Raw genomic sequence first — 48,163 nt, forward strand, 5'->3', positions numbered from 1 at the left:
TCGTACTCGGCCATCAGAAACCGCCATTTCTGGATGTAATTCCGCTCGATCGTCCGGTCGAAACTGTTGTCGCGCATCGAAGCCTCCCTGATGGGTGGATTCGATCACCGAATTATTGAACTTGCACAGCAATGACGGGGAGGGGTTGTCTGAATGGCTTTATGCCACGCTCACGCTTCGGCGTCAGCCTTACCGACGGCCCACAGCGCGAACGCATAGACGATCGCGATTTCGTCGAGGCGGCTGAAGCGGCCGGAGGCGCCGCCGTGGCCGGCGCCCATGTTGATGCGCAGCAGCACCGGGCCGCCGCCGGTCATGGTGGCGCGCAGCCGCGCGACCCATTTGGCGGGCTCCCAATAGGTGACGCGCGGATCGGTGAGGCCACCCATCGCCAGGATCGCCGGATAGTCCTTTGCGGCGACGTTGTCGTAGGGCGAATACGACAGGATGGTCTTGAAGTCGGCTTCGCTCGCAATCGGATTGCCCCACTCCGGCCACTCGGGAGGGGTCAGCGGCAGGGTGTCGTCCAGCATGGTGTTGAGCACGTCGACGAACGGCACCTCGGCGACGATGCCGGCGAACAGTTCTCCGGCGCGATTGGCGACGGCGCCCATCAGCATGCCGCCGGCGCTGCCGCCGTGGGCGACGATGCGCTTGGGCGAGGTGTAGTTCGCAGCACACAGCGCGCGGGCACTGGCGGCGAAGTCGTCGAACGAGTTGGTCTTCTTCTCGCGCTTGCCGTCGAGATACCAGCCCCAGCCCTTGTCGGCGCCGCCGCGGATATGGGCGATCGCATACACGAAGCCGCGATCGACCAGCGACAGCGCGTTGGCCGAAAAGCCGGCGCCCATCGCATGGCCGTAGGAGCCGTAGCCATACAGCAGCAGCGGCGCCTTGCCGTCGAGCTCGAGGCCGGCCCGATGCAGGATCGACACCGGCACCTCGGCGCCGTCGTCCGCCTTCGCCATGATCCGGGTGGTGACGTAATCGGCCGGGTTGTGGCCGGACGGAATCTCCTGGCGCTTGCGCAAGACGCGCTGCCGCGTCGCCATGTCGTAGTCATAGACTTCCGACGGCGTCGTCATCGACGAATACGAGAACCGTAAGTTGGTGGTGTCGAACTCGTAGCCGCCGATAGTGCCGAGCGAATACGCGGTCTCGGCGAACGCGATGGCGTGTTCGTCGCCACTCTTGAGATCGCGGATGGTGATCGACGGCAGCGCATTGGCGCGCTCCAGCCGGATCAGGTGGCCGGTGGTGAGATCGAAATCGATCACATAGATGCCGGCGCGATGCGGGATCAGGTCACGCCAGTTGTTGCGGGTCGGCTCAGCCAGCGGCGCGGTGACGATCTTGAAGTCGATCGCGCCGTCGGCATTGGTCAGGATGAACAGTTCGTCGCCGCGGTCGCCGAGCGAATACTGCACGCCGAGTTCGCGCTTGGCGACCAGACGCGGCGGCGCGGTCGGATCGGAGACGTCGATCAGTCGCTGCTCGGAAGTCTCGTGATCGCCGCCGGCGATGACGCAGAACCGGCCGCTGGTGCTCTCGTGGATGTGAGTGAACCAGCCGGAATCCGGCTCTTCGTAAATCAGGAGGTCGTCGGCCTGCTTCGTGCCGAGCTTGTGCAGCCACACCTGCATCGGGCGGTGGTTGTCGTCGAGCTTGACGTAGAAGAACGCGCTCGAATCCGCGGTCCACACCAGGCCGCCGTCGGTCTCCTCGACCACGTCGGGCAGGTCCTGCTTGGTCGCCCAGTCGCGGACGCGGATGGTGTAGTATTCGGAGCCCTTGGTGTCGGCGCTCCAGCCTTCGAGCTTATGATCGAGCGAATGCCGGCGGTCGCCGAACTGGAAGTAGTCGTGGCCCTTGGCGAGCTCGTCGCCGTCGAGGATGATGTCGATCTCGCCGCTGCCGTCGCGCGCGACGCGGCCGTACAGCGGATGCTGGCCGCCCTCGCGATATTTGCGCAAGTAAGCGTAAGGCCCATCCGGCGACGGGACGCTGGAATCGTCCTCCTTGATCCTGCCGCGCATCTCGGCGACCAGCTTCTTCTGCAAACTCGTGGTGTGGCCGAGCACGCTGTCGGTGTAGCCGTTCTCGGCCTCGAGATAGCTGCGGATGTCCGGCTCGAGCAGCGAGGGATCGCGCAGCACCTCCTGCCAGTTCGGATCCTTCAGCCAGGCATAGTCGTCGGTCAGCGTGATGCCGTGGGTGGTGAAGCTATGCGGACGGCGCGGCGCGACCGGCGGTTGCTGGTTGGCGGCACGGGGCAGGGCAGAGGTCATCGGCAGGTCTCGTTCAGGGTGGGTCGGGCAGGCTTAGCACGTTTCCGCCTTGCGGCGCCGGGCGGATTGCGCTGGATAGGCGCCGGGCGCCGGTTCCGGCGGCCCGATGTGGACAAGTGACGGGATTGGATGATGGCGGATTTTCACGGCGTGTTCCCTTATCTGGTGTCTCCGCTCGATGCGGAAGGCCGCGTTCGCGCCGATGTGATGGGCCGGCTGTGCGACGATCTGATCCAGGCCGGCGTGCACGGGCTGACGCCGCTCGGCTCGACCGGCGAATTCGCCTATCTCGGCACCGCACAACGCGAAGCGGTGGTGCGGGCGACGATCGAGGCCGCGCAGCACCGCGTGCCGGTGGTCGCCGGCGTCGCCTCGACCTCGGTGGCGGATGCGGTGGCGCAGGCGAGGCTTTACGAGAAGCTGGGCGCCGACGGCATCCTGGCGATTCTCGAAGCGTATTTCCCGCTCAAGGACGCGCAGATCGAAAGCTATTTCCGCGCCATCGCCGATGCGGTCGAGATCCCGGTGGTGATCTACACCAACCCGCAATTCCAGCGCTCGGATCTGACGCTCGACGTGATCGCCCGGCTCGCCGAGCATCCGCGGATTCGCTACATCAAGGACGCTTCGACCAATACTGGGCGGCTGCTGTCGATCATGGGTCGCTGCGGCGACGCACTGCAGGTGTTCTCGGCCTCGGCGCACATTCCCGCGGCGGTGATGCTGATCGGCGGCGTCGGCTGGATGGCCGGCCCCGCCTGCATCGCGCCGCGCCAGAGCGTTGCGCTCTACGAGCTGTGCAAGGCGCAGCGCTGGGACGAGGCCTTGAAGCTGCAGCGCAAGCTGTGGCGCGTCAACGAAGCCTTCGCCAAATTCAACCTCGCCGCCTGCATCAAGGCCGGCCTGTCGCTGCAAGGCTACGACGTCGGCGATCCCGTCCCCCCGCAAGCCGCGCTGACCACCGAGGAGCGGAAAGCGGTGGAGAAGGTGCTGGCCGAGATCGCGTAAGTACGCCACGCGTCGCAGCGCGCTCCCCTCCCCCTTGCGGGGAGGGGTAGGGGGTGGGGGTCCCCAGGCACGGCTTGTCTTTGGGTCGTTCAACTCTGCCGTTGTCACGTTGACGGTCGCACCGCTTCGCTCGTGGCACCCCCACCCCCGCCCCCTCCCCGCAAGGGGGAGGGGAGAAGAGGCACCCCTCTTGGCGTACCGCTCGGTTCTCCGCTAAAACTGCGGTCAAGCAAGCAACAAAAGGAAACGGCATGAACATTCTCCCCGGCTCGATGCGGTTCGGCGCGGGTCAGCCCGTCAAGCGTCTGGAAGATCAGCGCCTGCTCACCGGGCACGGCGGCTATCTCGACGACAAGGCCGCCGACGGGGCGTTGTGGCTGGTGGTGATGCGGTCGCCGCATGCGCATGCCGATATCGTTTCGATCGACACCGAGGCGGCGAAGGCGATGCCGGGCGTCGAAGCAGTGCTGACCGGCGCCGATCTCGTCGCCGACGATGTCGGCACCATCCCGACGCTGCCGATCTTCAAGCGGCCGGACGGCTCGCCGATGGCGCTGCCGCTGCGCCGGCTGCTGGCGCACGAGAAAGTCCGCTTCGTCGGCGAGCCGGTCGCCGCCGTGGTCGCGACCTCGCAGCTCGCCGCGCAGGCGGCGATCGAGGCGATCGCGGTCGAGTACCACGAACTGCCGGCGGTGACCGATCCGACCGCGGCGATCCAGCCCGGCGCGCCGGCGGTGTGGGCCGAGACACCCGACAACATCGTGGCCGCGATGAGCTATGGCGATGCCGCCAAGGTCGATGCTGCGTTTGCCAGCGCCGCCCACACCGTGTCGCTCGATCTCGTCAGCCAGCGGCTGATCCCGTCGGCGATGGAGCCGCGCTCGACCATTGCGGAGATCGAGAAGAAGACCGGCCGGCTGATCCTGCACACCCAGTCGCAGACACCGGGCCAGACCCGCGACGCGCTCGCCGAGGCCATTCTGAAGCGGCCGAAGGACAGCATCCAGGTGCTGGTCGGCGACATCGGCGGCGGCTTCGGTCAGAAGACCGGGGTCTATCCGGAAGACGCGCTGGTCGCCTATGCGGCAGTGAAGCTGAACCGCAAGATCCGCTGGCGCGGCGACCGGACCGACGAATTCGTCGGCGGCACCCATGGCCGTGACCTGACCTCGACCGCCTCGCTCGCGCTCGACGCCAAGGGCAAGGTGTTGGCCTATCGCGTCACCTCGATCGGCGGCACCGGGGCCTATCTGGCCGGTGCCGGCGTGATCATCCCGCTGGTGCTCGGCCCGTTCGTGCAGACCGGCGTGTATCACCTGCCGGTGGTGCATTTCGACATCAAGGCGGTGATGACCCACACCGCGCCGGTCGGCGCCTATCGCGGCGCCGGGCGCCCGGAGGCGGTGTACATCGTCGAGCGGTTGATGGACGCTGCGGCGCGCAAGCTGAATATGGATCCGCGCGCGATCCGCAAGATCAACTACATCAAGCCGTCGCAACTGCCCTACACCAACGCGGTCGGGCAGGTGTACGACAGCGGTGCGTTTGCCCACATGATGGACCGCGCTGCCGAACTGTCCGACTGGGACGGCTTCAAGGCGCGCAAGAAGGCGGCGCAGAAGAAGGGCCTGCTCTACGGCCGCGGCGTCACCAGCTACATCGAATGGACCGGCGGCCGCGCCCACACCGAGAACGTCAAGCTGCACGCCACCGCCGAAGGCCGCGTCGTGCTGCATTCCGGCACCCAGGCGATGGGGCAGGGGCTGGAGACCACCTACACTCAGATGATCGCTGCGGCGCTCGAGATTCCGCTCGACAAGATCGATGTCGTGCAGGGCAACACCGATTTGGCGGTCGGCTTCGGCAGCGTCGGCTCGCGCTCGCTGTTTGTCGGCGGCACCGCGGTGGCGGTGGGAAGCGCCGACATGATCACGAAGGCGCGCGAGAAGGCGGCCAACATCCTCGAAGCCTCGATCGAGGACATCGAGTATTCGGGCGGCATGCTGACCATCGCCGGCACCGACCGCAAGATCAGCCTGTTCGAGATCGCCGCCAAGGAGAAGGGCGCGCGCCTCAGCGTCGACTCCACCGGCGAAGTCGATGGCCCGAGCTGGCCGAACGGCGCGCATATCTGCGAAGTCGAGGTCGACCCCGAGACCGGCGTCAGCCGGGTGGTGCGCTACATCACGGTGGACGACGTCGGCAATGCGGTGAATCCGATGCTGGTCGCCGGCCAGATCCACGGCGGCGTCGCCCAGGGCGTCGGCCAGGCGCTGTACGAGAACGCCGCCTACAACGACGACGGCCAGCTCCTGACCGCGAGCTATCTCGACTACTGCATCCCGCGCGCCGACAATCTGCCGCCGATCAACGTTACGCTCGACCCGTCGGCGCCGTGCAAGACCAATCCGCTCGGTGCCAAGGGCTGCGGCGAGTCCGGCGCGATCGGCGGTCCGCCCTGCGTGGTGCACGGCGTGCTCGACGCGCTGGCTCCGCTCGGCGTCACCACGCTGAACACGCCGCTGACCCCGGAAAAGGTCTGGCGTGCGATCCAGGATGCCAAGTCGGCCCAGGCGGCTTAGAACCTCAACGCCCGCAATACCGACAAAGACACACCGGCGCATGCTATGCTGCGCCGGTTCGCGTGCGGGAGAGATCGATGCGGAAGTTTCTGACGGTGCTGGCGGCGCTCGCCACCCTGAGCCTGAGCAATTGCGGCTACAACACCATCCAGAGCGAAGACCAGGAGGTGAAGTCGACCTGGTCGGAGGTGGTGAACCAGTATCAGCGGCGTGCCGATCTGGTGCCGAACCTCGTCAATTCGGTGAAGGGTTTCGCGCAGCAGGAAAAGGACGTGCTGCTCGGCGTCACCAACGCCCGCGCCAAGGTCGGCAGCATCCAGGCGACGCCCGAGGTGCTGAGCGATCCCGCCGCATTCCAGAAATTCCAGCAGGCGCAAGGCGAATTGTCCAGCGCGCTGTCGCGGCTCCTGGTCGTCACCGAGAACTATCCGCAGCTCAAGTCGGATGAACTGTTCAAGAACCTGATGGCGCAGCTCGAAGGCACCGAGAACCGCATCACGGTGGCGCGCAACCGCTACATCAAGGCTGTAGCGGCCTACAACGTCACGGTGCGCTCGGTGCCGACCAATTTCACCGCAATGCTGTTCGGCTACAAGGAGAAGCCGAACTTCACGGTGGAGAACGAGAAGGAAATCTCGACGGCGCCGAAGGTGGACTTCACTCCGGCGCCGGCCCCGGCTCCGGCCAAGTAAGGCGATGATCGCGACGATGCGCGCCGTCCGCGCCGCGGGCCTCGCGCTGCTGCTGTGCGTGATCGCCGCGGCGCTGGCTCCGTTCGCGCGGGCCGAGGTCGCGGTGCCGGCGCTGACCGGTCGCGTCGTCGATCAGACCGGCACGCTGTCGGCCGATGCGGTGGCACGGCTCGATCAGAAGCTGAAGGCGTTCGAGGCGCGGAAGGGCAGCCAGATCGCGGTGCTGATTGTGCCGACGACGCAGCCCGAGGCGATCGAGCAGTTCTCGATCCGGGTCGCCGAAATCTGGAAGATCGGCCGGAACAAGGTCGATGACGGCGCGATCCTGCTGATCGCCAAGAACGATCGCAAGCTGCGTATCGAGGTCGGCTACGGCCTCGAAGGCGCGCTGCCGGACGTCACCGCCAAACGCATCATCGACGAGATCATCACGCCGAAATTCAAGGCCGGCGATTTCGACGGCGGCGTCGAGGCCGGCGTCGACCGGATGATCGGCGTGATCGACGGAGAGCCGCTGCCGGCGCCGCAGCCGCAGCACGAGTGGTCGTCGCCGGAATCGATGGACGAACTGACCGGCTGGGCGATCCCGCTGTTGTTCGGCACGCTGGTACTCAATGGCTTCTTGAAGGCGGCGCTCGGCCGCGTCGCCGCCTCCGGGCTCACCGGCGTCATCGTCGGCGCGGTGGCGATGCTGTTCGGCCTGGTGTGGTACATCGCGCTGGTCGCGGGCTGCGCCGCGTTCCTGCTGGCGCTGTTCATCGATCTGTTCGGCGGACCGACGATCTCCTCCGGGCGCCGCGGCGGCTGGTCCGGCGGTGGGGGGGCGTGGTCGAGCGGGTCGGGCAGCAGCGGCGGCGGCTTCAGCGGCGGGGGCGGCAGCTTCGGCGGCGGCGGCGCCTCGGGCAATTGGTGAGCGGAGATACGCGATGGGCATCCGGCGGATCGGCAAGCACCTGTTCACCAGCCGCGGCAAGGTTCACCGCGCGTTCTCGCCCGATGCTTTCGACGCGATCGAACGCGCCATCAAGGCGAGCGAGACCCGCCACGCCGGGCAGATCCGCTTCGTCGTCGAGGGGGCGCTCGACGGCGCGCCGCTGTTCCGCGACCAGCCGGCGCGCGAACGCGCGCTCGACATCTTCTCGCAGCTTCGGATCTGGGACACCGAGCACAACAACGGTGTGCTGATCTATCTGCTGCTCGCCGACCACAACGTCGAAATCATCGCCGACCGCGGCATCGATGCGCGGGTCGGCGCCGAGGCGTGGGAAGCGATCTGCCGAGAGATGGAGGCGGAGTTTCGCCAAGGCCGGTTCGAGCAGGGCGTGCTGCGCGGCATCGACCGTATCACCGCGCATCTGGCCGAGCACTTTCCGCGTAACGGCCCCAACGACAACGAACTGCCCGACGCGCCGGTGGTGGTGTAGAGCGGCTCTGCTTTAGATAGAGCCGCGCCGCGGCATGCCCTCCACGGGCAGCCTTGAGGTTGAGGAGGCGCGAAGCGACGTCCCGCCGCGTCGTCTCGGCCGCGGCCTTTTCGAACTTCTCGTTCATCATTCTGGAATGCGCTGGGCCGCGGCCCCTTGCGCTTGCGACTAATTCGTAATATTAAAAGTTACATGAAACGAGACAGCCGTCTGTCGTCGGTGTTGCACGCGCTGCTGCATATGGCGGAGCGCGGCGAGCCGATGACTTCCGAAACGCTCGCGGTCTGCATGTGTACCAATCCGGTGGTGGTGCGGCGGACGATGGGCCTGCTGCGCGATGCCGGGCTGGTCGCGTCCGCCCGCGGGCCGTCTGGTGGGTGGCAGATCGTCGCCGATCTGAACTCGGTCACCTTGCGCGATCTCTACGATGCGCTCGGCGAGCCGACGGTGTTCGCGATCGGCAACCGCCACGAAGCGCCGCAATGTCTGGTCGAGCAGGCGGTGAACGCCGCGCTCGACGACGCGTTCGCCGACGCTGAAGCGCTGCTGCTGGACCGGCTCGGCAAGATCACGCTGGCCAGATTGTCGGCCGACTTCAACCGCCGCTACGCTGCGCATCGGACGCGCGCCTGAGGGAGTTCACATGTACCACGACGTCATTGTCATCGGCGGCTCCTATGCCGGAATGGCCGCCGCGCTCCAGCTCGTTCGTGCGCGCCGCAGCGTGCGGGTGATCGATGCGGGCCGGCGCCGCAACCGCTTCGCCGCGCATTCGCACGGCTTCCTGTCGCAGGACGGCGCCGATCCGGCGGCGATTGCTGCCACCGCGCGCCGGCAGCTCGAAGCCTACCCGACGCTGAGCTGGGTCGACGATACCGCGCACGCAGCGAGCGGCCGCAAAGACGCGTTCGTGGTCGACACCGGCGACGGCGCACGACACCACGCCCGGCGGCTGTTGTTCGCCACCGGCGTCTCCGACACGCTGCCGGCGATCGCAGGGCTGCAGGAGCGCTGGGGCTTCAGCGTGTTTCTCTGTCCGTATTGCCACGGCTACGAGCTCGACAAAGGCCGCATCGCAGTGATCGCCACCGGGCCGATGTCGCTGCATCAGGCGCAGTTGCTGCCGGAATGGGGCGAGGTGACGCTGTTCACCAACGCCGCGGTGGTGCTCGACGACGCCGGGCGGGACGATCTGGCCGCGCGTGGCGTCACCATCGACGAGACGCCGGTCGCGCGGGTCGACGGCCACGCCGATGTCGTGCTGAGCGACGGAAGGACGCTGCCGTTCGCCGGCATCTTCACCACCAGCCGCAACGCGCCGGCGACGCCGATCGCACAAGCGCTGGGGTGCGCGCTCACCGAAACCCCGTTCGGCACCCAGATTCAAACCGATGACGGCAAGCAGACCAGCGTGCCCGGTGCGTTCGCCTGCGGCGACGCGGCACGGGTGCCGCATTCGCTGTCGCTGGCGATCGCCGACGGGGCCTGGGCCGGCGCCGGCCTGCACCGGTCGCTGGTCTGGCCGGAGGCATGAGCGCCGTATAGCGCGCTCACGCCGGACCGGACGCTACGCCTTCGCCGATGGCCGGGCGTCGATCCGCTTGAACCACTCCGCGATGGTGGTGTTGGCCGGATCGAGCGGCTGGCCGACCTTCGCGCCGAAATCGAGCCAGCCGTACAGCAGCAGATCGGCGAGCGTCAGCCGCGAGCCGCAGACGTAGTCCTTGCCCTGCATCTGCTGGTTCATCCACCGGATCCGGTCGGCCGCCATCTTCTTCAGGCCCGGCGCCGCCTCCGGCACGCACACCATACGGTCCTGAAACATCTTCAGGCCTTCGGCGAAGCGGAAGCCGTTGGTCAGCGGCTCGCAGATGTAGAGGTCGATCCGCCGCGTCCACATCCGGCATTCGGCGCGCTCTTCCGGCGTGGTGCCGATCAGCGGCGGCTCTGGATGCTTCTCCTCGAGATATTCGCAGATCGCGGTGACCTCCGCCAAGAAGCTGCCATTGTCGAGTTCGAGAGTAGGAGTCTGGCCGTGGGGATTGCGCACGAGATGTTCGGGCTTTCGATTCTCGCCGGCGCGGATGTCGAGCGTTTGGGTCGGAATCGTCAGACCCTTTTCGGCGATGAACATTCGCACCAGGCGCGGATTGGGTCCGATCGAATCGTACAGCTTCATGGTCGTCTCCCTGATCGGCGCTTGGCTGCGCCTTGTGATGATCGATCTGTCCTAGCCCGGGACACCGTGCGGTGCAAAGCCGCGCGGTGAGAATTCCTGTGCGCGCTCTTCACGATTCGTGAAATTTCCGTAACCGTCGGGGGAAGTAACGATTTCGCAAGTAATCAAAGTTAGCGATTAGTAGCAGTTTGATCCGGAGGATGAGAGACGTGGACGAGCATCGCAACGAGCCCATCGGCGAACAGCAGACCGGCCCGGCCGCCGCGGCCGAAGGAGCGCAGTCCGCTGCGTCCCGGGACGACAGCTCGGCCGCGGACCACGCGACGCCGGCCAACTCGCACGCCGCCACAGACGCCGCCAAGCCGGACGCCGGTCAGTCGGAGGCCGATGCGGCAGCCGGCGGCAGCCGTCCGCGTCCCGGAACGGTGACGATCATGGCGCCGTCGCGCCGTGAGGATCTGTATCGGCATTGGGACGACGAAATCGAAGTCGAGGCGCCGGACGAGGCCAGCCAATCCGCCGCTCACCGCTTCGGTTTGCGCAAGCTCGCGGCCGTCGCCGCCGCGGTGATTCTCGCGGCGATCGCCGGCGCGGTCGGTGGCGCGCTCGCCACCGCCGGGCTGTCGCAGCGGAGCGACGCCGACACCACCGCGGCGTCGGCGCAGGTCAAGACTCTTGACACGCAGGTCGCCCAGTTGCAGACCGAACTGTCGGCGCTCAAGGCGGATCTCGATCGCGCCGCCAAGCAGAGTTCGGCGCAGCTCGGCAAGACGGCGGACCGGATCGAAAAGCTGGAAAAGGCGCAGGCCGAACCGGCGGCGAAGCTCGCCAAGCTGACCGAGACGGTCGAGAAGCTGCGCACCGCGCAGGCGCAACCGGCCGCAACGCCGGCACCGGCCAACGTCGCAGCCGTCGCCGCCAAGGACGTCACCGGCTCGATCGCGCCCAAGCCCGAGCCGGCGAAGTCGCAGCCGGGCCGGTTGCCGACGATCGATGGTTGGGTGCTGCGCGACGTCTATGACGGTGGCGCGGTGGTCGAAGGCCGCTCCGGCACCTACGAAGTCTATGCCGGTGACCCGCTCCCGGGTGTCGGCCGGGTCGATGCGATTCGCCGGCAGGACGGTCGCTGGGTGGTGGTCACCAGCCGCGGGCTGATCGTCTCGCGCTGAGCGCGCAGCGTCATTCCTAAAACTTTAGCGGCGCCGGCTGTAAGACAGCCGGCGCCGTTTTGATTTGGCTTCCCCGCGGAGCCTCGCTGCCACCGCGGGTTGTTTCAGCTCACGCCCCGGCTCTGGCCCTGCTCGCGGCGATCTGCTGGAGCGCCCAGCGGGCGTTCTTGCGGACATCCGGATCGAGGTCGTCGGCGATCAGCACCAGATAAGGCTCGCCGTCGGGGGAGGCGATCTCGCCCAGCGCGGCGGCTGCTTCTTTCCGGAGATTGGCCTGTTCGTGGGTGACGCATTGGCCGATCGGCCGCACCGCCTGCAGCGCCTTGAGCCGTCCGAGGCTGCGGATCGCCTTGAGCCGTACCTGCCAGAACTCGTCGGCGAGGCGTCCGATCAGCGGCTCGATGGCAATCGCTCCGCGGGCGTTGAGACCGAGTGTTTCCGCCGCCATTTCGCGTACCATCCAGTCGGCATCCTCGAGCGCGCGGACGATGGTTTCGGCGGCGATCTTCATGTGCGAGAACGCCAGCGCGCTCACCGCGGCGCGGCGGACATGCGGATCGGGATCGCCGATCAGCGCCGTCAGCGCCGGGATCGATTCCTCGAGTTTGAGGAAGCCGATCACGCCGATCGCCTGCACCCGCACCGCGGCGTCGCCGTCCTGCAACGCTTCGAGCGCCGGCTTCAGCGTATCCTTGCGCCGCAGCTCCTTCAGCGCCCGCAGCGCGCCGCTGCGGACGAAGGCGTGGCCGTGTTTGACCAGCGGCAGGATCGCGTCGGCCGCCGCCGGGTCCTTGAACTCGGCGAGGCTGTCGGCCGCCGCCGCGGCGACGATGCGCTCCGGATCGACCAGCAGGCGAACCAGCGCCTCGGCGGCCTCCGGTCCGTCGAACTCGCCGAGCGCCATCGCGGTCTGCTGCCGAACGCCGGCGTCGGGATCCGCCACCATGTTGGCGAGGTGGCCGACGGCCGCCGGATCGCCGGAATGGCCGAGCGCGATGATCGCGACCCGTCGCTCCGCCGGGTCTGCCGCCTGCAGGCGGTCGTCGGCGTCGTCGAGATCGTCGTAGGATTCGAACGGGCTCGACATGATCACCTCAACAGATAGGGGATGTTGACGGTGACCGCCCCGGTGGGGCAATCGGCTTCGCACGGCATGCAGTACCAGCATTCGTCGTAGGCCATGTAGGCCTTGCCGGTCATGTCGCTGATCCGCAGGACGTCGAGCGGGCAGACGTCGACGCAGACGGTGCACCCCTTGTCGGCGATGCACTTGGCGTCGTCGACGACGACCGGCACCGTAGTCTGATAACTGGCGAGAGGCATGTGTCCGTTCTCCTGGTTGGGTGTGGGCGTCAGGCGGTGGCGCGGATGCGCTGCTTGTCGTAGAGGTCCTTCTCCTCGTCGGCGATCGGCACGACGTAGGGCTCGACCGCCCGCTTCTCGCTGGTCATCTTGTCATTCTGCTTGCTGAGCAGCGTGTGGCAGAACCAGTTCTCGTTGTCCTTGTCGGGGAAATCGGTGCGCCAGTGATACAGGCCCCACCGGCTCTCCTCGCGATAAAGCGAGGCGTGCGCGGCCATGTCGGCGCAGTCCATGATCGACGCCGTTTCCAGCGCGCGCAGCAGTTCGTGCGAGTTGCGCGCCATCATCCGCTGCTCCATGTCGTCGCGGACCTCGGCGAGCCGGCGCATGCCGAGCTCGTACTTCCGCGTCACCTTCGGCGGCTGCAGATAGTCGTTGACCAGGCGCCGGGCCTTGTACTCGATCTGGTTCGGCGGGATGCCGTCCTCGCGCCGCGTCGGCGCCAGCACCCGGTCGCGCTCGCGCGCGACCTCGGCGGCGTCGATGTCGGCGAAATCGTGGTTGTCGGCGAACTCCATCGCGTCGAGCCCGGCGAACGAGCCGTTGGTGAAGGCGCCGAGCATGTAGTTGTGCGGCACGCTGGCCATGTCGCCGGCGGCGTAGAGCCCCGGCACCGTGGTGCGCGCATTGTCGTCGACGAACACGCCGGAGGCGCTGTGGCCGCTGCACAGGCCGATCTCGGAGATGTGCATCTCGATCGATTCCTGGCGATAGTCGATGCCGCGGCCCTGCTGGAACAGGCCGCGGGTCGGTCGCTCGACCTTGTGAAGAGTCGATTCGATTTCCTCGATGGTCTTGTCGTGCAAGTGCTTGAGCTGCAGGAACACCGGGCCCTTGCCGGACAGCAGCTCGTTGTAGAACTCCAGCATCATCTGGCCCGACCAGTAGTCGCACTCGATGAAGCGGCGGTCCTCGTTATTGGCGGTGTAGGCGCCGAACGGGCCGGCCACATAGGCGCAGGCGGGACCGTTGTAGTCCTTGATCAGCGGATTGATCTGATAGCACTCGAGATTGGCGAGTGCGGCGCCGGCGTGATACGCCATCGCGTAGCCATCGCCGGAATTGGCGGCGTTCTCGTAGGTGCCGAACATGTAGCCCGAGGTCGGCAGCCCGAGCCGGCCGGCGGCGCCGGTGCACAGGATCACCGCCTTGGCCTTGAACACCAGGAACTCGGCGGTGCGGGTGTTGACACTGACCGCGCCGGCGATCCGGCCGTCGGCGCCCTTCAGCAGCCGCGTCGCCATGTAGCGATTGGAGATCAAGATGCGCGCCCGCCGCAACTGCCGGTACAGCGCCTTCTTGACGGTCTCGCCGTTCGGCATCGGCAGCACATAGGTGCCGATGTGGTGCACCTTCTTCACCGCATAATCGCCGTTCTCGTTCTTGAGAAAGCGGATGCCGAAGCTGTCGAGTTCCTCGATGATCGAGTAGCAATTCTGGGCGTATTTGTAGACGGCCTTCTGATCGACGATGCCGTCGTTGGCGATGGTGATTTCCTTGGTGTACTGCTCCGGTGTGGCGTAGCCCGGGATCACCGCGTTGTTGAGGCCGTCCATCCCCATCGAGATCGCGCCGGAGCGCTTGACGTTGGCCTTTTCCAGAAGGACGACGTTCGCCTTCGGGTTCTTCATCTTGGCCTTCAAAGCGGCCATCGGACCGGCGGTGCCGCCGCCGATCACCAACACGTCGCACGATACTTCCGACAGTCCGTCGACTATCTCATCCATCGCCATCTTCTGCTCCTGGTTCCTCGGCGGACCGCCGCTGTGGAGCAGAGTTGTTCAGACGCGCGCCGGACGATAGCAATTAGTTGTCGCCGGCGCGCGATTTCCGAGCGGGGTGTCAGCGCTCGACGAACGCCTTCTCGACCACGAAGTGGCCAGGCTCGCTGTGATTGCCTTCGCGGAAGCCGCGCTCGCTCAGCATCGCCGGCAGTTCGGCGAGCATCGCCGGGTTGCCGCACAGCATCACCCGGTCGGATTCGAGGTCGAGCCCGGACTGGCCGAGATCGTCGAACAACTGGCCCGACGCGATCAGATCGGTGACACGACCGCGGTTGCGGAACGGCTCGCGGGTCACGGTCGGGTAGTAGTGCAGTTTGTCGCGGATCAGGTCGCCGAGGAACTCGTGGCCGCGCAGGCCTTCGACCAGCTGCTCGCCATAGGCCAGTTCGGGAATCTGTCGGCAGCCGTGGACCAGCACGATGGATTCGTAGAGATCGTAGATCTCGGGATCCTTGATCAGGCTGGCGAAAGGGGCCAGTCCGGTGCCGGTCGACAGCAGCAACAGCCGCTTGCCGGGAATCAGATTGCCGGCGATCAGCGTTCCGGTCGCCTTGCGCCCGACCAGGATCTGGTCGCCTTGCTTGATTTTCTGCAACCGTGATGTGAGCGGCCCGTCGGGCACCTTGATGCTGAAGAACTCCAGCTCTTCCTCATGGTTGGCGCTGGCCATGCTGTAGGCGCGCAGCAGCGGCCGGCCGTCGACCTCGAGGCCGATCATGGCGAACTGCCCGCTCTGGAACCGGAAACCCGGATCGCGCGTCGCGGTGAAACTGAACAGCGAGTCGGTCCAATGCCGGACCGACAACACCGTTTCGGTTTGGAATGCACTCATCCTCTTCTCCTCAAGCGCAGGCGTTCCTGCGTCCGATGAGAGGATGTCGCTGATCTTGGCCCCGTTTCGCAATTTCGAAATCGCGGTCGCCGTCAATTAGTTGCAAAATTTCCCGAAGAACTCCTCCAAAAGGCGCGGCGTGCTGTTTTTCCGCGGGTCTGAGCAATTTGTTGCTAGGCCCGATGCGGCCTCGTGCCTAGCCTGGGGCCCTTGCGACAGGAGGGATCTCATGGTGACAGTGCACGCTTCCGGCGAAGTCGAGGCCGATCTCGCGTCCTTGACTCTGCAGAGCGCGGACGGCCGCACAGCCTCCCTGCCTGCCGAGCGGCTGCGGCTCGCCTGCAAATGCGCCCACTGCATACGGGCGCGGATCGACGGCCGTTTCCCGGCCGAGTTTCCCGGCGCGGCGATCGTTGCAGTCCGCGATCTCGGCTACGGACTCAACCTGCAGTTTTCCGACGGCCACGATCGCGGCATCTATCCGCACGCGTATCTGGCGTCGCTGATCGACGCCGACTGAGGCGGCACCGCTCATCGCGATTGCTGGCACGAACATTGCTCCGCGTGTGGTCGGTCTGATCAACGCGAGAGGCAAATCATCGTGCTGCAGGCAGCCAAATCGGCAGCGGACTCGACGTCCACCCTTGGCCCGGCGCGTGTCGGAACGGGCCGGTCGCTTCTTCTCACCGAAAGCCACCAACCCACCGCCGGACCGCCTTCGCTGATCGACCGGCTCAGCCTGCGCGAGCGCGAGTTGGTCCTCAGGCAGGGCCGCCGCAAAGTCCTCAATCGCGGCCAGACGCTGTTCAGCCAGGGCGCGCGGCACGACGGCATCTTCCTGATCGAGAGCGGCCGAATCCGGGTGTTCTACACCTCGCCGCAGGGTCGCGAGATCACGCTGGCCTACTGGCACATCGGCAATTTCGTCGGCGGCCCGGAAGTGTTCGACACCGGCGTGCATCAATGGTCCGGCGTCGCCGCCACCAATGCGGCCGTCGTGCATCTGCCGGGGAGGGAACTACGCTCGCTGGTTGCCGAGGTTCCGAATCTCGCTATCGGCCTGATCGAGGGATTGAGCTTCAAGGGCAAGTGTTACTCGGCGCTCGCGCAGATGCTGGGAACGCGCTCGATCACCCAGCGGCTGGCGCATTTGCTGCTGCAACTGGTCGACCTTTACGGAGTGGATGATGCCGACGGCAAGGTGATTGCAGTCGCATTCACCCACGCCGACATCGCCCACCTGGTCGGTGCGACACGGCAATGGGTCACGATCAGTCTGCGGCGGATGCAGGAAAAGCGCATCGTCCAGACCCGGCGCTCGCAGATCGTGGTGTGCCGGCCCGACATCCTCGAGGAGATGCGCGGCCACGCCACCGACTAATCCCTCTGCCTATGCAAATGGCTCTTAGAAGCAAAATTGCCCAAGGAGTACGCAACCAGCGTTTTGGCGGCAACTAATCCACCCGATGGCCCAGTCCGGATTTGCTCTAAAGGACCGGGCTACCAATCATGGCGACATCAGCCATCCAAACGAACGGGGATGAGAATGGTCAGCCGCTTTCAGAAACTTCTCGTATCGGTCACCTGCCTGACTTGGATCTCGGCCCTGCCGGCCGCAGCAGAAACGATCACCATCGGGATCGGCACCCAGGACACCACGACCAACACGGTGACCGCCGGCACGGTCATTCGGGAGCTTCACCTGCTGGAGAAATATCTCCCCACGACCGGCAAATACGCCAATGTGAAGTTCGAGATCGAGTGGCAGAACTTCACGTCCGGTCCGCCGGTGACCAACGGGATGATGGCGAACAAGCTGCAGTTCGGCATCATGGGCGACTATCCGCTGATCGTGAACGGCTTCACTTTTCAGAACAATCCCGAGAGCAAGAGCCGGCTGATCTCGATCGCCGCCTACAGCATGGCGGGATCCGGCAACGGCATCGTCGTCCACAAGGACTCGCCCTACTATGAGCTGTCCGACCTGAAGGGCAAGCTGGTCAGCGTTCCGTTCGGTTCGGCGGCGCACGGCATGGTGCTGAAGGCGCTGCAGGATCGCAAATATCCGTCCGACTTCTTCCAGCTGGTGAGCCAGAGCCCGGAAGTCGGCTCGACCAATCTGCAGGAAAAGAAGATCGACGCCCACGCCGACTTCGTCCCATTCGCCGAGCTGCTGCCGTTCCGCGGCTACGCCCGCAAAATCTTCGACGGCGTCGAAACCAACCTGCCGACCTTCCATGGCACGGTGGTCCGTACCGATTTCGCCGAAAAATATCCCGAAGTGGTCGTCGCCTACATCAAGGCGGAGATCGCCGCCAATAACTGGCTTCGCCAGGATCCGAAGGTCGCCGCCGAAAAGATCCAGGATTGGACCGGGATCAACAAGGAGGTGGTGTACATTTTCCTCGGACCGAGCGGCAACATGACCACCGACCCGACCATCAAGCCGGCGCTGATCGACGCCGCCGCGACCGACGTCAAGGTGCTGCAGAGCCTCGGGCGGATGAAGGAGTTCGATCCGAAAACGTGGGTCGACGACAGCTATGTCCGCAAGGCCTATGCGGAGCTGAAGCTGGACTACGACAAGGATCTCGCCTCGACCGCCAACTACGAGATTTCCGGTCAGGACAAGTTCTGCAACAAGCCGATCGGCGAGCCGCGCAAGGCCGGCGAGGTCTGGGTCGATGGCGAAGGCATCCTGCCGTTCTCGAGCACGCTGTGCACGCTCGGCGCCTATGCGGACTTCAAGGCCAAGAGCAAGAAGATCAACGTCGCCTACGTGTTCGACGCTTCCCGCGGCATCAAGCTGTTCGCCGACCAGGCGTTCTACGCCGCCGGCAAGGGCGAGATCGTGCCGTTCCTGCTGAAGAAGGACGCCGAGGCCTACGCCGCCAAGGTCAGCGGCAAGGTCGTCGGCTTCGACGACGCACTGAAGCTGGCGGTGGCGGGAGACAAGACGTGAGCAGTCCCGCCCTGATGACGTCGCGCGACCGGATGGCGGCGGCCGCCGCCCCGGTCGCCCCACGCGAAGCCGGCCCGCCGGCTTTCGCAACGCGCGCCTCGCGCTGGTACCGGCTCAACCAGAACAGGCTGCGCGCCGGATTGATCGGCATCGTGTCGCTGCTGCTGTTTCTTCTGGCGTGGCATCTGCTGACGACCTACCGGGTCGTGATGTTTGTGAAGTTCACCAACGTCCCGACGCCGCTCGCGGTGTACGAGAGCTTCACCCGCGCGATGCACGATCCGAAATTCCTGATGCACGTGCTGCTGAGCTGCCGCCGGATCTTCTTCGGTTTCGCGCTGGCGGCGATCGTCGGGGTGCCGCTCGGCCTGATCATGGGACGCTTTCGCCTGGTGCACGAGTTCGTGTTTCCGGTCGCCGAGGTGATGCGGCCGATTCCGGCGATCGCCTGGGTGCCGATGGCGATCATGCTGTGGCCGACCAACGAGCAGAGCATCGTGTTCATCACCTTCATCGGGGCGTTCTTTCCGATCCTGGTCAACACGCTGCACGGCATGACGCTGGTCGATCCGGTGCTGGTGCGGGCCGCCAAATGTCTCGGCGCCCGCGAGGCGTCGATCTTCCGCGAGGTGTATTTCCCGGCGGCGCTGCCGCACATCTTCACCGGACTGACCGTGGGGATGGGCGTCGCCTGGGTGTCGCTGATCGCCGCCGAGATGATCTCGGGACAGTTCGGCATCGGTTACTTCACCTGGGAAGCCTACTCGCTGGTGCAGTATCCCGACATCGCGCTCGGCATGATCGCAATCGGCGTGCTCGGGCTCGGCTCCAGCCTGCTGATCCGCTCGGCCGGCACACTGGTGATGCCATGGAGGCTACGATGAGCCAGTCTGCTTCCGAGGCCCGTCAGGGCCGGATCGAGGTCCGCGATTTCGCGCTCCGCTACGAGACCATCGACGGCTCGGTGGAGGCGGTCACCGACACCCAGATCCATGTCGAGCCCGGCGAGTTCGTGTCGATCGTCGGCCCGTCCGGCTGCGGCAAGTCCACGCTGCTGAATGCGGTCGCCGGCTTCCTGAAGCCGACCAGTGGCGTCGTCACCGTCGACGGCGAGAAGGTGACCGGGCCGAGCGCAGAGCGCGGCATGGTGTTCCAGCAATACTCGCTGTTTCCATGGAAGACCGTGCGCGAGAACGTCGAGTTCGGCCTGAAGATGCGCGGCATGTCCCGCTTCGAGCGCGAACGGGCGGCGCGCACGCTGCTCGGCCTCGCCGGGCTCGAGGCGTTCGAGAAGCACTATCCCGAGCGGCTGTCCGGCGGCATGAAGCAGCGCGTCGGCATCGTTCGTGCACTGGCGACCGGGCCGAAGGTGCTGCTGCTCGACGAGCCGTTCGGCGCGCTCGACGCCCAGACCCGGATCATCATGCAGCAGATCCTCACCAACATGTGGCAGCGGCTGAAGATCTCGGTGCTGTTCGTCACTCACGACATCGACGAGGCGATCTTCCTGTCGGACCGGGTGTATTGCATGACGGCGCGGCCCGGCTCGATCAAGGCGGAGATCCGAATCCCATTGGAGCGGCCGCGGCAGCAGTCGATGATGATGTCGTCGGAATTCCTGGCGCTGCGGCGCGGATTGATGTCGCTGATCCGCGAGGAGAGCCTGAAGGCGATGGGCGGCGAGATCACCGATCTCGGCATGCAGGGGCTCAGCATCGAGCTGCAGGGCCATTCGCTGCCGGAGGTGCTTTAGCGGGACAAGGCCGCTCCGAGAATCCCGGAGCCGGCCCGTCGAGCAAGCTCGGCGGCTCCTAGCCGACGGCGCCGGAGGCGCGCAGCGCCTTGATGGCGGCGTCATCGTAGCCTGCGCTGCGCAGCACTTCGTCGCTGTGCTCGCCGATGCCCGGCGGCTTGCGCGGCCGCGTCTTGGTGCTGCCTTCGATCCAGATCGGGCTGTTGATGGTCAGCGTAGTGTCGTTCTCGAACGGCACCAGCACTTCGTTCTCGATCAACTGCTGGTCGGTGGTGATATCGTCGAGAATGCCAACGACGCCGAACACGATGCCGGTGCCGTCCAGCGCCTTGCGCCAGTCGGCGAGGTCGCGGGTGGCGAAAGTCTCGTCGAAGATGCCGATCAGTTCGATCGAGCGGGCGTGACGGTCCGCCTTGGTGGCGAAGCGCGGATCGTCGGTCAGATCCTCGCGGCCGAGACACTTCGTCAGAATCGGCCACTGCTTCTCTTCGTTGAGCAGCGACAGGATCAGCCAGCGGCCGTCGCGGCAGCGATAGTGGTTGGCCACCGCGTTGAGCGCGCGTTCGCGCGGCCGCCGCGGCTGGAACTCGGCGCCGACCAGCTTCGCCTGCGCCAGCACGCTGGTCGACCACAGCCCGTTGGCCATCAGGTTCGACTTCACCTCGCTGCCTTTGCCGGTGCGCTCGCGCTTGTACAAAGCGGTGACGATCGCGCCGAACAGCGACATCGCGCAGGGATGGTCGCCCATGCCGGCGACCGATCGCGCCGGGGTGGAGTCTTCGTCGGCCCGCACCAGGTCCATCATGCCCGAACGCGCCCACCAGGCATTGCTGTCGAAGCCTGGCTTGTTGGCTTCCGCGCCGCGTTCGCCGTAGCCGGTGAAGCTCGCATAGATCAGCCGCTCGTTCAGCGGCGCTAGGTCGGCATACGACACGCCGAGCCGCGCCCGCACCGGTGGCGGGAAGTTGGTGATGAACACGTCGGCCTCGGCGACCAGCTTGCGCAGCACCTCCTTGCCCTCTGGTTTGGCGAGGTCGAGGGCGAGGCTGCGCTTGTTGCGGGCCTCCAGCATCCACGCGTAGTTGCGGTCGCTGATCGGATAGCCCGGCAGGTTCGGCAGGTTGCGATAGGGATCGCCGGCACCCGGCGGTTCGATCTTGATGACGTCGGCGCCGAAATCGGACAGCACGGTCGCGGCCGCCGGTGCAGCGATGAAACTCGCGCAATCGAGCACCTTGAGGCCGCTGAAGATGCCGTTGTCGTCCATGCGCGTGAACTCCCTCGTGCTTTTGTTATTTCGTTATCCGGAAATTCGCGCGAAAGCGCGTCGATCCGTTCTCTGTCGCATATGAACCGGGTTATCAGCACGATGCAATATTGGAACCTGCATGGAGGTCTTCCGACGACGCGCGCAGGTTGAGGGGTGACGACGGCTAGTCGCCGTCCGTCAGCAGAGCGGCATTGCCACCGGCGGCTGCGGTGTTGATCGACACCATCTGTTCCAGCGCGAAGCGCGGCAGATAGTGCGGCCCGCCGGCTTTCGGCCCTGTGCCGGACAGGCCGGAGCCGCCGAACGGCTGCACTCCGACGACGGCGCCGACGATGTTGCGGTTGACATAGATGTTGCCGGTCGGCAGCCGCGCGATCACCCGTGCGATCGTGTCGTCGATCCGCGACTGCACGCCGAGCGTGAGCGCGTAGCCTGTCCCTGCGATGTCGCCGAGCAGATTGTCGAACTGCGTCGCCTTGTAACGCACCACATGCAGGATCGGGCCGAACACTTCCTCGGTGAGCTGCGAGGCACGGCTGAGCTCGAAGACGTGCGGCGCGACGAAGTTGCCACTGGCTGGTGCGGTGCCGGCGAAGTGCAGCCGCGCCGCGCGCGTCATCGCCGCGATATGGGCGTCGAGCCTGGCCTTCGCCTCTGCGTCGATCACCGGTCCGACATGCGTCGCCGGATCGCGCGGATCGCCTATTCGCAGTTCCCTGGCCGCGCCGGCGATCATCGCGATGACACGGTCCGCAACGTCCGCCTGCACGCACAAGAGCCGCAGCGCTGAGCAGCGCTGGCCCGCGGAGCGAAACGCGGAGGCGATCACGTCGTCGGCGACCTGCTCGGGCAGTGCGGTGGCGTCGACGATCATGGCGTTGATGCCGCCGGTCTCGGCGATCAACGGCACGATCGGACCGTCCTTGGCGGCGAGCGTGCGGTTGATCGTCCGCGCCACCTCGGTCGAGCCGGTGAAGACGACGCCGGCGACGTCGGGTTGCTCGACCAGCGTCGCGCCGATACTGCCGTCGCCCTGCACCAGATGCAGCGCCGTGCGCGGCACGCCGGCTTCGTGCAGCAGGCGGACCGCAAGATCGGCGATCACCGGCGTCTGCTCGGCGGGCTTGGCGACCACCGCGTTGCCGGCGATCAGCGCCGCCGTGACCTGGCCGAGGAAGATCGCAAGCGGAAAATTCCACGGGCTGATCGCCACGAACACGCCGCGACCGCGCAAGCCGAGCGTATTGCGTTCGCCGGTCGGGCCGGGCAGGGCGAGCGGCTCGCCGAACAGCTGCCGGCCTTCGCTGGCGTAGTAGCGGCAGTAGTCGATCGCTTCGCGCACTTCCGCCACGCAATCGTCGAGCGTCTTGCCGCCCTCGTCTTGCAGGAGGGCGACGAATGCCGCACGGCGCTGCTCCAGCAGATCGCCGGCGCGCTCCAGGATGGCCGCGCGGTGATCGACCGGGGTCAGGCTCCACGACTCGAAACCGCCGCGCGCGGCAGTGATCGCCGCTCCGACCTGCGCGGGCGTCGCGGCGGCGATGGTCGGCAGCGGCCGGCGCGCGGTCTCGATCTCGCCGAGCAGTTCGGCGAGCGCAGCACGATCGCCGAACTCGATGCCGCGCGAATTGAGCCGCTGCGGCTGATACAGATCGCACGGCAACGGGATCGCCGGGTTTCGCGCGGTCTCAGACCGGCCGATCAGTATGGCAGGTCGTGTCAGCAGCTCGGCGATCGGCACGTTGTCGTCGCCGGCCTGCGCGACGAAGGACGAGTTGGCGCCGTTCTCCAAGAGCCGCCGCACCAGATAGGCCAAGAGATCGCGATGGCCGCCGACCGGCGCGTAGATCCGGCACACCGCCTGCGGATGCTCGGCGAGCAGCCGCGCGTAAAGCGCTTCGCCCATGCCGTGCAGCCGCTGAAATTCGTAGCCGTCGCTGCCGTCGGAGAGTTCCAGAATGGTCGCGACCGTCAGCGCGTTGTGGCTGGCGAATTGCGGGAACAGTCGCGGCCGCAGCGACAGCAGCTTACCGGCACAGTTCAGGTAGTTGAGATCGGTCATCGGCTTCCTGGTGAACACCGGGTAGTCGACGAGGCCGCGTTCCTGCGCGCGCTTGATCTCGGTGTCCCAATAGGCGCCCTTCACCAGCCGCAGCATCACACGCCGATCGAGTGCACGCGCAAGGTCGGCGACATGATCGATCACCGCAGCGGCGCGCTTCTGATACGCCTGCACGGCGAGGCCGTAGCCGTCCCAGCCGCTGAGCGATGGATCTGCGAAGCAGGCGGCGAACACCTCGAGCGACAGTTCGAGCCGGTCGGCTTCCTCGGCGTCGACCGTGAAAGCGAGGTCGTGGCTCCTGGCGAGCCGCGCCAGCTCAAGCAGCCGCGGAGTCAGCTCACGCATCACGCGGTCGTGGCTGATCGCTTCGAATCGCGGATGCAGCGCCGACAGCTTCACCGAGATGCCCGGCCGCGCCGGCAGCGCGGCGTTTCTGGCGGCGCGGCCGATCGCCGTGATGGCGTCGGCGTAGGACTGATAGTAGCGCTCGGCGTCCTCGGCCGTGCGCGCGCCTTCGCCGAGCATGTCGTAGGAGTAGCGCGAGCCTTCGCCGGCGTGCGCCTCAGCGCGGGCGAGCGCGGCCGCGATGGTTTCGCCGAGGACGAAGTGATTGCCGATCAGCCGCATCGCCTGTCGGGTCGCCGCGCGTACCGCCGGAGCACCGATCCGCCTGGTCAGCGCCGCCAGCGTGCCTTGCGGCGTCTCGCCGGCGTGAACCAGGCGCGCCGACAGGCCGAGCGCCCAGGCCGAGGCGTTCACGAGCAGCGCGTCGGACTTGATGCGGTGATGCGCGAAATCGCCCTGGCCGAGCTTGTCCTCGATGAAGGCATCGGCCGTCGCCGCATCCGGAACCCGCAGCAGCGCTTCGGCCAGCACCATTAGGGCCAGCCCTTCCTTGGTCGACAGTGCAAATTCGCGCAGCATCGCGTCGACGCCGCCGAAAGCGTGCTCACTGCCCCGGATCGCAGAGATCAGTTCGGTGGCGAGGCGGTCGATCCGCGCTTCGCGATCGGGCGGCAGCGCGGCGGTCGCCAGCAGATCCGCCGCCAGCGCGAGGTCATCGGGCGCATAGGCTGCAGTGAAGGTGGCAAGCGGCGAGTCGGATGGCATGGCGATCGGTCCCCGAAGCCGGCCCGGAAGGTGTGGACGACCTGCATCAGCGTGGCCGACAAATGCGGTGCCGCCCGACTCCCATATTGGCACGACCATGCCGCCACGCTAGCGTCACCTCGTGAGGATCGCGGCCGAGGAATGCGAATGAGGATGACGCGCGGTAAATCCAACCGATGGCGGCTCGGCGTCGTAGCGGCCGCGACGCTGGCTGCCGCCTGGTTCGGCGCGCCGGCCGGTGCCGCCGAGCTGAGTTCGCAGGTGTCGTATCTGTACAGTTCGGTGTCGATCTTCCCGCCGACCGTCAAGGGCATGACGGTGTGCTACGGCTTCGTCTGCCGCCGTCGCTACGAGCTGGCGTTCACGGCTGGAGATCGTGCCGCGCTGAGCAGGATCATGGCCGCGGGCAAGGCCTCCGCCGCGGCGGAGCGCGCCGCGGTGCAAAAGGCGGTGGTGTGGCTCGATCGCCGACTCGGGCCGGTGCTCGGCACCGACAAGCGGATCGCGCGCGCCGATTTCCGTTACTTCGACGACAAGCACAATTTCGATTGCTGGGACACCACCCGCAACACCACCAGCCTGCTGCTGGTGATGCAGGAGTGGGGGCTGTTCAAGTATCACAGCGTCGGCGATCCGAAGTATCGCGGCAATGTGCTGGTGCTGCAGACCCCGCACAACACCGCGGTGCTGATCGAGCGCGCCACGGGCGTGCAATGGGTGGTGGACATGTGGACCCGCGCCTATGCGCAGAGTCCGGAAGTGATGCCCGTCGATCAGTGGGTCAAGCTCGACTGAATTCGGCGTCAACCTCGGGTAGTTGTCACGGAACTCCGGTTCCGGGTTGGCCGGAACCGGAGTTCTGCCGTGCGCTTCGATCGCGACTCGCGGTTCTCACGCGTATCGGGTCGAGAGTCGGCGAAGCTTAGTCGCAGACGTTGAAGGTCCGCCAGCGCCAGCCGTAGGGCGTCGGGACGCGGCGGGTCACGTAGCAGCTTCCGTAGCCGTAACCGACATAGCCGATCCCGAGGGCCGGGCCGTGCCAGTGATGATGGCCCCAGCCGTGGTGATGGTGATGCTTCCAGCCGCCGCCGGCGGAGGCGGTGGTCGGCGCCAGCGCGACGGCGCTGAGCGATGCGGCGGCAAACAGCCCAAGGGCGATCTTGCGAAACATGGTCGTTCTCCTCGTGATACGCGCGATGCGCGGTTCATTGTGCGGTTCGATTCAAGTCTGCCTGGTCCGTCGATGGCCGATCGGACCCGCCCATCGCCCGTTCGTCGCAAGCCGTCGCGGACGGGTTCACGTTGTGCGAGCGGGATTTTTCGAGGATTTGGCGTTGAACGATCGGCCGTTCGGCGCGACCAAGGCCGCGCGCTCAGGCGAGCGCCAGCTCGCTGTCGTCGAGCGCCGCGGCGAGATCGCGCGACCGCGTCACCACACAGACCAGCATCGGCTCGGTGCGACCGCGGATTTCGACCTGCTCGGTCGGCAGCGCGTCGTCGGCGACGCCGGCGGTGGCGCGTAGTTCGTCGGACAGCAGCGTCTCGCAGCCGAGCGTCTTGGTCATGTCCTGCAGTCGCGACGCGACGTTGACGGAGTCGCCGAGCGCGGTGAACACCATGTGGTCGCGGTAGCCGATCTCGCCGACCACGACTTCACCGCCGTGGATGCCGATGCCGAAGCGGATCGGCTCCGGCAGGTCGTGGCCGAGGAAGCTGTTGAGTTCGTCGATCGCGGCGGCGATCATGCTGGCGGCGCGGATCGCGTTGCGGCAGGCGTCGCGCGGCGAATGTTCGAGCCCGAACAGCGCCAGCAGGCCGTCACCGACGAACTGATTGGGCTGGCCGCCGCAGGCGATCACGCTGCGCGACACCGCGCCGAGGAAACGGTTGACGATGAACACGGTGTCGAACGGCAGCCTGGTTTCGCCGAGCTTGGTCGAGCCGCGCATGTCGACGAACATGCTGACCAGGTAGCGCTCCTCCCCGATCCGCGCGGCCCGCGCCGCACGCCGCGCCGCGGCCACGTTGCGCGGCGGAAACACCGGGACGAAGTCGAGGTCGTGGGTCGGCCTGAGCTGACAGGCGAGGCGGATCGAGGGATCGTCGCCTGCGCCGATCGAGGCGAGCACGAACGCCTCACGGCTCGACGGCGGCGGCAACATCGCCGGATCGCCGAGCACGCGGATGCGGCAGGTCGAACAGCGGGCGCGGCCTCCGCAGGCGGAGGCGTGCGGAATGTTGTGGCGCAGGCTGGCTTCGAGCACGGTGAGACCCTTCCTCACCCGGATGCTGCGGTCGCCGCCATAGCTCAGCCGGATCATGCCGCCGCGCCGCTCGGCGATCGCACGCACCCCGCGGCCGAGCAGGGCCGATCCGATCAGGCCGAGATAGACCATCAGGAATCCGCCGCCGATTGCGTCCAGCGTCACTTGCTGCTGCGGAGTGCCGAGATTGGCCGGCCCGAGATTGGCGGCCTGCCATTGCGGCGAGGCGGACTCGCGCGCCACCTCGCGTCCGCCCTGGTAGAAGCCGAGCAGCGCCAGCGTCGGAATCAGCACCGCGGCCGCGAGCAGCCACGGCGTCGCGCGGCGGAACGCCGGCTTGATCCGCAGCCAGATGTACAGGCCGATGCAGCCGTGGGTCCAGGCGATCAGCATCACCGCCACCATCAGCCAGGCCCGATAGGGCGGAGCGGCGACGAAGTAGCTGTACAAGACCTGCGGATACAGCCGGTCCTGGTCATACAGCACGTTGCCAAGGCGCATCGCGATGACGTGGCCATAGATCAGCAGTGGTACCGACAGGCCGAGCGCGAGCTGCAGCGGCTCCAGCGTCCTCCAGCGGAACTGGCGACGCTGATACAGCGCCCACAGCCCGAGCCCGCCATGGATCGCGACCGAGCCGTAGAACAGGATCGTCACCGGCAGAAACTGCCAGACCGCGAGATGCCACATCACGCCGTCGTGCAGCGCCTCGGCCGAGATGTTGCCGAGCGCGTGATTGAGGAAATGACTGAGCAGGTAGGCGAACAGCACCAGGCCGCAAAACATCCGCACCTGCCGAACGCCGATACGGCGGAGCCAGGCGGGGGCGGCTGCGTCCTGGTTGCTGTGCGGCTTCGCTCGCGTCGCCATGGATGACTGCATACCTCGACCGTGTCATTCCGGGATACGCTGCACAAGCAGCGCAGGCCCGGAATCCCTAACCCCATCGGTGGTTTTGGATACCGGGCTTGCTTGGTTCGCGCCCCGGAGTGACGACGTTTGTGTCAGCAGGTGCCGATCAGCACAAGGAAAGATCAGCAGAGTGTGTTGCAGACGCGTGCAACATCCCGCCTGACCACTACTCTTCCTTCTCGCGCTTCTTCATCAGGTCCTTGACGAGGTCGCCGAGCTGCGGGCGCGGCAGGGCGTCGAACGGCAGCGGGCGGGTGAGGTCGATCGCTGCGATTCCGAGCCTGGCCGTCAGCATGCCGTTGACAACGCCTTCGCCGAGCTTGGCCGACAGCCGCGACGCGAGGCCATGGCCGAGCACGGACTGCATCACGCTGTCACTGAGCGCGATGCCGCCGGTGACCGCGAGGTGGGAGACCGTCTGCCGCATCAGCTTCATCATCCCGATCGCGCCGGGGCGGCCGCCATACAGCCGGGCGAGCTGGCCGATCAGCCTGGTCGCGGCGATCGCCACGAACAGCACGTCGATCAGCGCCTTCGGACTGATCGCGGTGACCAGCGAGACGCGCTGGGCGGCCTTGGAAATCAACGCACGCGCTTCGAGGTCGAGCGGCGTCATCAATTCACGCTCGGCGAGCCGGATCAGGTCGGCACCGTCGATGATGTCGTCGACGTGCTTCTGCAGCGTGGAGCGGCCGCGCGCGAGCTGCGGGTTGGGATGCTCGAATTTCAGCAGCTCGCGGACGATGGCGCGGGCTTCTGCGCTGTTGTCGGTCTGCAGCACCCGCGCGGCGCGGGCGTGGAGCTGTTCGATCCGCGCCAGCCGGATCAGCCCGAACGCCTCGCGGCCGATGATGATCGCCAGCGAGCCGCCGGCGAGCAGCGCCAGCACCATGCCGATGGTGCCGAGCGTCTGGCTCTGCGCGAACAGATCCTCGACCAGCTTGCTGATCCACAGCCAGAACGCCAGCGTGGCGAGGCCGGTCGCAGCGCTCCAGAACAGCGTGCCCCAGCGAAAGCCCTTCTTCGGGTCGATGATGCTCTTCGGAGCTTTCGGCGCAGCGATCGGCGGCTCGGCCTCGCGGGCGAGTTCGATCCGGGCGCGCGGCGGCGGTGGCGGCGGCGGGGCCGCAGCGGCGGCGACGCTGGGCTTGGGCTCGGCCTTTGCGGCGGACTTGGCCGCGTGGCCGCCGTCGTCGGAATCGATCAGCACCACGCTCGGGTCGGTGAGCTTGAAGGTCGCCGGCCGGCGAGGAGGAACCCGCTCGGTCATTGCAGTCTGTCTCCGATCAGGAACTGGAGCGCGCGGTCGAGGCGGATGTGAGGCAGCGCCGGCCCCTCCGGATCATGGCTGACGAGCCGCGGTGGCCGGAAGCGGAGGAAGCGGAAATCGGCCTCCTGGTGCGAGCCGGCCGCCAGCCCGCGGAAGGTGTCCTCGCCGCGAAACAGGCCCTGGAGGTTGGTCGGCAGATCGCCCGGGAAGGTGGCGACCTCGGTTTCGCCGTCGAACACCTCGCCCTCGGCTATTTCGCCGGCGATCGGGGTGCCGACGATCGACGGCAGCCGGTCGCGGCCGCGCTGCACCTGGGCCTCGCGGGTGGCGCGGACGGCGGCCATCGCCACCACGTCGACCTTGGCGCCGGCGTACTCGGCGCGCTGCATTGCCTGCTCCACCAGCTTGCGCAGGATCGCCTCCAGCCGGTCGTGGCTGGAATGGTGCAGATGGTCGGCCTTGGTGGCGGCGAACAGGATGCGATCGATCCGCGGCCGGAACACCGAGCTGAGCAGCGTCGAGCGGCCGACCCGGAAGCACTCGAGGATGCCGGTCAGCGCCGCTTCGAGATCCTGCAGCGCTTCGGGGCCGGCATTGAACGCCGATAGCGCGTCCGCCAGCACGATCTGGCGGTCGAGCCGGGCGAAGTGATCGCGGAAGAACGGCCGCACCACCGCGTCCTTGTAGGCTTCGAACCGGCGCCGCATCATCGCCCACAGCGAGCCGTCCGGCGCGGTGCCGTCCGCCGGCACGTCGAGCGGCGCGAAGGTCAGCGCCGGCGAGCCGGCGAGATTGCCGGGCATCAGGAAGCGGCCCGGCGGCAGCAGGCTCATCGCGAACTGCTCGTCGCGGCAGGCGCGCAAGTAAGCGGTGAACAGCCGCGCGGCTTTCAGCGTTTCCTGCTCGTTCTCGCGTCCCTTGGGATCGAGCGTGGCGAGATGGGCGTGCCATTCACGCGCCACCCGGGCCCGCGGGTCCTGCCGCGACAGTGCCAGGCTCTCGGCCGCCCAGCGCTCGTAAGTCTTGGTCAGCAGCGGCAGGTCGAGCAGCCATTCGCCCGGATAGTCGACGATGTCGAGCGTCAGCGTCTGCTCGGAACCGTTCTTGCGCTGATAGTCGATCACCAGCCGCAATTCGCTGATGTCGACCGTCGAGCTCGGCCATTGCCGCTGCTCGATCAGCGTCGCCAGGAAATTCTCGTAGGCGAAACGCGGCACCGCGTCGTCGGGCTGCGGCGCCAGCCGCGCCGTGGCGATCCGCCCGGTCGACATCGACTCGAAGATCGGAAACCGGCCGCCGCGGCACAACCCATGCACGAGGGCGGTGATGAACACCGTCTTGCCGGCGCGCGACAGACCGGTGACGCCGAGCCGGATGGTCGGATTGAACAGGTTCTCGCCGTAGTCCTTGAGCGCCCGCGCCGACAGCCACGCATCTTCGAGCAGATTGGAAAAATTGAAGGCCATGCGCGCCAAGGTTCAATCTTCAGATGTCGCCGGCGAAACTAACCGGAAACCGCCGATTCGTGCGACAATCCGACCTGCCCGGCCGGTCTTGGCTTTGCCGCCTTCTGGGCGGAAAATTCGAGCTCCATCGGCGGCGGCCATGGCCGATCGTGTCGCCTTGCGTGTATCGCATTGCCACACCACGTCATGAATGCGCCAGATCAATTCAGATAGGCTGTTCTCGAAAGGGATGCTTGCTCCGCAATGACGATCTTCCGCCTGAAGCAAATCGTTTCGCATGCCAGGATCGACGCCAAGGGCGCGGTCCACTGGAACTACGATCGCGCCGAGCTGATCGCCGATGGCGTGGTGCATGTGCTGGGCCTCGTCGCCGGGTTGATCGCCGCCACCGCGCTGGTCACGCTGACCGGCGTGTTCGCCTCCACGCCCACGATAGTCTCGGTATCGGTGTATGTCGCCGGGCTGCTGGCGATGCTCGGACTGTCGGCCGCGTACAATCTGTGGCCGGTGTCGCCGCGCAAATGGCTGCTGCGGCGGTTCGACCATTCGGCGATCTACATTCTGATCGCCGCAACCTACACGCCGATCATCAGCCAGATCAAGGATCAGATGTTCGGTCTGGCGCTGCTCGCCGGCGTCTGGGGCGTTGCGGTGGTCGGCATCCTGCTCAAGCTGTTCAAGCCCGGTAAGTTCGACAAACTGTCGGTCGGGCTGTATCTCGCGCTCGGCTGGAGCGGCATCATCGCTTACGATCAGGTGGTCGAGACATTGCCGACCACCGCGATGTGGTTCCTGGCGATCGGCGGACTGCTGTATACGCTCGGCGTGATCTTCCACGCCTGGCGGCGGCTGCGGTTCCAGAATGCGATCTGGCATGCCTTCGTGCTGGTCGCGGCCGGCTGCCACTACGTCGCGGTGATGGATCTGGTGCTGGCGTAGCGGTCGCCGGATCTTTCCGATATGAACGCCCCCGCCAACAACAAGCGGGGGAAACAACCATGCAGATCGCGGGCAAAGTCGTCGTCGTCACCGGCGGCGGCAATGGAATCGGGCAGGCGCTGTGCGAAGCCTTTCACAAGGCCGGCGCCGCCAAGGTCGTGGTCGCTGACCTCGATCAGGCCCGCGCCGAAGCGGTCGCCGCGTCGATCGGCGGCGCGGCTTTCAAGTGCGACGTGGCCAATGAGGCCGACATCAAGCATGTGATCGAGGAGACCGAGCGCCAGTTCGGGCCGATCGACCTGTTCTGCTCCAATGCCGGAATCGGCGGCGGCTTCGATCCGGTGGCGGAGAACGCCGGCGGCTCCTCCGACGAGCCGTTCATGAAGAGCTGGATGATCCACGTGATGGCGCATGTCTACGCGGCGCGGCATCTGGTGCCGCGCTATCGGGCGCGCGGCGGCGGTTACTTCCTCAATACCATCTCGGCGGCGGGACTGCTGTCGCAGGTCGGCAGCCCGGCCTATTCGGCCACCAAGCACGGCGCGGTCGGCTTCGCCGAAAGCCTGGCGATCGCCCACAAGGCGCACAACATCCGGGTCTCGATCCTGTGCCCGCAGGGCGTCGCCACCAACATGCTGCGCGGCCTGCCCGAGGGGCCGCAATCCGCCGACGGCAATCTGTCACCGGAGCAGGTGGCGAAGGACGCGCTGCAGGGCATCGAGCAGGAAACCTTCCTGATCCTGCCGCACCCGCAAGTGATCGATTACATGCGCAAGAAGACCGAGAACTACGACCGCTGGATCGGCGGCATGGCCAAGATCCAGGCCAAGCTGCGCGAGACCTTCGGCGGCAAGGCGTAGCAGGCCGCGTTCGGATCGGCCGCGGGGCGGCAGCGCAGGCTGCCGGCCCGCTTCAGTATGTCGCGCCCGTCGTCAGGGTCCGGATCGGTCCCCGCGCGTTCCGCTCAGGTGCGATCATATCATTGCGGCTCGATCCGCCATTCTTTGCACGCCAGCGTACCGTCGATCGTGGCGGTGCGCGTTGTTCTCGGCAGCCAACGGAGATCTTCATGACTGATCATCCCCATCGTCGACCAAGCCTCGTGTCGCGCAGCCTCGCGGCGATCGTCCTCACCGGCATCTATTGCTTCAGCTTCGCCGGCGCGGCGGCGGTGGTCTCCGGCGTGACGAGTACGGAAGCGCAGGCGCAGCGCGGCCGCGGGCGTGGACGCGGCAGAGGCTATCGCGGCCGGGGCCGCGGGCGCGGCTGGCAGAGCGGTCGAGGACGCGGGCGCGGGAGTTACGGCCGCCGCTGCGTCGTCAACGCGGCCGGCGTCCGGATCTGCCTGTAACCGTCAGGCTGCCCGCACGATCTCGCGGACGTGGTCGAGGGTTTCCTCGATCATGTCCGTGTCGACGTCGAGATGCGTGCAGGCGCGGATTCGTCCGTCCATCATCGCGAGCACCACGCCGCGGGCGCGCAACCCGGCCACCAACGCAGGCCCGGAGACGCCGGCTCGGTCCGGCCTGAAAAACACCAGATTGGTCTGCGGCGTCTGCACCTCGACGCCGTCGATCTGCGCCAGTCCTGAGGCGAGGCGGCGCGCGTTGGCATGATCGTCGGCGAGGCGATCGACGTGATGATCGAGCGCGTACAGGCACGCCGCGGCGATCACGCCGGATTGCCGCATCGAACCGCCGAGCCGCTGCTTCCAGCGCCACACCTCGTCGATGAAGTCGCGCGGCCCGGCCAGCACCGCGCCGACCGGGGCGCCGAGGCCCTTGCTGAAATCGATCCACACCGAATCCCAGCCCTTCGTCATCCGCTCGGTCGAGACGCCGGTGGCGACCACCGCGTTCATCAGCCGGGCGCCGTCGATGTGGGTCCACAGTCCGGAATCCTTGCCGGCGCCGGCGACCGCATCGAGCGTGGCCTGCGGCCAGATCGTGCCGCCGCCGATATTGGCGGTCTGCTCGGCGCTGACCATCACCTGCGGCGGCTCGTAGCGGTTCTTCGGATGCAGCGCGGCGCGAAACGCGTCCAGCGAGAACTGGCCGTCGTCGCCGTCCAGCCCGGTGATCTGGAAGCCGCCGAGCGCGGCGTGCGCGCCGCCTTCGCGCGACAGGATGTGCGCGGTGCGATGCGCGATGATCTCGTCGCCGGGGCGGCAGGTCGCCAGCGTGGTGGTGACGTTGCACATCGTCCCCGAGGGGAGGAACACCGCGGCCTGTTTGCCGAGCAACGCCGCGACGCGCTCCTGCAACAGGTTGGTGGTCGGATCGTCGCCGGTCTGCTCGTCGCCGACCTCGGCGCGCGCCATCGCCTCGCGCATCGCCGGCGTCGGCCGGGTCTGGGTGTCCGACAACAGATTGATCCGCGCCGGCGGCGCGTTCGGATCGGGCGGGGAAGGGGTGTAGGCCATACCCGAGGCTAACATGACGGGCGCGAAGCGGAAGGTATTTGCCCGGACACGATCAGGTCAGCGGGATGTGATCGCTACCATCCCCCCACACACGTCATTCCGGGGCGGTCGCGTCAGCGAGCGAATCCGGAATCCCGCAATTGTTGGACGCTGCGTTGCCACTCACCCCGCTGAACGGTCCTTCGCTATATCCTCCAGATTCCGGGTTCGCGCTTCGCGCGCCCCGGAATGACAAGAACTCTTTCGAACACACCGCGCAAACAAAAAGGCCCCGGCGAACCGGGGCCTTGATGCATCGGACTGAGCAGCAATCAGTACGAAGAAAGCGCTTCGCCTTGCAGCGGAGCAGCTGTTAGCGCGAATAGAATTCGACGATCAGGTGCGGCTCCATCTGCACCGCGAACGGCACGTCGGAGAGAGCCGGGATGCGCGCGAACTTCGCGGTCATCTTGTTGTGGTCGACTTCGATGTAGTCGGGCACGTCGCGCTCGGCGAGCTGGCTGGCTTCGAGCACGAAGGCGAGCTGCTTGGAGGCTTCCTTGACCTCGATCACGTCGCCGACCCGCACCTTGTAGCTCGGGATGTTGACGCGCTTGCCGTTGACCTTGATGTGGCCGTGATTGATGAACTGGCGGGCCGCGAACATCGTCGACACGAACTTGGCACGGTACACCACGGCGTCGAGACGGCGCTCGAGCAGGCCGATCAGATTCTCGCCCGAGTCGCCCTTCAGACGGGTCGCCTCGACATAGATAGCGTGGAACTGACGCTCGGAAATGTTGGCGTAGTAGCCCTTCAGCTTCTGCTTGGCGCGCAGCTGGACGCCGAAGTCGGACAGCTTGCCCTTGCGGCGCTGGCCGTGCTGGCCGGGGCCGTATTCGCGGCGGTTGACCGGGCTCTTCGGACGGCCCCAGATGTTCTGGCCCATCCGGCGGTCGATTTTATACTTGGCTTCAGCGCGCTTTGTCATCGCGTCCTCTGGGGTTGGAGTTGTGAGGAAACGCGCCCTCCTGTGCTCGGGAAAATTCCCCAGCCGACAGGTCCGTCCTTAAAGCATAAGGGGAGGACCACGGGTCGCGAAACGCAACGCGGGCCGAAACCGGCCCGCGAGCGGGGGCTTTCTAGGGGCAAAGCCCGGGGATGTCAATTCGGGCCGGGCAGTCGGAAGCGGGCTCAGGCCGCTTCGAGGGTCTGCTCGTACGCTCTCAGCCGCTGGGCGAGCGGCGCGGCCAGTGGCCGGTCGCCAGCAGCCAGCGCGGTATTGGCGAGCCGCACCGCCTCGGCTTCGACAGCGGCCTCGCGGCTCAACTTCCGCTGCGCGTAGAGCCATCGCGCCACCTTGGCCCAGTCCCATAGCGGGCTATCCGAGGTCACCCGGACGCTGGGCGCGGGGAAATCCCGGCTGCGCTGGCCCTTCGCGTATTGGGTCAGGGCTGCCCTGGTGAGACCGCAGCGCGCGGCGATGTCGGACAGATTGACCAGCGGGTCCGGTTCGATCCGCTCGACCTTGGCGCCCGCGGCCTCGACCGCGGCAACTGCCGAAGCGATCGCATCGCCCATCGACTCTGCCTCGCGCGCGAAGTCGAGCACGATGTGGCCCTTCTGGAACGCGATGGCGGCGTCGTCGCATCCGGCGTTGAAGAACCGGTCGGCGAAGTCTTCGGCCGCGGGGGAGAGACCGGAGGCAACGATACTGAATTCATAGGCCTTCACTATCATCCTCCTGCTTGGCGTGGGGACAGCGTGCGATCTGGCGCAGCAGTTGCCGCGCATGGTTCTCCGGATTGCGCGGCGTCGACCAGATGAACAGCACACAGCCGTCGCGATCGTGATGCGGGCACAGCAATCGGCCCCACGCATGGCCGCCGACTTTGCTCCAGCTCCAGCCCAGCGCTTCGGCGTGGCTGACCGCCGCCTCGATTTCCTTGTTCGGATGGGACGGCCGCTTTGCCATCCTGACGCCCGTGCTGGACGGCTGTTAACATATGTCAACAGGCTTGCGAATTCAAGGCCCGGCTGCGGTCCGGAGCGCCCGGGCTGGGCGGTCCAGGCGCTCGATCTCAGCCGCGATCGTGGTGTTCAGCACCTGTTCCAGCCGGGTCGTCAGCCGCGCGATCGGGGCAGCGTCGATCACCCGGTGGTCGAACCGGACGATCACCTCCAGGCGGCCGTCGTCGGCGAGTCGGCCGTAGCTCAGGATGTAGGGACCGGGGCTGACCGGGTAGAGGTCGCCGGGACCGAAGGCCGACACCGAGGACAGCCCAAAGCTGCCGAAGAAGTTCGCCCGCGGCCGGTCCAGCGACATCCCGGCCCACCAGGCGATCCGCCGCAGCGGCCATGGCATCCGGCTGATCCGCAGCAGCTTGCGGAACATCGGCACGCTGTCGATCGGCGCGGTGCTGGCGCTGCGGATGATCGCATCGACCTCGGGCAGCGGTAGCGTGTCGGCAGCAGTCACCTTCTGCATCAGCACGCAGTCTTCGCCGTCGATGCGGCGGGCGACCGCGATCATGCCGACGCTCTTCGGCACCTCGAAGAAGTGCGGCCACGGGAAGTCGATATACAGCGTGCGCAGCAGCGGCTCGTCGCGGGCCACCAGGCTGAACGCCTTGGCGAAGATCGCAGCGAAGCCGGGCGGCGACGCCGCCGCGGCCCGTGCCCGCGCCAGCGGGCCGAGATGTAAGGTGCGGCGATAGCTGATCAGCGGCACGCCCTGCGAGGCGCGCATCAGATCCACGATCAACCTTCGCGGTGCCGAGATCCGGCGAGTTTTGCCCCGCATTACTTCGCGGGCGTCGCCAGCGGCTTGGTCTTGTCGACCACCCACACCGCCATCACCTTGGCGCCCTTGTCGCCGTGCACCTTGGCATCGTGCACCACGCCGGCCGGGATGACGTAGGAGTCGCCGGCCTTGAGGTGCTTGTCGGGTTCACCGTCGACGCTCATCACCGCTTCGCCCTCGAGCAGATAGCCGGTCTCGATGCCGGGATGGGTGTGGCGTCCGATGCTGCCGCCCGGCGGCAGCTCGGCGAGCCCGCTGACGGTGACGTAACCGTCGGGGAATTCGACTTTCTGCAGCGGCGTGCGTTTGATGCCGCTCTGCTGCGCGACGGCGGCGCCGCAGGCGGCGACCAGCGCGCACGCGACCAGGATGTGACGCGAGAATCTGATTGTCATTTGGGCTCCTCCGGCGCCGAAACTAGCAGCGTCGTCGCAGGCGGAAAAGCGCTCAGGCCGGAACCCGGCCGCCGAAGTAAGGCGCCAGCGCCGCGCACGCGCGCGGATGTCGTCCGGAGGTGAAGATCATCGTCGCCCCGGGGGCATCGGCATGGCCGGTGGCGGGCCCGAGCAAGGTGACGACGCGGCGGGCGATCGCGGGCGCCGGATCGATCCAGTCGACCGGCCAGGGGGCGAGGCGAACCAGCCGATCGAGCAGCAGAGGATAATGCGTGCAGGCCAGCACCACCGCATCGGTGCGGCCGCGTTTGGCGTCGGCTTCGACAAAGCACGGCGCGATCTCGGCGCGAATCGCCGCGTCGGTCACCTCGCCGCCGCCGAGCGCGGTTTCAGCCAGCGTGGCGAGCCGCACCGAGCCGACCAGCGACACCTCGCAGCCCTGGGCAAAATCGCGGATCAGCGCCCGGGTATATTCGAGCCGCACCGTCGCACTGGTGCCGAGCACCGAGACCCGCTTGCTGTGCGATCCGGCGCAGGCCGGCTTGATCGCCGGCACGGTGCCGACGAACGGCACCCGGTAGTTCGCCCGCAGCGGCGCCAGCGTCATGGTCGAGGCGGTGTTGCAGGCGATCACGACGAGGTCCGGCGCGTGCGCGGCGATCAACTCGCCCATCAGCGGCACGACGCGGCCGATCACCGCTTCTTCGCTGCGCTGGCCGTAGGGAAAGAACGCGTCGTCGCCGACATAGACGTAGCGGGCGTCGGGGCGGGCCCGGACCACTTCGCGCAGCACGGTCAGGCCGCCGAGGCCCGAATCGAACACCAGGATTGTAGGGAGCGAGGTCACGCGGCGACCTTACCCGATCTTGGTTAGCTTTCGGTTGTGTTTGCCGCGACGCTGACCTGCGGAGGCAGCAAGGCCGCGCCGGTCAGTGGCTGTCGGCGACCTCGGTCGGCGGCACCTTCCGCTTCACGCGCTTGATCGTGCCGGAGAACGTGAACAGCGGCCGCTCGCCGCTCTTCAGAATCCCGCGGACGAAGATCAGCGACTTGCCGGCCCGGGTAACCTCGCCGGTCGCCTCGATCAGCTCGCCCTCGAATGCCGCGTCGAGGAATTCGGCGCCGAACGCCACCGTCACGCCCGGTCCCTGCAACTCGCGGACGGCGATTGCGAACAGGCAGTAGTCCGCGAAGGTCATGAAGCAGCCGCCGTGCACCGCCTTCATGCCGTTGAGGTGCTTCTTCTCGACCCGGAAGGCGCAGCGCACGCGGCCGTCGTCGTCGATCCGGTGCCAGAACGGGCCGTTATGGGATTCGAACGTGTCGCGGCTCCAGGTCCGCCAGCCGGCAAATTCGCCTTCGGTTGCAATCAGGAGGTCCGGGCGACCTGGGTGGATCGGTTCGGCGGTGGGCTGCAAGGGGTGTTATCCTTTGGTCTATCGTTTGGTCCATAAAACTGATGCCGCGCTGCAATGCAAATCCACAAATCTAATTGACACTGCGCAATTGGCAGGCAGGTCGCCGCTGTATACCCTCCCGGGCCGCAAAACCGGCCGCGTGAGGGAGAATAGAATGAGCGACCAGATCAAGTATGTGCTGGACGAGGAGAACATCCCGAAGTCCTGGTACAATCTCAACGCCGACTTCCCGACGCCGATGCCGCCGGTGCTGCACCCGGGCACGCATCAGCCGGTCGGCCCGAGCGATCTGGAGCCGCTGTTTCCGATGGAGCTGATCCTCCAGGAGGTGGCGACCGAGCGCTACATCGAGATTCCCGAGCCGGTGCGCGACGTGTTCCGGATGTGGCGGCCGGCGCCGCTGATCCGCGCGCGGCGGCTGGAGCAGGCGCTCGGAACCCCGGCCAAGATCTACTTCAAATACGAAGGCGTCTCGCCGGCCGGTTCGCACAAGCCGAACACCGCGGTGCCGCAGGCCTGGTACAACAAGCAAGCCGGCATCAAGAAGCTGTCGACCGAGACCGGCGCCGGGCAGTGGGGCAGTTCGCTGGCGTTCGCCGGCTCGCTGTTCGGGCTGGAAGTGCTCGTCTTCCAGGTCCGCGTGTCGTACGATCAAAAACCGTATCGCCGCGCGCTGATGGAGACCTACGGCGCCCGCTGCATCGCGTCGCCGTCGAACGAGACCGATTGCGGCCGCGCCATCCTGGAGAAGACTCCGAACAGCCCCGGCTCGCTCGGCATCGCGATTTCCGAAGCGGTCGAAGTCGCGGCGAAGAATCCGGACATCAAATACGCGCTCGGCTCGGTGCTCAACCACGTGATGCTGCACCAGACCATCATCGGCCAGGAAGCCATCGCGCAATGCGAGATGGCGGGCGACGATCCCGACGTGATCATCGGCTGCGCCGGCGGCGGCTCGAACTTCGCGGGCCTCGCTTTTCCGTTCCTCGGCCTGCAGCTGCGCGGCGGCCGCAAGCGGCGCATCATCGCGGTCGAGCCGGCGGCGTGCCCGACGTTGACCCGCGGCACCTACGCGTATGATTTCGGCGACACCGCGCATCTCACCCCGCTGGTGAAGATGCACACGCTCGGCTCGACCTTCATGCCGCCGGGCTTCCACGCCGGCGGCCTGCGCTATCACGGCATGAGCGGGATGGTGTCGCACGCCTACGAGCTCGGCCTGATCGAAGCCCGCGCCTATCAGCAGGTCGGCTGCTTCGAAGCCGGCGTGCAGTTCGCCCGCACCGAAGGCATCGTGCCGGCGCCGGAATCGACCCACGCGGTGCGCTGCGCGATCGACGAGGCGCTGCGCTGCAAGGAGGAGGGCAAGTCGGAGACGATCCTGTTCAACCTCTCCGGCCACGGCCATTTCGACATGCAGGCCTACATCAACTACTTCGAAGGCAAGCTGGTCGATCAGGACTACGACGAAGCCGACCTCGCCACCGCGCTGGCGGGCTTGCCGGCGGTCGCGGCCTGAGCAGCACGGGCGTCCCCCTCGGACGCCCCATCCAAGAACGACGTCATGCCCGGGCTTGACCCGGGCATCCACGTGTTCGGCCACGGTGCCCGCGGTCGTGGATGGCCGGGACGAGCCCGGCCATGACGGATCGGGCAAGATCCTTCGCCAGATCAACGGGTTCGCAGCGATCGCCGGCCCCGAGCGCCATCCCCAGGCGCGCAGAAAAGCCTTTCCCCTTTGGGCCGATCTTTCTACATAACAGCCATCGCGCCGGCCCCTCCGGCGTGCCGAGGAATGCTGCCCTATGTCCGCTCCCGAGCCGAAGATCACCCCGGAACTGATCGCCAGCCATGGCCTCAAGCCGGACGAATATCAGCGCATTCTCGATCTGATCGGGCGCGAGCCGACTTTCACCGAGCTCGGCATCTTCTCGGCGATGTGGAACGAGCACTGCTCGTACAAGTCGTCTCGGATCCATCTCAAGGGGCTGCCCACCAAGGCGCCGTGGGTGCTGCAGGGGCCGGGCGAGAACGCCGGCGTGATCGACATCGGCGACAATCAGGCGGTGGTCTTCAAGATGGAGAGCCACAACCATCCGAGCTACATCGAGCCGTATCAGGGCGCCACCACCGGCGTCGGCGGCATCCTGCGCGACGTCTTCACGATGGGCGCACGGCCGATCGCCTGCCTCAACGCGCTGTCGTTCGGCGATCCGAGCCATCCCAAGACCCGGCACTTGGTGTCCGGCGTCGTCGCCGGTGTCGGCGGCTACGGCAATTCGTTCGGCGTGCCCACCGTCGGCGGCCAGACCCGGTTCCACACCCGTTATGACGGCAACATCCTGGTCAACGCGATGGCGGTCGGCCTCGCGGACGCCGACAAGATCTTCCTCGCCGCCGCCTCGGGCGTCGGCATGCCGATCGTCTATCTCGGCTCCAAGACGGGGCGTGACGGCATGGGCGGCGCCACCATGGCGTCGGCTGAGTTCGACGAGGGCTCGGAGGAGAAGCGCCCGACCGTTCAGGTCGGCGATCCCTTCGCCGAGAAGCTGCTGCTCGAAGCCTGCCTCGAGATCATGGCCAAGGACTGCGTGATCGCCATCCAGGACATGGGCGCGGCGGGTCTGACCTGCTCGGCGGTCGAGATGGGCGCCAAGGGCGACCTCGGCGTCGAGCTCGATCTCGACATGGTGCCGACCCGCGAGACCGGCATGACCGCCTACGAGATGATGCTCTCCGAAAGCCAGGAGCGCATGCTCATGGTGCTGAAGCCGGAGAAGGAAAAGGAAGCCGAAGAGATCTTCAAGAAGTGGGGCCTCGACTTCGCGATCGTCGGCTACACCACCCCGACCAAGCGCTTCGTGGTCAAGCATGGCGGGCAGGTGAAGGCCGACCTGCCGATCAAGGAGCTCGGTGACGAGGCGCCGGTGTACGACCGTCCCCACGTCGCATCGCCGCAACTGCCGATCGTCCAGGCCCGCGAAGTCAACGCGCCGATCGGTGTGTGCGAGGCGCTGGAGAAGCTGCTGGCGACGCCGGACCTGTGCTCCAAGCGCTGGGTGTGGGAGCAGTACGACCACGTCATCGGCGGCAACACCGTGCAGCGCCCGGGCGGCGATGCCGCGGTGGTCCGGATCGAGGACGGACCGAAGGGGCTGGCGCTTACCGTCGACGTCACGCCGCGCTATTGCGAGGCCGATCCGTATCAGGGCGGCAAGCAGGCGGTGGCCGAAGCCTATCGCAACATCACCGCGGTCGGCGGCAAGCCGCTGGCGATCACCGACAACTTGAATTTCGGCAATCCGGAACGGCCCGAGATCATGGGCCAGCTGGTCGGCTGCCTGAAGGGCATCTCGGAGGCCTGCATCGCGCTCGACTCGCCGATCGTCTCCGGCAACGTGTCGCTCTACAACGAGACCTCGGGTCGCGGCATCCTGCCGACCCCGTCGATCGGCGGTGTCGGTCTGCTCGACGACTTCACCAAATCGGCGACGCTCGCCTTCAAGGCCGAAGGCGAGGCGATCCTGCTGATCGGCGAAACCAAGGGCTGGCTCGGACAGTCGGTGTATTTGCGCGACGTCTGCGGCCGCGAAGAGGGCGCGCCGCCGCCGGTCGATCTGGCGACCGAGAAGCGCCACGGCGACGTCGTCCGCGGCATGATTCACGCAGGCACCGCCACCGCCGTGCACGACCTGTCCGACGGCGGCCTGCTCGTCGCGCTCGCCGAGATGGCGATTGCCGGCAATATCGGCGCCGCGCTCGACGCGCCCCCGGCCGAGATCGTGTCGCATGCCTGGTGGTTCGGCGAGGACCAGGCGCGCTATCTGATCACGGTGAAGGAAGCCGATCTGCTGGCGGTGATGACCAAGCTGAAGACCGTCGGCGTGCCCTGCACCCAGATCGGCCTCACCGGCGGTCATGCCCTGAAGATCGAAGGCGAGCGCAGTATCGACCTCAAGGCGCTGCGCCACGCCCACGAGCATTGGCTGCCGGACTACATGGGCGGGAAGAACTAACCGCAGTCGCCGTGTCATTCCGGGGCGCTCGCGCTCCGCGCGCCCCGGAATGACAAAAGAGAGAGAACATGTGGCCGAGCGGCACGGGCGATTACTTCTGGTGCTCCCCGCGTTTCCAGCTCGCCAGAACGGCGTCGATCACCATGCCGATCATCGGCTCGGTCTTCGTCCAAGCCATCGTCCGGGTGGCGTGGGGAAACCAGATCATGCCGTGGACAGCGGCGATCAGGCAATCCACCGCCGCCTTGGGGTCGACTTCGGATCGCGTGTGCTCCTGAAGAAACGCGCCGACGGCGCGCTCGAACACCGCATAGGCGCGCACCACCACGGCCGAACGGCCGAACGCAACGCCATCGCCGCTCTGCACGATCTGCATCGACGGCGCCAGCGCGAACAGCGTCTCGAAGTGTTCGAAATGATCGAGCCAGTAACGCATCGCGCCGAGCAACAATTTTCGCAGGCGCAGTTCGCTGTCCGATTCCGCTTCAGCGACGCGTTCCAGTGCGACTGTCGCTTCGAGCATGTCCTGTTCGCGGATTGCGAACAGCAGGTCGCGATGATCCGAGAAGTACTGATAGATCGTGCCTGGTGAGTAACCGGCGGCCGCCGCCACGGCACGTAACGAGTACGCTTCCGAGTTTTTGTTCGCGAGCAACTTTCGACCGGCGGCGACGAACGCAGCGCGGACCCGAGCCTTGGCTTCGGCTGATGTGGCGCGGCTGCGGACGGCGCCGCGAGCCGGGGGAGACCTTCTGAGCATGCGCGATCCTATCGCGTTCGGCCGACGAAATCGCCTCCAGTGAAACTCACTTGCATAATTGAACACGTTCAATTACTGTCGATCCAAGTCCGAAAACGGACAGATGCGTTCAGCATCAAGATCAGGGAGGCTTGATTGATGGCGCTCATCTTCGATTCCCTTCATCGACATCTTCGTCACTCGACCGCGCGGTCGGGCGGGACGTATGCCGCCACGACAGCTCGCTCCGGCGCATTCCGCGCGGGGCGGCGGGCATGACCGGCCGACAGACGCGGCGCGAATTCGGCGTCACTGCGCTCGCCACCGTCCTTGCCTCGACACTGCCGGCGCCGTTCGTCCAGGCCGCCGGCAAGGCCTACGATCCGGGCGCCAGCGACACCGAGATCAGGCTCGGCCAGACCGTGCCGCATTCCGGGCCAGGCTCGCTTTATGGTGTGCTCGGTCGTGTCGGCGAGGCGTATTTCCAGATGCTCAACGAGACCGGAGGCATCAACGGCCGCAAGGTCAAATTCCTCAGCGTCGACGACGGCTACAGCGCGCCGAAATGCGTCGAGGCGACGCGGCGGCTGGTGGAGCAGGAGGAGGTGCTGGCGCTGTTCGGCTCGCTCGGCACCGCTCCGCAGACGGCCGTGCACAAATATCTCAATTCGAAAGGCGTGCCGCAGCTCCTGCTCAACAGCGGCGCGTCGAAATGGAACGACCCGAAGCAATTCAAATGGACCATGGCGGGCCTGCCGCTGTATCCGACCGAAGCGCGGATCCTAGCCCGGCACGTCCTTGCGACGAGGCCGAATGCCCGCATCGGCATTCTGTATCAGAACGACGATTTCGGCCGTGACTTCCTCGGCCCATTCAAGAAGGTGCTGCAGGATGCGGGCGGCACCGCGCAGGTGATCATCGAGCAGAGCTACGACCTCACCGAACCGACGGTGGATTCGCAGCTGATCAATTTGTCCAAGTCCGGCGCGGACGTGTTCTTCAACATATCGACCGGCAAGGCGGCGTCGCAGTCGATCCGCAAGGTCGCCGAGCTCGGCTGGAAGCCGCTGCATCTGCTGTTCTCGAGCTCGACCGGGCGGTCCATCCTGAGCGCCGCAGGGATCGCGAACGCCACCGGCGTCGTCGCGGTGCGCTACGCCAAGGAGGTCGGCGGCCCGACGTGGTCCAACGATCCAGACGTGCTGGCGTTCGAACAGCTGCGCAAGCGCTACCTCCCCAACGTCGATCCGGACAATACGATCGCGTTCGCGGGCTACGGCCAGGCGGTGACGATGGCGGAAGTGCTGCGCCGCTGCGGCGACGACCTCACCCGCGCCAACGTGCTCAAGCAGGCGATCGGGCTCTCCGGCTTCCGTCCGCCGTATTTCCTCGAAGGCATCAGTCACAGCTTCACGGCGGACGACTACACGCCGATGAAGACGCTGTTCGTATCGACGTTCAACGGCGCGGACTGGGACATTTCCGACAAGCCCGTCTCCGAATAGCGGAGTGCGTCCATGCGCGCATCACCCAGCGTCCATTGGCGAGGTCCGCTGCGTGCGCGGGCCTGCCTCGTAGGCAACGACATCCGTTCAGATCGACGGCGGGTTGGGAGATTGCGATGAGCAGTGCAGGGATTGCGGTGACCGAGCTTCCGACCGCACCGGCCGGCATCCTGCCCGGCGACGGGCCATTCTGGGAACGCCTGCCGCCGCGCGATGCGCGCGCCCTGCGGTTGCCCGACGGCATTCTCCTGCAGGATCAGGATGACGTCCGCACGGCGTTTCGCGACAAACGCCTGGTCAATCTGGCGCTGGCGATGCTGCGATCGGATCCCGCGGTCGACCCGGCGTTCATCGAACGCCGCACCAAACAGCTCCTCAGTATGGAGGGGCCCGATCATCTGCGGCTGCGCCAATTGACGATGACGGCGATGTCGCCGCGGGCCGTAGAGGGCTATCGCGCGCGCATGCGGTCTATCATGGAGAACCTGGTGGCGCCGGTGCTGCCGCAAGGCCGCTGCGAAGCGGTCGAGGCGCTGCTGCGGCCCTATCCGATCCCGGTGGTGTGCGCCTTGATGGGCATTCCGGATCAGGACATTGATTTCTTCTCCCGCGTCTCCGCGGATTGGGTCGCGTTCATGCATATGGGCACCGGCGCTGCCGCCGTGTCCTATGCCGCGCATCTGGATATGGACGCCTATCTGCTTCCGGTGATCGAGCGCCGCGAGACGCGGCTCGGCGACGACATGCTCAGCCATCTGCTGCGCGCCGAAGAGGACGGCGACCGGCTGACGCGGCAGGAAATCGTCAACATGATCGGCGGCTTCCTCGCCGCCGGAACCGACACGACGCGCTATGTGCTGGGCAGCGGCCTGTATCTGTTCGCGCAGAATCCCGACCAATGGCAGAAGCTGCGCGAGCGCCCCGAACTGGTCGGGCGCGCGGCCGACGAGATGCTGCGCTGCGCGCCGGCCGGCGGCTTCATCTCGCGCTACGCGTCGACCGACGTCGACGTCAACGGCATCGCCATTCCGAAGGGCACGGCGATCGCGCTGTCGCTGCTGGCGCTGAACTACGACCCGACCATCGTCGCCGAGCCGCACCGTTTCGACATCGAACGCCCGGTGGTGCGGGCGCCGCATCTGACCTTCGGCTTCGGCCCGCACACCTGTCTCGGTCTGCATCTGGCGAAAGCGGAGCTCGAGGAGGCGCTGCTGGTGCTGTCGCGCGCCTTCGTGACGCTGGAGCTCGACGGGCCGTGCGAATGGCGGCCGCCGCACGGCCTGCAGGGGCCGACGCGTCTGCCGATCGCCTTCACCGCCTCGACGGCGGCGAACGGCGAAGCGCGCCGGATGGCCGGCTGACCGGCGCATGTCGGCCGTGGGTGCGGTCTGCCGTAGGCGCCGCAGCTTGCTTCACAGCACCCGGTAGGCGCCCGGGATCCTCCGCAGCAGATAGGTCGTCGCCCAGCTCAGCAGCAGGCCGAGGGTGAACACGATGGCGGCTTTGGCGATCGCCGGCAGATCGTAGTCGTACAGCCAGTATTGCAGCCACAGCATGTAGGCGTAGTGCACCAGGAAGATGCCGTAGGCGTCGTGCTGCAGCGGATCGAGCAGGCTCCAGCCGCCGCGGCGGAAGCGTAAGAAGACCGCCAGGATGGCGAAGATGATCGCGGCGCTGAAGGCGGTGAGCGCGACGCTGTAGCTCGCCTCGTACCACATCGGCAGGTCGTCCGGATTGCCGAGGATGCCGCGCTTAATGCCGATCAGGCCCCACATCCCGAGATACGGCACCAGCGCCACCAGCAGCAACACCCACCATTGCTTCGCCAGCCTGCCGCCGGCGCCGAGCACGCTCTGTTCGGGATGGCAGGCACCGATGCCGGCGCCGATGAAGAAATACGCGGTGTACAGCAGCACCCGGCTGGCCTGCACCGCGAACGGGCCCCATTCGAACCAATAGGTCGAGCCGTAGTAGAGCCGCGACGGCACGTAGAGGATCGCGGTGATCACGAACACTGCGCCGATGAACAGAGCCGGTGATTTGTAGCCGAGCTTGGCCAGATGATTGATCGGGTCGAGCGAATGCCGCGAAATCCGGTACAGCACGCCGCCGATCACGCTGAAGATGAACAGCACCCACAGAAACCACAACGGTCCGCTCGGCCACGGACCGACCGCGATCATGTGCTCGTAGAACTGCGCGAAGGTCTCGGTCGGATTGGCGCGCAGCGCCAGCGCGTAATAGGCGATCGGGATCACAGTGAAGGCCGCGATCACGAACGGGATGCCGAGCCGGATCAGCCGGTCGCGTGCGAGCGAGCCGAATTTCGGCCGGTGGTCCAGGCTCGGCCACAGAAACAGCCCCGACAGCATGAAGAACATCGCCATGAAGAAGCTGTCGGTGGCGAGCACTACGCAATCGAAGCCGATGAACGAGGTCGGATCGGTGTGGCCGAAATAGGTGTAGGGAATCACCGCATGGTGGATCAGCACCAGGATGGTGAGGAAGGTGCGGGTGCGGTCGAGCGACAGGTCGCGCACATGAGAAGCCGCGTGCGCGGTCATGCCGCCGGTGGTGGGATAGGTTACGGTCACGGAATTAGCCCCGCGCGATGCCGCCGGTGAACTACGATACTGCGCAATAGCTGAATCGCCTCTTCGGCGAATTGCTAGGGTTTGAATTCTTCGATTTGAACCTTTTGCGGATAGAACGCCAGATAGCCGGCGATCTCCGCCATCGCCGGAAACGGCTCCTCATAGCTCCACACCGCGTTGGGCTGCGGCTCGCCGCCGGCGACGATGCTGAAATAGCTGGCATCGCCCTTATAGGGGCAATGTGTGACACGCGTGGTCTTTTCCAGCAGGCTCATGTCCGCGTCTTCCCGCGGAATATACTGCACCGGCGGATAGCTCGCCTCCTGCAGCGTCAGCGCGCGGCGGGTCTCGGCGATCACCTTGCCGTCTGCGCTGATCCGGACGCCGTTGGGATTTGCCGTGATCGTGATCGGATGATCGGGGCCGGGGAGCTTCATGGGCGGACCTCAGGGGTGTGTTTCGGGCCGGCGTCACGGTCACCTCGCCGCAATGTGCCGGCGTGGTGGCTTTGAAAGGGGCGCACTGCGATATAGGATGGCGGTTCAGGAATGCCACCGCGCGCCCCGCGCTGGCAGCCGCGACGATCTGGAGGACGACCGAATGCCGATGGATGCCCGCGACATCGAGGCCATGATCAAGGCCGCGATCCCCGACGCGGAGGTGACGATTCGCGACCTCGCCGGCGACGGGGACCACTATGCCGCGACGGTGATCTCGGAGTCGTTCAGGGGCAAGTCGCGTGTCCAGCAGCATCAGATCGTCTATCAGTCGCTGCAGGGGCAGATGGGCGGCGTGCTGCACGCGCTGGCCCTGCAAACCGGCGTGCCGGAAGCCTGACGCCCTCGTCCGACTGTCGCCGCGACCCTAGATGTGGAGCCTCAACAGGTTGTCCTCGGACAGGCCGAGGCGGCTGATGGGTATTTGTGACTTTATGCCGCCGTGGGGCCGGTGCCAATTGTATCGA

Annotated in this window: 45 protein-coding genes and 1 pseudogene; 22 read left to right on the top strand and 24 right to left on the bottom strand. The window is 66.6% G+C overall.

Annotated elements, in window-relative coordinates; translation table 11 throughout:
* Positions 1-170: 170 nt before the first annotated feature.
* Positions 171-2,288, bottom strand: a complete 2,118-nt coding sequence (locus tag DWA33_RS21875) for a S9 family peptidase (RefSeq protein WP_114360614.1) — start codon at positions 2,286-2,288, stop codon at positions 171-173.
* A gap of 132 nt (positions 2,289-2,420) precedes the next feature.
* Between DWA33_RS21875 and DWA33_RS21880 the strand changes: the two genes are divergently transcribed.
* The 7 genes from DWA33_RS21880 (at position 2,421) to DWA33_RS21910 (ending at position 9,528) form a co-directional block, all read left to right on the top strand.
* Positions 2,421-3,296: a dihydrodipicolinate synthase family protein gene (locus DWA33_RS21880; RefSeq protein ID WP_047309800.1), complete on the top strand. Its 876-nt coding sequence runs from the start codon at positions 2,421-2,423 to the stop codon at positions 3,294-3,296.
* 251 nt (positions 3,297-3,547) lie between these two features.
* A complete protein-coding gene (locus tag DWA33_RS21885; protein ID WP_114360615.1) occupies positions 3,548-5,878 on the top strand; it encodes a xanthine dehydrogenase family protein molybdopterin-binding subunit in 2,331 nt (776 codons plus the stop codon).
* A gap of 77 nt (positions 5,879-5,955) precedes the next feature.
* Positions 5,956-6,570: a LemA family protein gene (locus DWA33_RS21890; RefSeq protein ID WP_114360616.1), complete on the top strand. Its 615-nt coding sequence runs from the start codon at positions 5,956-5,958 to the stop codon at positions 6,568-6,570.
* Between the two features lie 16 nt (positions 6,571-6,586).
* Entirely contained in the window at positions 6,587-7,483 is an 897-nt protein-coding gene (locus tag DWA33_RS21895) for a TPM domain-containing protein (RefSeq protein ID WP_114360617.1), read from the top strand.
* 13 nt (positions 7,484-7,496) lie between these two features.
* Complete coding sequence (locus DWA33_RS21900) at positions 7,497-7,994, top strand: TPM domain-containing protein (RefSeq protein WP_114360618.1); 498 nt, start codon at positions 7,497-7,499, stop codon at positions 7,992-7,994.
* Positions 7,995-8,186: 192 nt separating this feature from the next.
* A complete protein-coding gene (locus tag DWA33_RS21905) occupies positions 8,187-8,627 on the top strand; it encodes an RrF2 family transcriptional regulator (RefSeq protein ID WP_114360619.1) in 441 nt (146 codons plus the stop codon).
* Between the two features lie 10 nt (positions 8,628-8,637).
* Positions 8,638-9,528 carry an NAD(P)/FAD-dependent oxidoreductase gene (locus DWA33_RS21910; RefSeq protein ID WP_114360620.1) on the top strand — a complete coding sequence of 297 codons (891 nt, stop codon included), beginning with the start codon at positions 8,638-8,640 and terminating at the stop codon, positions 9,526-9,528.
* Between the two features lie 33 nt (positions 9,529-9,561).
* Here DWA33_RS21910 and DWA33_RS21915 read toward each other — a convergent pair whose 3' ends face one another.
* A complete protein-coding gene (locus tag DWA33_RS21915; RefSeq protein ID WP_114360621.1) occupies positions 9,562-10,173 on the bottom strand; it encodes a glutathione S-transferase family protein in 612 nt (203 codons plus the stop codon).
* A gap of 209 nt (positions 10,174-10,382) precedes the next feature.
* Here DWA33_RS21915 and DWA33_RS21920 point away from each other — a divergent pair, with 209 nt between their 5' ends.
* Complete coding sequence (locus DWA33_RS21920) at positions 10,383-11,342, top strand: hypothetical protein (protein ID WP_114360622.1); 960 nt, start codon at positions 10,383-10,385, stop codon at positions 11,340-11,342.
* Between the two features lie 109 nt (positions 11,343-11,451).
* Here DWA33_RS21920 and DWA33_RS21925 read toward each other — a convergent pair whose 3' ends face one another.
* The 4 genes from DWA33_RS21925 to DWA33_RS21940 form a co-directional block, all read right to left on the bottom strand.
* Entirely contained in the window at positions 11,452-12,429 is a 978-nt protein-coding gene (locus DWA33_RS21925) for a HEAT repeat domain-containing protein (protein WP_114360623.1), read from the bottom strand.
* Between the two features lie 2 nt (positions 12,430-12,431).
* A complete protein-coding gene (locus DWA33_RS21930) occupies positions 12,432-12,665 on the bottom strand; it encodes a 4Fe-4S dicluster domain-containing protein (RefSeq protein WP_114360624.1) in 234 nt (77 codons plus the stop codon).
* 29 nt (positions 12,666-12,694) lie between these two features.
* Complete coding sequence (locus DWA33_RS21935) at positions 12,695-14,437, bottom strand: fumarate reductase/succinate dehydrogenase flavoprotein subunit (protein WP_114360625.1); 1,743 nt, start codon at positions 14,435-14,437, stop codon at positions 12,695-12,697.
* 109 nt (positions 14,438-14,546) lie between these two features.
* Positions 14,547-15,320, bottom strand: a complete 774-nt coding sequence (locus tag DWA33_RS21940) for a ferredoxin--NADP reductase (protein ID WP_114360626.1) — start codon at positions 15,318-15,320, stop codon at positions 14,547-14,549.
* A gap of 229 nt (positions 15,321-15,549) precedes the next feature.
* Here DWA33_RS21940 and DWA33_RS21945 point away from each other — a divergent pair, with 229 nt between their 5' ends.
* The 5 genes from DWA33_RS21945 to DWA33_RS21965 all read left to right on the top strand — a co-directional run bounded on the left by DWA33_RS21945 (position 15,550) and on the right by DWA33_RS21965 (position 20,035).
* Positions 15,550-15,840 carry a DUF971 domain-containing protein gene (locus DWA33_RS21945; RefSeq protein WP_114360627.1) on the top strand — a complete coding sequence of 97 codons (291 nt, stop codon included), beginning with the start codon at positions 15,550-15,552 and terminating at the stop codon, positions 15,838-15,840.
* 78 nt (positions 15,841-15,918) lie between these two features.
* A complete protein-coding gene (locus DWA33_RS21950; protein WP_114360628.1) occupies positions 15,919-16,701 on the top strand; it encodes a Crp/Fnr family transcriptional regulator in 783 nt (260 codons plus the stop codon).
* Between the two features lie 165 nt (positions 16,702-16,866).
* Positions 16,867-18,282 (top strand): ABC transporter substrate-binding protein, encoded by a 1,416-nt coding sequence (locus tag DWA33_RS21955; protein WP_114360629.1) that lies wholly within the window; start codon positions 16,867-16,869, stop codon positions 18,280-18,282.
* On the top strand, positions 18,279-19,166 hold the full coding sequence (locus DWA33_RS21960) for an ABC transporter permease (RefSeq protein ID WP_167443260.1): 888 nt from the start codon (positions 18,279-18,281) through the stop codon (positions 19,164-19,166). The genes DWA33_RS21955 and DWA33_RS21960 overlap by 4 nt, the downstream gene beginning before the upstream one ends.
* Positions 19,163-20,035, top strand: coding sequence for an ABC transporter ATP-binding protein (locus DWA33_RS21965; RefSeq protein ID WP_114360657.1), 873 nt, complete (start codon positions 19,163-19,165; stop codon positions 20,033-20,035). The genes DWA33_RS21960 and DWA33_RS21965 overlap by 4 nt, the downstream gene beginning before the upstream one ends.
* Positions 20,036-20,093: 58 nt before the next feature.
* On the opposite strand, the gene DWA33_RS21970 is transcribed toward DWA33_RS21965, so the two are convergent.
* Positions 20,094-21,302 carry a CaiB/BaiF CoA transferase family protein gene (locus tag DWA33_RS21970; RefSeq protein WP_114360631.1) on the bottom strand — a complete coding sequence of 403 codons (1,209 nt, stop codon included), beginning with the start codon at positions 21,300-21,302 and terminating at the stop codon, positions 20,094-20,096.
* 166 nt (positions 21,303-21,468) lie between these two features.
* Positions 21,469-24,477 (bottom strand): bifunctional proline dehydrogenase/L-glutamate gamma-semialdehyde dehydrogenase PutA, encoded by a 3,009-nt coding sequence (gene putA, locus DWA33_RS21975; RefSeq protein ID WP_114360632.1) that lies wholly within the window; start codon positions 24,475-24,477, stop codon positions 21,469-21,471.
* A 147-nt stretch (positions 24,478-24,624) separates the two neighbouring features.
* Between putA and DWA33_RS21980 the strand changes: the two genes are divergently transcribed.
* Complete coding sequence (locus DWA33_RS21980; RefSeq protein ID WP_114360633.1) at positions 24,625-25,272, top strand: hypothetical protein; 648 nt, start codon at positions 24,625-24,627, stop codon at positions 25,270-25,272.
* Positions 25,273-25,399: 127 nt separating this feature from the next.
* Here DWA33_RS21980 and DWA33_RS21985 read toward each other — a convergent pair whose 3' ends face one another.
* The 4 genes from DWA33_RS21985 to DWA33_RS22000 all read right to left on the bottom strand — a co-directional run bounded on the left by DWA33_RS21985 (position 25,400) and on the right by DWA33_RS22000 (position 30,389).
* Positions 25,400-25,648, bottom strand: coding sequence for a hypothetical protein (locus tag DWA33_RS21985; RefSeq protein WP_114360634.1), 249 nt, complete (start codon positions 25,646-25,648; stop codon positions 25,400-25,402).
* Positions 25,649-25,850: 202 nt separating this feature from the next.
* Positions 25,851-27,611, bottom strand: a complete 1,761-nt coding sequence (locus DWA33_RS21990; protein WP_114360635.1) for an adenylate/guanylate cyclase domain-containing protein — start codon at positions 27,609-27,611, stop codon at positions 25,851-25,853.
* Positions 27,612-27,819: 208 nt separating this feature from the next.
* Positions 27,820-28,923 carry a YcjF family protein gene (locus DWA33_RS21995; protein WP_114360636.1) on the bottom strand — a complete coding sequence of 368 codons (1,104 nt, stop codon included), beginning with the start codon at positions 28,921-28,923 and terminating at the stop codon, positions 27,820-27,822.
* The gene (locus DWA33_RS22000; RefSeq protein WP_114360637.1) at positions 28,920-30,389 is read right to left on the bottom strand and encodes a YcjX family GTP-binding protein; all 1,470 of its coding nucleotides are present in this window, start codon (positions 30,387-30,389) and stop codon (positions 28,920-28,922) included. The genes DWA33_RS21995 and DWA33_RS22000 overlap by 4 nt, the downstream gene beginning before the upstream one ends.
* A 243-nt stretch (positions 30,390-30,632) precedes the next feature.
* Here DWA33_RS22000 and trhA point away from each other — a divergent pair, with 243 nt between their 5' ends.
* The 3 genes from trhA to DWA33_RS22015 all read left to right on the top strand — a co-directional run bounded on the left by trhA (position 30,633) and on the right by DWA33_RS22015 (position 32,679).
* Positions 30,633-31,328: a PAQR family membrane homeostasis protein TrhA gene (trhA, locus tag DWA33_RS22005; RefSeq protein ID WP_107343587.1), complete on the top strand. Its 696-nt coding sequence runs from the start codon at positions 30,633-30,635 to the stop codon at positions 31,326-31,328.
* 59 nt (positions 31,329-31,387) lie between these two features.
* Positions 31,388-32,188 (top strand): SDR family oxidoreductase, encoded by an 801-nt coding sequence (locus DWA33_RS22010; protein ID WP_114360638.1) that lies wholly within the window; start codon positions 31,388-31,390, stop codon positions 32,186-32,188.
* A 209-nt stretch (positions 32,189-32,397) separates the two neighbouring features.
* On the top strand, positions 32,398-32,679 hold the full coding sequence (locus DWA33_RS22015) for a hypothetical protein (protein WP_114360639.1): 282 nt from the start codon (positions 32,398-32,400) through the stop codon (positions 32,677-32,679).
* 3 nt (positions 32,680-32,682) lie between these two features.
* On the opposite strand, the gene DWA33_RS22020 is transcribed toward DWA33_RS22015, so the two are convergent.
* The 8 genes from DWA33_RS22020 to DWA33_RS22055 form a co-directional block, all read right to left on the bottom strand.
* Positions 32,683-33,750, bottom strand: coding sequence for a threonine aldolase family protein (locus tag DWA33_RS22020; RefSeq protein WP_167443261.1), 1,068 nt, complete (start codon positions 33,748-33,750; stop codon positions 32,683-32,685).
* Between the two features lie 352 nt (positions 33,751-34,102).
* Positions 34,103-34,720, bottom strand: coding sequence for a 30S ribosomal protein S4 (rpsD, locus tag DWA33_RS22025; protein ID WP_011157148.1), 618 nt, complete (start codon positions 34,718-34,720; stop codon positions 34,103-34,105).
* A 203-nt stretch (positions 34,721-34,923) separates the two neighbouring features.
* Positions 34,924-35,469, bottom strand: coding sequence for a helix-turn-helix transcriptional regulator (locus tag DWA33_RS22030; protein WP_244601372.1), 546 nt, complete (start codon positions 35,467-35,469; stop codon positions 34,924-34,926).
* Positions 35,450-35,704: a hypothetical protein gene (locus DWA33_RS22035; protein ID WP_114360641.1), complete on the bottom strand. Its 255-nt coding sequence runs from the start codon at positions 35,702-35,704 to the stop codon at positions 35,450-35,452. Before DWA33_RS22035 ends, DWA33_RS22030 begins: the two co-directional genes overlap by 20 nt.
* 51 nt (positions 35,705-35,755) lie before the next feature.
* The gene (locus DWA33_RS22040; protein WP_114360642.1) at positions 35,756-36,532 is read right to left on the bottom strand and encodes an acyltransferase; all 777 of its coding nucleotides are present in this window, start codon (positions 36,530-36,532) and stop codon (positions 35,756-35,758) included.
* Positions 36,532-36,927, bottom strand: a complete 396-nt coding sequence (locus tag DWA33_RS22045; RefSeq protein WP_114360643.1) for a cupin domain-containing protein — start codon at positions 36,925-36,927, stop codon at positions 36,532-36,534. Before DWA33_RS22045 ends, DWA33_RS22040 begins: the two co-directional genes overlap by 1 nt.
* 52 nt (positions 36,928-36,979) lie before the next feature.
* Complete coding sequence (gene murI, locus DWA33_RS22050; protein ID WP_114360644.1) at positions 36,980-37,774, bottom strand: glutamate racemase; 795 nt, start codon at positions 37,772-37,774, stop codon at positions 36,980-36,982.
* An 82-nt stretch (positions 37,775-37,856) separates the two neighbouring features.
* Complete coding sequence (locus tag DWA33_RS22055) at positions 37,857-38,345, bottom strand: PaaI family thioesterase (protein ID WP_114360645.1); 489 nt, start codon at positions 38,343-38,345, stop codon at positions 37,857-37,859.
* Positions 38,346-38,499: 154 nt separating this feature from the next.
* Here DWA33_RS22055 and DWA33_RS22060 point away from each other — a divergent pair, with 154 nt between their 5' ends.
* Both DWA33_RS22060 and purL read left to right on the top strand, forming a co-directional pair.
* Positions 38,500-39,864: a TrpB-like pyridoxal phosphate-dependent enzyme gene (locus DWA33_RS22060; RefSeq protein ID WP_114360646.1), complete on the top strand. Its 1,365-nt coding sequence runs from the start codon at positions 38,500-38,502 to the stop codon at positions 39,862-39,864.
* Positions 39,865-40,150: 286 nt separating this feature from the next.
* A complete protein-coding gene (gene purL / locus DWA33_RS22065) occupies positions 40,151-42,361 on the top strand; it encodes a phosphoribosylformylglycinamidine synthase subunit PurL (protein WP_114360647.1) in 2,211 nt (736 codons plus the stop codon).
* Positions 42,362-42,452: 91 nt separating this feature from the next.
* Here the strand turns inward: purL and DWA33_RS22070 are convergent, their stop codons facing one another.
* Entirely contained in the window at positions 42,453-43,187 is a 735-nt protein-coding gene (locus tag DWA33_RS22070; RefSeq protein ID WP_244601373.1) for a TetR/AcrR family transcriptional regulator, read from the bottom strand.
* A 188-nt stretch (positions 43,188-43,375) separates the two neighbouring features.
* On the opposite strand from DWA33_RS22070, the gene DWA33_RS22075 reads away from it, so the two are divergent.
* Both DWA33_RS22075 and DWA33_RS22080 read left to right on the top strand, forming a co-directional pair.
* Complete coding sequence (locus DWA33_RS22075; protein ID WP_114360650.1) at positions 43,376-44,605, top strand: ABC transporter substrate-binding protein; 1,230 nt, start codon at positions 43,376-43,378, stop codon at positions 44,603-44,605.
* A gap of 116 nt (positions 44,606-44,721) precedes the next feature.
* A complete protein-coding gene (locus tag DWA33_RS22080) occupies positions 44,722-45,966 on the top strand; it encodes a cytochrome P450 (protein WP_114360652.1) in 1,245 nt (414 codons plus the stop codon).
* Positions 45,967-46,017: 51 nt separating this feature from the next.
* Here the strand turns inward: DWA33_RS22080 and DWA33_RS22085 are convergent, their stop codons facing one another.
* Both DWA33_RS22085 and DWA33_RS22090 read right to left on the bottom strand, forming a co-directional pair.
* The gene (locus DWA33_RS22085) at positions 46,018-47,199 is read right to left on the bottom strand and encodes an acyltransferase family protein (protein ID WP_114360654.1); all 1,182 of its coding nucleotides are present in this window, start codon (positions 47,197-47,199) and stop codon (positions 46,018-46,020) included.
* A gap of 74 nt (positions 47,200-47,273) precedes the next feature.
* Positions 47,274-47,636, bottom strand: coding sequence for a DUF427 domain-containing protein (locus DWA33_RS22090; RefSeq protein ID WP_114360656.1), 363 nt, complete (start codon positions 47,634-47,636; stop codon positions 47,274-47,276).
* Positions 47,637-47,799: 163 nt separating this feature from the next.
* On the opposite strand from DWA33_RS22090, the gene DWA33_RS22095 reads away from it, so the two are divergent.
* Complete coding sequence (locus DWA33_RS22095) at positions 47,800-48,036, top strand: BolA family protein (RefSeq protein WP_107346500.1); 237 nt, start codon at positions 47,800-47,802, stop codon at positions 48,034-48,036.
* 27 nt (positions 48,037-48,063) lie between these two features.
* Here the strand turns inward: DWA33_RS22095 and DWA33_RS22100 are convergent.
* Positions 48,064-48,163: pseudogene (locus DWA33_RS22100) on the bottom strand (IS481 family transposase); the annotation flags it as partial.

Origin of the sequence: Rhodopseudomonas pentothenatexigens (genome assembly GCF_900218015.1) — a bacterium.
Taxonomy (GTDB): Bacteria; Pseudomonadota; Alphaproteobacteria; order Rhizobiales; family Xanthobacteraceae; genus Rhodopseudomonas; species Rhodopseudomonas pentothenatexigens.

Excerpts from the sequence above, each read along its gene's own strand:
- DWA33_RS21910 (WP_114360620.1), top strand. The coding sequence starts at position 8,638 with ATGTACCACGACGTCATTGTCATCGGCGGCTCCTATGCCGGAATGGCC.
- DWA33_RS22095 (WP_107346500.1), top strand. The coding sequence starts at position 47,800 with ATGCCGATGGATGCCCGCGACATCGAGGCCATGATCAAGGCCGCGATC.
- DWA33_RS22035 (WP_114360641.1), bottom strand. The coding sequence starts at position 35,704 with ATGGCAAAGCGGCCGTCCCATCCGAACAAGGAAATCGAGGCGGCGGTC.
- DWA33_RS22075 (WP_114360650.1), top strand. The coding sequence starts at position 43,376 with ATGACCGGCCGACAGACGCGGCGCGAATTCGGCGTCACTGCGCTCGCC.
- DWA33_RS21890 (WP_114360616.1), top strand. The coding sequence starts at position 5,956 with ATGCGGAAGTTTCTGACGGTGCTGGCGGCGCTCGCCACCCTGAGCCTG.
- DWA33_RS22000 (WP_114360637.1), bottom strand. The coding sequence starts at position 30,389 with ATGGCCTTCAATTTTTCCAATCTGCTCGAAGATGCGTGGCTGTCGGCG.
- trhA (WP_107343587.1), top strand. The coding sequence starts at position 30,633 with ATGACGATCTTCCGCCTGAAGCAAATCGTTTCGCATGCCAGGATCGAC.
- rpsD (WP_011157148.1), bottom strand. The coding sequence starts at position 34,720 with ATGACAAAGCGCGCTGAAGCCAAGTATAAAATCGACCGCCGGATGGGC.
- DWA33_RS22090 (WP_114360656.1), bottom strand. The coding sequence starts at position 47,636 with ATGAAGCTCCCCGGCCCCGATCATCCGATCACGATCACGGCAAATCCC.
- DWA33_RS22010 (WP_114360638.1), top strand. The coding sequence starts at position 31,388 with ATGCAGATCGCGGGCAAAGTCGTCGTCGTCACCGGCGGCGGCAATGGA.
- DWA33_RS21925 (WP_114360623.1), bottom strand. The coding sequence starts at position 12,429 with ATGTCGAGCCCGTTCGAATCCTACGACGATCTCGACGACGCCGACGAC.
- DWA33_RS21940 (WP_114360626.1), bottom strand. The coding sequence starts at position 15,320 with ATGAGTGCATTCCAAACCGAAACGGTGTTGTCGGTCCGGCATTGGACC.
- DWA33_RS21995 (WP_114360636.1), bottom strand. The coding sequence starts at position 28,923 with ATGACCGAGCGGGTTCCTCCTCGCCGGCCGGCGACCTTCAAGCTCACC.
- DWA33_RS21875 (WP_114360614.1), bottom strand. The coding sequence starts at position 2,288 with ATGACCTCTGCCCTGCCCCGTGCCGCCAACCAGCAACCGCCGGTCGCG.
- DWA33_RS21955 (WP_114360629.1), top strand. The coding sequence starts at position 16,867 with ATGGTCAGCCGCTTTCAGAAACTTCTCGTATCGGTCACCTGCCTGACT.
- DWA33_RS22015 (WP_114360639.1), top strand. The coding sequence starts at position 32,398 with ATGACTGATCATCCCCATCGTCGACCAAGCCTCGTGTCGCGCAGCCTC.
- DWA33_RS21990 (WP_114360635.1), bottom strand. The coding sequence starts at position 27,611 with ATGGCGACGCGAGCGAAGCCGCACAGCAACCAGGACGCAGCCGCCCCC.
- DWA33_RS21880 (WP_047309800.1), top strand. The coding sequence starts at position 2,421 with ATGGCGGATTTTCACGGCGTGTTCCCTTATCTGGTGTCTCCGCTCGAT.
- DWA33_RS22020 (WP_167443261.1), bottom strand. The coding sequence starts at position 33,750 with ATGGCCTACACCCCTTCCCCGCCCGATCCGAACGCGCCGCCGGCGCGG.
- DWA33_RS21970 (WP_114360631.1), bottom strand. The coding sequence starts at position 21,302 with ATGGACGACAACGGCATCTTCAGCGGCCTCAAGGTGCTCGATTGCGCG.
- DWA33_RS21935 (WP_114360625.1), bottom strand. The coding sequence starts at position 14,437 with ATGGCGATGGATGAGATAGTCGACGGACTGTCGGAAGTATCGTGCGAC.
- DWA33_RS21945 (WP_114360627.1), top strand. The coding sequence starts at position 15,550 with ATGGTGACAGTGCACGCTTCCGGCGAAGTCGAGGCCGATCTCGCGTCC.
- DWA33_RS21895 (WP_114360617.1), top strand. The coding sequence starts at position 6,587 with ATGCGCGCCGTCCGCGCCGCGGGCCTCGCGCTGCTGCTGTGCGTGATC.
- DWA33_RS21930 (WP_114360624.1), bottom strand. The coding sequence starts at position 12,665 with ATGCCTCTCGCCAGTTATCAGACTACGGTGCCGGTCGTCGTCGACGAC.
- DWA33_RS21965 (WP_114360657.1), top strand. The coding sequence starts at position 19,163 with ATGAGCCAGTCTGCTTCCGAGGCCCGTCAGGGCCGGATCGAGGTCCGC.
- DWA33_RS22045 (WP_114360643.1), bottom strand. The coding sequence starts at position 36,927 with ATGACAATCAGATTCTCGCGTCACATCCTGGTCGCGTGCGCGCTGGTC.
- DWA33_RS21905 (WP_114360619.1), top strand. The coding sequence starts at position 8,187 with ATGAAACGAGACAGCCGTCTGTCGTCGGTGTTGCACGCGCTGCTGCAT.
- purL (WP_114360647.1), top strand. The coding sequence starts at position 40,151 with ATGTCCGCTCCCGAGCCGAAGATCACCCCGGAACTGATCGCCAGCCAT.
- DWA33_RS22080 (WP_114360652.1), top strand. The coding sequence starts at position 44,722 with ATGAGCAGTGCAGGGATTGCGGTGACCGAGCTTCCGACCGCACCGGCC.
- DWA33_RS21985 (WP_114360634.1), bottom strand. The coding sequence starts at position 25,648 with ATGTTTCGCAAGATCGCCCTTGGGCTGTTTGCCGCCGCATCGCTCAGC.
- putA (WP_114360632.1), bottom strand. The coding sequence starts at position 24,477 with ATGCCATCCGACTCGCCGCTTGCCACCTTCACTGCAGCCTATGCGCCC.
- DWA33_RS21915 (WP_114360621.1), bottom strand. The coding sequence starts at position 10,173 with ATGAAGCTGTACGATTCGATCGGACCCAATCCGCGCCTGGTGCGAATG.
- DWA33_RS21885 (WP_114360615.1), top strand. The coding sequence starts at position 3,548 with ATGAACATTCTCCCCGGCTCGATGCGGTTCGGCGCGGGTCAGCCCGTC.
- DWA33_RS22040 (WP_114360642.1), bottom strand. The coding sequence starts at position 36,532 with ATGCGGGGCAAAACTCGCCGGATCTCGGCACCGCGAAGGTTGATCGTG.
- DWA33_RS21900 (WP_114360618.1), top strand. The coding sequence starts at position 7,497 with ATGGGCATCCGGCGGATCGGCAAGCACCTGTTCACCAGCCGCGGCAAG.
- DWA33_RS22030 (WP_244601372.1), bottom strand. The coding sequence starts at position 35,469 with ATGATAGTGAAGGCCTATGAATTCAGTATCGTTGCCTCCGGTCTCTCC.
- DWA33_RS22060 (WP_114360646.1), top strand. The coding sequence starts at position 38,500 with ATGAGCGACCAGATCAAGTATGTGCTGGACGAGGAGAACATCCCGAAG.
- DWA33_RS21980 (WP_114360633.1), top strand. The coding sequence starts at position 24,625 with ATGAGGATGACGCGCGGTAAATCCAACCGATGGCGGCTCGGCGTCGTA.